This is a genomic window from Vibrio sp. 10N.261.51.F11, from assembly GCF_041471665.1.
GTDB lineage: Bacteria > Pseudomonadota > Gammaproteobacteria > Enterobacterales > Vibrionaceae > Vibrio > Vibrio crassostreae_C.
The window spans coordinates 115,343-173,013 of record NZ_JBFROW010000017.1 but is presented as its reverse complement, the minus strand read 5'-3'; the positions used below and the strand labels follow the sequence as shown (position 1 = coordinate 173,013).

At 44.1% G+C, this 57,671-nt stretch carries 46 protein-coding genes (2 of these 46 running past the window's edge); 23 read left to right on the top strand and 23 right to left on the bottom strand.

All coding sequences use genetic code 11. The features are described 5' to 3' along the window. The 5 genes from tyrR to AB4351_RS06470 all read right to left on the bottom strand — a co-directional run. Positions 1-232: the 5' portion of a transcriptional regulator TyrR gene (gene tyrR / locus AB4351_RS06490; RefSeq protein WP_017067720.1), read on the bottom strand. 1,313 nt of this gene lie to the left of the window's left edge; 232 of the gene's 1,545 nt are visible here — the first part of the coding sequence; its start codon is at positions 230-232; its stop codon lies beyond the left edge, outside the window. 123 nt (positions 233-355) lie between these two features. Then, entirely contained in the window at positions 356-1,408 is a 1,053-nt protein-coding gene (locus tag AB4351_RS06485) for a YcjF family protein (RefSeq protein WP_372125384.1), read from the bottom strand. A gap of 14 nt (positions 1,409-1,422) precedes the next feature. Beyond that, on the bottom strand, positions 1,423-2,796 hold the full coding sequence (locus tag AB4351_RS06480; RefSeq protein WP_372125382.1) for a YcjX family protein: 1,374 nt from the start codon (positions 2,794-2,796) through the stop codon (positions 1,423-1,425). 229 nt (positions 2,797-3,025) lie between these two features. Continuing rightward, positions 3,026-3,211, bottom strand: coding sequence for a hypothetical protein (locus AB4351_RS06475; protein WP_004734731.1), 186 nt, complete (start codon positions 3,209-3,211; stop codon positions 3,026-3,028). A gap of 164 nt (positions 3,212-3,375) precedes the next feature. Next, positions 3,376-4,893 carry a fumarate hydratase gene (locus tag AB4351_RS06470; RefSeq protein ID WP_017068776.1) on the bottom strand — a complete coding sequence of 506 codons (1,518 nt, stop codon included), beginning with the start codon at positions 4,891-4,893 and terminating at the stop codon, positions 3,376-3,378. Between the two features lie 254 nt (positions 4,894-5,147). On the opposite strand from AB4351_RS06470, the gene pabB reads away from it, so the two are divergent. After that, the gene (pabB, locus tag AB4351_RS06465; protein WP_017065426.1) at positions 5,148-6,527 is read left to right on the top strand and encodes an aminodeoxychorismate synthase component I; all 1,380 of its coding nucleotides are present in this window, start codon (positions 5,148-5,150) and stop codon (positions 6,525-6,527) included. 142 nt (positions 6,528-6,669) lie between these two features. Here pabB and AB4351_RS06460 read toward each other — a convergent pair whose 3' ends face one another. Continuing rightward, on the bottom strand, positions 6,670-8,388 hold the full coding sequence (locus tag AB4351_RS06460; protein ID WP_017065652.1) for an ATP-binding protein: 1,719 nt from the start codon (positions 8,386-8,388) through the stop codon (positions 6,670-6,672). A 1-nt stretch (position 8,389) separates the two neighbouring features. Next, on the bottom strand, positions 8,390-8,932 hold the full coding sequence (locus tag AB4351_RS06455) for a heme NO-binding domain-containing protein (RefSeq protein WP_017060423.1): 543 nt from the start codon (positions 8,930-8,932) through the stop codon (positions 8,390-8,392). Positions 8,933-9,235: 303 nt separating this feature from the next. On the opposite strand from AB4351_RS06455, the gene AB4351_RS06450 reads away from it, so the two are divergent. The 3 genes from AB4351_RS06450 (at position 9,236) to AB4351_RS06440 (ending at position 12,880) form a co-directional block, all read left to right on the top strand. Beyond that, positions 9,236-9,835 carry a CoA pyrophosphatase gene (locus tag AB4351_RS06450; protein ID WP_102320451.1) on the top strand — a complete coding sequence of 200 codons (600 nt, stop codon included), beginning with the start codon at positions 9,236-9,238 and terminating at the stop codon, positions 9,833-9,835. A gap of 309 nt (positions 9,836-10,144) precedes the next feature. Continuing rightward, the gene (locus AB4351_RS06445) at positions 10,145-11,398 is read left to right on the top strand and encodes an aromatic amino acid transport family protein (protein ID WP_372125380.1); all 1,254 of its coding nucleotides are present in this window, start codon (positions 10,145-10,147) and stop codon (positions 11,396-11,398) included. Between the two features lie 120 nt (positions 11,399-11,518). Continuing rightward, entirely contained in the window at positions 11,519-12,880 is a 1,362-nt protein-coding gene (locus AB4351_RS06440) for an L-serine ammonia-lyase (RefSeq protein ID WP_017060420.1), read from the top strand. Positions 12,881-13,013: 133 nt separating this feature from the next. Here the strand turns inward: AB4351_RS06440 and AB4351_RS06435 are convergent, their stop codons facing one another. Together AB4351_RS06435 and AB4351_RS06430 are read right to left on the bottom strand one after the other, a co-directional pair. Further along, positions 13,014-14,156 carry an amino acid permease gene (locus AB4351_RS06435; protein WP_017065421.1) on the bottom strand — a complete coding sequence of 381 codons (1,143 nt, stop codon included), beginning with the start codon at positions 14,154-14,156 and terminating at the stop codon, positions 13,014-13,016. A gap of 81 nt (positions 14,157-14,237) precedes the next feature. Next, the gene (locus AB4351_RS06430) at positions 14,238-14,435 is read right to left on the bottom strand and encodes a hypothetical protein (protein WP_048611631.1); all 198 of its coding nucleotides are present in this window, start codon (positions 14,433-14,435) and stop codon (positions 14,238-14,240) included. Positions 14,436-14,936: 501 nt separating this feature from the next. Here AB4351_RS06430 and AB4351_RS06425 point away from each other — a divergent pair. Next, a complete protein-coding gene (locus AB4351_RS06425; protein ID WP_372055809.1) occupies positions 14,937-16,559 on the top strand; it encodes a methyl-accepting chemotaxis protein in 1,623 nt (540 codons plus the stop codon). A gap of 102 nt (positions 16,560-16,661) precedes the next feature. On the opposite strand, the gene AB4351_RS06420 is transcribed toward AB4351_RS06425, so the two are convergent. Beyond that, complete coding sequence (locus AB4351_RS06420) at positions 16,662-18,152, bottom strand: SulP family inorganic anion transporter (protein WP_372083116.1); 1,491 nt, start codon at positions 18,150-18,152, stop codon at positions 16,662-16,664. Between the two features lie 557 nt (positions 18,153-18,709). On the opposite strand from AB4351_RS06420, the gene asnS reads away from it, so the two are divergent. After that, the gene (gene asnS, locus AB4351_RS06415) at positions 18,710-20,110 is read left to right on the top strand and encodes an asparagine--tRNA ligase (protein ID WP_017060416.1); all 1,401 of its coding nucleotides are present in this window, start codon (positions 18,710-18,712) and stop codon (positions 20,108-20,110) included. A 133-nt stretch (positions 20,111-20,243) separates the two neighbouring features. Here asnS and AB4351_RS06410 read toward each other — a convergent pair whose 3' ends face one another. Both AB4351_RS06410 and AB4351_RS06405 read right to left on the bottom strand, forming a co-directional pair. After that, the gene (locus AB4351_RS06410) at positions 20,244-20,450 is read right to left on the bottom strand and encodes a hypothetical protein (RefSeq protein ID WP_004734707.1); all 207 of its coding nucleotides are present in this window, start codon (positions 20,448-20,450) and stop codon (positions 20,244-20,246) included. Between the two features lie 127 nt (positions 20,451-20,577). Beyond that, positions 20,578-21,981 carry a PLP-dependent aminotransferase family protein gene (locus tag AB4351_RS06405; RefSeq protein WP_372083115.1) on the bottom strand — a complete coding sequence of 468 codons (1,404 nt, stop codon included), beginning with the start codon at positions 21,979-21,981 and terminating at the stop codon, positions 20,578-20,580. A gap of 218 nt (positions 21,982-22,199) precedes the next feature. Between AB4351_RS06405 and AB4351_RS06400 the strand changes: the two genes are divergently transcribed. From AB4351_RS06400 to AB4351_RS06390, 3 genes are all read left to right on the top strand, one after another. Continuing rightward, positions 22,200-22,499 carry a hypothetical protein gene (locus AB4351_RS06400; RefSeq protein WP_017060414.1) on the top strand — a complete coding sequence of 100 codons (300 nt, stop codon included), beginning with the start codon at positions 22,200-22,202 and terminating at the stop codon, positions 22,497-22,499. 250 nt (positions 22,500-22,749) lie between these two features. Then, positions 22,750-24,291, top strand: coding sequence for an HD-GYP domain-containing protein (locus AB4351_RS06395; protein ID WP_017071957.1), 1,542 nt, complete (start codon positions 22,750-22,752; stop codon positions 24,289-24,291). A 202-nt stretch (positions 24,292-24,493) separates the two neighbouring features. Then, a complete protein-coding gene (locus AB4351_RS06390; protein WP_017065416.1) occupies positions 24,494-25,684 on the top strand; it encodes an amino acid aminotransferase in 1,191 nt (396 codons plus the stop codon). Between the two features lie 123 nt (positions 25,685-25,807). Here the strand turns inward: AB4351_RS06390 and AB4351_RS06385 are convergent, their stop codons facing one another. Beyond that, on the bottom strand, positions 25,808-26,449 hold the full coding sequence (locus AB4351_RS06385) for an outer membrane beta-barrel protein (RefSeq protein WP_102333202.1): 642 nt from the start codon (positions 26,447-26,449) through the stop codon (positions 25,808-25,810). Positions 26,450-26,599: 150 nt separating this feature from the next. Here AB4351_RS06385 and AB4351_RS06380 point away from each other — a divergent pair, with 150 nt between their 5' ends. Together AB4351_RS06380 and AB4351_RS06375 are read left to right on the top strand one after the other, a co-directional pair. Further along, complete coding sequence (locus AB4351_RS06380; RefSeq protein ID WP_017060410.1) at positions 26,600-28,489, top strand: DUF294 nucleotidyltransferase-like domain-containing protein; 1,890 nt, start codon at positions 26,600-26,602, stop codon at positions 28,487-28,489. A gap of 5 nt (positions 28,490-28,494) precedes the next feature. Continuing rightward, positions 28,495-29,211 (top strand): 3'-5' exonuclease, encoded by a 717-nt coding sequence (locus tag AB4351_RS06375; RefSeq protein WP_372104083.1) that lies wholly within the window; start codon positions 28,495-28,497, stop codon positions 29,209-29,211. Positions 29,212-29,421: 210 nt separating this feature from the next. On the opposite strand, the gene AB4351_RS06370 is transcribed toward AB4351_RS06375, so the two are convergent. The 4 genes from AB4351_RS06370 to AB4351_RS06355 form a co-directional block, all read right to left on the bottom strand. Continuing rightward, positions 29,422-31,311 (bottom strand): GGDEF domain-containing protein, encoded by a 1,890-nt coding sequence (locus tag AB4351_RS06370; protein ID WP_372125392.1) that lies wholly within the window; start codon positions 31,309-31,311, stop codon positions 29,422-29,424. Between the two features lie 20 nt (positions 31,312-31,331). After that, positions 31,332-32,480: an extracellular solute-binding protein gene (locus tag AB4351_RS06365; RefSeq protein ID WP_372125378.1), complete on the bottom strand. Its 1,149-nt coding sequence runs from the start codon at positions 32,478-32,480 to the stop codon at positions 31,332-31,334. A 351-nt stretch (positions 32,481-32,831) separates the two neighbouring features. Continuing rightward, entirely contained in the window at positions 32,832-33,926 is a 1,095-nt protein-coding gene (serC, locus tag AB4351_RS06360) for a 3-phosphoserine/phosphohydroxythreonine transaminase (protein WP_372125376.1), read from the bottom strand. Positions 33,927-34,089: 163 nt separating this feature from the next. Next, positions 34,090-35,352 carry a DUF945 family protein gene (locus tag AB4351_RS06355; protein ID WP_017060405.1) on the bottom strand — a complete coding sequence of 421 codons (1,263 nt, stop codon included), beginning with the start codon at positions 35,350-35,352 and terminating at the stop codon, positions 34,090-34,092. Positions 35,353-35,535: 183 nt separating this feature from the next. On the opposite strand from AB4351_RS06355, the gene AB4351_RS06350 reads away from it, so the two are divergent. The 3 genes from AB4351_RS06350 to AB4351_RS06340 all read left to right on the top strand — a co-directional run bounded on the left by AB4351_RS06350 (position 35,536) and on the right by AB4351_RS06340 (position 38,797). Then, entirely contained in the window at positions 35,536-37,479 is a 1,944-nt protein-coding gene (locus tag AB4351_RS06350) for an ATP-binding protein (protein ID WP_017060404.1), read from the top strand. Next, entirely contained in the window at positions 37,472-37,969 is a 498-nt protein-coding gene (locus tag AB4351_RS06345) for a response regulator (RefSeq protein WP_017065410.1), read from the top strand. Before AB4351_RS06350 ends, AB4351_RS06345 begins: the two co-directional genes overlap by 8 nt. 285 nt (positions 37,970-38,254) lie before the next feature. Next, a complete protein-coding gene (locus AB4351_RS06340; RefSeq protein ID WP_017065409.1) occupies positions 38,255-38,797 on the top strand; it encodes a hypothetical protein in 543 nt (180 codons plus the stop codon). 161 nt (positions 38,798-38,958) lie between these two features. On the opposite strand, the gene AB4351_RS06335 is transcribed toward AB4351_RS06340, so the two are convergent. Beyond that, the gene (locus tag AB4351_RS06335; RefSeq protein WP_017060401.1) at positions 38,959-39,540 is read right to left on the bottom strand and encodes a TfoX/Sxy family DNA transformation protein; all 582 of its coding nucleotides are present in this window, start codon (positions 39,538-39,540) and stop codon (positions 38,959-38,961) included. Between the two features lie 357 nt (positions 39,541-39,897). Here AB4351_RS06335 and AB4351_RS06330 point away from each other — a divergent pair, with 357 nt between their 5' ends. From AB4351_RS06330 to AB4351_RS06310, 5 genes are all read left to right on the top strand, one after another. Beyond that, a complete protein-coding gene (locus tag AB4351_RS06330) occupies positions 39,898-40,818 on the top strand; it encodes an HDOD domain-containing protein (RefSeq protein WP_017066065.1) in 921 nt (306 codons plus the stop codon). Positions 40,819-40,872: 54 nt separating this feature from the next. Continuing rightward, entirely contained in the window at positions 40,873-41,778 is a 906-nt protein-coding gene (locus AB4351_RS06325; protein WP_017071961.1) for a lysine exporter LysO family protein, read from the top strand. 174 nt (positions 41,779-41,952) lie between these two features. Beyond that, complete coding sequence (locus AB4351_RS06320; RefSeq protein WP_372125374.1) at positions 41,953-42,480, top strand: hypothetical protein; 528 nt, start codon at positions 41,953-41,955, stop codon at positions 42,478-42,480. Between the two features lie 118 nt (positions 42,481-42,598). Then, the gene (gene panP / locus AB4351_RS06315) at positions 42,599-44,242 is read left to right on the top strand and encodes a pyridoxal-dependent aspartate 1-decarboxylase PanP (RefSeq protein ID WP_017060397.1); all 1,644 of its coding nucleotides are present in this window, start codon (positions 42,599-42,601) and stop codon (positions 44,240-44,242) included. Between the two features lie 358 nt (positions 44,243-44,600). Then, positions 44,601-45,455 (top strand): MurR/RpiR family transcriptional regulator, encoded by an 855-nt coding sequence (locus AB4351_RS06310; RefSeq protein ID WP_004734686.1) that lies wholly within the window; start codon positions 44,601-44,603, stop codon positions 45,453-45,455. A 124-nt stretch (positions 45,456-45,579) separates the two neighbouring features. Here AB4351_RS06310 and AB4351_RS06305 read toward each other — a convergent pair whose 3' ends face one another. Continuing rightward, the gene (locus AB4351_RS06305; RefSeq protein WP_017060396.1) at positions 45,580-46,872 is read right to left on the bottom strand and encodes an iron-containing alcohol dehydrogenase; all 1,293 of its coding nucleotides are present in this window, start codon (positions 46,870-46,872) and stop codon (positions 45,580-45,582) included. Positions 46,873-47,278: 406 nt separating this feature from the next. Here AB4351_RS06305 and AB4351_RS06300 point away from each other — a divergent pair, with 406 nt between their 5' ends. Then, complete coding sequence (locus AB4351_RS06300; RefSeq protein ID WP_009847069.1) at positions 47,279-47,542, top strand: GrxA family glutaredoxin; 264 nt, start codon at positions 47,279-47,281, stop codon at positions 47,540-47,542. 249 nt (positions 47,543-47,791) lie between these two features. Further along, the gene (locus AB4351_RS06295) at positions 47,792-49,474 is read left to right on the top strand and encodes an aspartate:alanine antiporter (RefSeq protein WP_017060395.1); all 1,683 of its coding nucleotides are present in this window, start codon (positions 47,792-47,794) and stop codon (positions 49,472-49,474) included. Positions 49,475-49,780: 306 nt separating this feature from the next. Here the strand turns inward: AB4351_RS06295 and fabV are convergent, their stop codons facing one another. The 3 genes from fabV to AB4351_RS06280 all read right to left on the bottom strand — a co-directional run bounded on the left by fabV (position 49,781) and on the right by AB4351_RS06280 (position 54,161). Then, positions 49,781-50,983, bottom strand: coding sequence for an enoyl-ACP reductase FabV (gene fabV, locus AB4351_RS06290; protein WP_017060392.1), 1,203 nt, complete (start codon positions 50,981-50,983; stop codon positions 49,781-49,783). Between the two features lie 210 nt (positions 50,984-51,193). Beyond that, positions 51,194-53,476, bottom strand: a complete 2,283-nt coding sequence (locus AB4351_RS06285) for an acyl-CoA dehydrogenase (protein WP_017071963.1) — start codon at positions 53,474-53,476, stop codon at positions 51,194-51,196. A 55-nt stretch (positions 53,477-53,531) separates the two neighbouring features. After that, a complete protein-coding gene (locus tag AB4351_RS06280) occupies positions 53,532-54,161 on the bottom strand; it encodes a TetR/AcrR family transcriptional regulator (protein ID WP_017065403.1) in 630 nt (209 codons plus the stop codon). 759 nt (positions 54,162-54,920) lie between these two features. Here AB4351_RS06280 and AB4351_RS06275 point away from each other — a divergent pair. Together AB4351_RS06275 and AB4351_RS06270 are read left to right on the top strand one after the other, a co-directional pair. Continuing rightward, complete coding sequence (locus AB4351_RS06275; RefSeq protein ID WP_017095900.1) at positions 54,921-56,228, top strand: TolC family outer membrane protein; 1,308 nt, start codon at positions 54,921-54,923, stop codon at positions 56,226-56,228. Then, on the top strand, positions 56,228-56,839 hold the full coding sequence (locus AB4351_RS06270) for an OmpA family protein (protein ID WP_017060388.1): 612 nt from the start codon (positions 56,228-56,230) through the stop codon (positions 56,837-56,839). Before AB4351_RS06275 ends, AB4351_RS06270 begins: the two co-directional genes overlap by 1 nt. A 220-nt stretch (positions 56,840-57,059) precedes the next feature. On the opposite strand, the gene nhaA is transcribed toward AB4351_RS06270, so the two are convergent. Then, on the bottom strand, positions 57,060-57,671 hold the 3' portion of the coding sequence (nhaA, locus tag AB4351_RS06265) for a Na+/H+ antiporter NhaA (protein WP_372074202.1). Its footprint extends 552 nt past the window's final position; the window shows 612 of its 1,164 coding nt (coding positions 553-1,164); the start codon falls outside the window, past its right edge; its stop codon occupies positions 57,060-57,062.

Below are 57,671 nucleotides of genomic sequence, written 5' to 3'. Positions count from 1 at the left end.
GCCTTTCGCTTGGCATAAATTGGATTTTACGTACATCCTTCACACCTGAAATTCGGCGAATTTCAGCCATAAGTTCACTAAAAGCATCAAAATCAATATCAGGGCAGTTTAGATAAATAATACCTTTAACATCAATTTCGATTCCTCTTAAATCAATGCTTTTTGAGGCCAAGATATCGAGCAACTCACGCGTTAAGCCGAGTCTGTCTTCACACAATACTTCAAGACGCACAAATAGTCCTATTATAGGTGTCAGGATAAGTTGACAGTAGTGTGGATTAAGCTCTGAGTTCAGTCAAGAAGAAGAGTAAACATATGTTTACTCTTCTTCTCAAACTATTGAGCTTCAAATGCTTTATTTAAGAGTGATACGCTTTATTTCAGAAAGGACGGCTTTGCGGAGGTCTGCCAGTTTTACTTTTCGTTCGTTATGCCAAGGCATAGGACGCAGCAATGTCATGGCTTTTAAGCCCAGTCTTGCAGTAAGGATACCGACACCTAGCCCCTGCCCTGCTCGAGCTGAGACTTTGCCTGCAAGATCCATCGAGACGAGATCCATACTTGCATCAATCGCGAGCTCACTTGCTCCTGCAGCGGCCATGTTGATTAACACCAGTTTAAATAGCTTAATGCGAGACCAGTAGCCAAGCTCAATGCCATACACATCAGCAAGCTTGTCTATCATGGTGAAATTTCGCCAAGCCACCAACAACATATCAGCCGCCGCCAATGGACTCACCGCGACCAAAGCCGCCGATTCGGTCGAAAACTTAGTGACGATTTGAGTCGCTACTTTGTCTTGTTGACTCACGACTAACGCATCGTACATATCCAACACTTCTGCATCACTGTGTGCAGGGTTAATGCTGTTTCGCCACTTATCGTACGAAGGAGACTCAGCGATAATGCCGCCTTGCTTGGCGATGTTTTCACAGAACGCTTTGCCCTTGCCGACACTTTGACTTTGGAGTAGCTCTTCACTCTGCTCTTGCACACTAAAGTGATCTTTAAGTGAACGCAGTTTCCACAGCTCTTTGCCTATTGCGCCTAAACCCAATGAAGCAATGGCAGCAATGAAGCCTGCCCAACCTAACGCCAGCCAGTCAGCCGATTGAATCGCGGTAATGACCGAATCAATTGCCTGCCATCCAACTAGGCCAGAGAAAGCGACCAATAAACCCGTTCCAAACCACTTCTTCTTTTTGCTCGGTCGAATCACTTGTTCCAATTGCTGCTCAGCTTCACCATCAAGATCAGCTTTCACTTGCGGTGCGACAGAGACAAATTTCTCTTGCTCTGTGAACAGTTGTTGAGCGCCTAAATCCGGGCCAACGTCACTCTTGTCTTGCTCATCAAAAGAGGTCTTCAACGGTTCATTAAAGACCTGCTTTGTTTTTAATTCACTCATTTTGATTGCCTCAATTACTTCAACTTGTCGCCAATGAGATACTCTAAAACCTTGTCGACTCTTAGATGTTGGCAAGGCTCATCGGAATGTTGCTCCATCGGTCTAAAGCTCGTGAAATCAAACTGGTTGGTTTCCCAATACTGTTTATTAGGCAACTTACGCGGCACCTCTCCCGGATACATGGTTTGAGGGACATTATCCAAAGTCACACCTTGCAACGCCGGAACATTGTCTGAACCCGACGAGATATAACCCGCGCTGGTCGCTTGAATAGACGCGATACTCATACAACTCATGTCGATGTGTTCAAACGCCGCCTGCTGCCAAGCTGGATGCACCATCTGTTGTAACAGTGACACCAAGTTCGGATGTTGATCCGGTGTCACGTGGTCAGCTTTTGTGGCTGCAAACAAGATCTTGTCGATCTTCGGCGCGAATAAACGTCTTAAGATATTGCTTCGACCGTACTTAAAGCTCTTAAGTAACTGTTCTAACGCGCCACGCATGTCCATGAAAGAGTCATAGCCCGCATTAAGTGGCTGTAAGCAATCCACTAGCACGATTTGTCTGTCGAACGTCGCGAAGTGATTCTTGTAGAACGCTTTGACGACCTTCTGTTGATACTCTTCATAACGCGCTTTAAGTACCGCATAGTTACTTGTTTTTGAGAACTTACCCTCAGGTGCGAGACACGGGAAGAATTGCAACACAGGCGCGCCTTCAAGCTCACCCGGTAATACGAATCGACCCGGTTGTACCCAATGCAGTCCGTTACTTTTACAAGTATGAAGGTACTTGGTGTAACTATCGGCAATCGCGACCAGTTTTTTTTCGTCTGCTTCTGCTAGCAAATCGATATCACCACGCATGGCGTTCCAATGTTGCGAGTAGGTTTCTCTGTCACCTTTCAATGCGGCAAACTGAGATTGGCTCCAGGTATCGAAGTCCATGTCCAGTAACGGCAAATCAAGCAGCCATTCACCTGGATAATCGACAATATCGAGGTAAAGGGTGCTGTTTTTACTCAGCAGCTTTTTCGCGCCCTTCGCAGGCTTATATTTGATTGCTAGACGAATCTCACTGACATCACGCGTTGGCACTGGCCATTCTGGTGGCTGTGCATTCAACGACTCCATCGCTTCATCGTAAGAGAAGCGTGGAATCATCATGTTGTGTTGCGGGATGCGCTTTGCGCCAATAATCCTTCCATCTCTCGCTGATGAAAGAAGCGGTAAATTTTTGTGAGTAGAGGTATGAAGAAGCTGGTTAACCAACGAAGTAATGAATGCTGTCTTACCCGCACGAGAGAGCCCCGTGACCGCTACTCGAATATGAGAATCCGTTCCTCTGCTTATAAAGTCACTCATTTCTTGAGTTAGGTGTTTCATTTGAACGACTCCGTGATAGTTAGGCTAGCTGGTTATGATAATAGAAAGGCAAGCCTATGTTCTTTCCCAATTGGGATAGTTTGTATGCTTTTGCTTATGTTGATGTTGATGTTGATGTTGATGTTGATGTTGATGAGTATGCAATACACATTCTTAATGCTAGATGAATAAAAGCCCCTGACTACATTCATAATCAGGGGCTTTAGAATTTTTGCACGATATCCGACGTCTAATCGTCTTCAATCAACTTGTAGATAACAAACAGTGCAATCTCTGCAATTAGCCAAAGCGCACATGTAATCGTCACGTATTTATTATCAAAGATACTGATCCCTTTCAAGATCAGGTCGTAGCCAACAAAAGCACCAATCACCACTGCCAAGATAATCTGTAGGATCTGAATAAAACGAGGCATTCCTCTCTCCTATGTTCTTATATCAAACTATGTGTTTATCACTATATCATTGATAATAAGACAAAAGTGCAGATAATGCTGCACTTTTGTCTTTAACTTTCTGTCAAAAATTGCAATTCAAACGCTGAAGTTAGCGACAATTACGATTTTTTGGCATCGATTAATTACGCTTTCTCAGCTTCAGCAATCTTCACTTTCCACGTGTCAGGGCCGATCTGGTGTGCGTTCACGCCGTTAGAGTCAACCGCTACCGTTACAGGCATATCTTCAACTTCAAACTCGTAAATCGCTTCCATACCGAGATCTTCAAACGCAACAACGCGTGCTTTTTTAATTGCTTTTGCGACTAAATAAGCTGCACCACCAACCGCCATTAGGTAAACCGCTTTGTGCTCTTTGATTGATTCAACCGTTGCAGGGCCACGTTCCGCTTTACCGATCATGCCCATAATGCCAGTTTCGTTCAGCATCATGTCAGTGAACTTATCCATACGTGTTGAAGTTGTTGGGCCCGCAGGACCTACCGCTTCATCACCTACAGCATCAACAGGACCCACGTAGTAAATGAACTTGCCTTTGAAATCAACGCCGGCTGGTAAGCCTTCGCCGCTTTCTAGCATGCCTTGAATACGTTTATGAGCAGCATCACGACCGGTTAAGATCTTACCTGACAGAAGAACCGTTTCGCCGGTCTTCCACTCTTGTACGTCTTCTTTAGTCACTTCATCAAGGTTAACACGACGTGTATTTGCGCCCGCTTCCCAAGTGATGTCTGGCCACTCTTCTAACTTAGGTGGCGTTAGCTCTGCTGGGCCGCTGCCATCTAGTGTGAAGTGAACGTGACGCGTTGCTGCACAGTTCGGGATTAAGCAAACTGGCTTAGATGCTGCGTGTGTTGGTGCTGTTTTGATTTTTACGTCAACCACAGTCGTTAGACCGCCAAGACCTTGTGCACCAATACCTAGCTTGTTTACACGGTTGAAGATGTCTAAACGAAGCTCTTCTTCTGCGTTCTCAGGACCTTTCTCGATAAGCTCTTGGATATCGATGTGTTCCATCAAAGATTCTTTCGCTAGCACAGCTGCTTTCTCAGCCGTACCGCCGATGCCTATACCTAGCATACCCGGTGGACACCAGCCTGCACCCATTGTTGGCAGCGTCTTCTCTACCCATTCTGCAATATCATCAGAAGGGTTCAGCATAACCATCTTGGTTTTGTTCTCAGAACCGCCGCCCTTAGCCGCGATTTGAATTTCAACTTTGTTGCCTGGAACCATATTAATGTGGACAACCGCTGGTGTGTTGTCTTTGGTATTAATACGCTTACCTGCAGGGTCCATTAGGACAGATGCACGCAATGGGTTATCTGGGTTGTTGTAAGCTTGACGAACGCCTTCATCAACCATCTGTTGTACTGTTTGATCCGTTTCCCACCTAACATCCATACCGATGTTCACGAAACAAGTAACAATACCCGTATCCTGACAAATTGGACGATGGCCTTCCGCAGACATGCGCGAGTTGATAAGAATCTGAGCGATCGCATCTTTAGCTGCTTGGCTCTCTTCTTTCTCGTACGCTTTTTCTAGGGCTTGGACAAAGTCTAAAGGGTGATAATAAGAAATGTACTGAAGTGCGTCAGCGACACTGCTGATCACATCTTGCTTACGAATAACCGTCATTGCATGCCTCTTTATTGTTCTGGTTCCATGTGGGTTCACAGTTTGACTATATGTGCCAAATCGAATTAGGTGGTTTAGCTTTTTATTGTGTTGAGCTGTATTTAGTTGCTTTAGCAATCGCTTGCATAGCTTTAAACTAAACCACTTGGATTACTCCGTTCTAATCAAGAACCCATTTTATTTTCAATTTATGATACTCTTGCTTCCTCTCACACGCCATGCAGTGATCGAACTCTTTGTCACAAATTAAACAAATGAATAACAACGAATTTCGCTCTATCCAAATCAAGCCGCTTGAATATCAATCAACTTTAGCTAAACAGCTGTTTTCCCATATTGAAAACCTGCCGTGGGCAATGCTATTACGCTCCGCTTCAGAAAGCCACGTTGATAGTCGATACGATATTTTAGTTGCTCAACCCATCGCCACCTTCGAGACAATCGGTGCAGAAACGACCGTTAATGTTAATGAGACGTGCGAGGTTTCAGACTCTGATCCTTTCGAACTACTCGACCAATATCAGCAACAATTATTGCCTGCGACTAAAGAGCACACTCAGTTGCCATTCGTTGGCGGCGCTTTAGGCTATTTTAGCTATGATTTAGGGCGCAGAGTCGAGACACTTCCATCACTCGCAAAGCGTGATATTGAAGCACCTGACATGGCAGTTGGCTTGTATGAATGGGCTGTTATCGTTGACCACCAATTGAAAACGGCGTGTATTGTCGGTAGCAATATCGATGAACATCATGATTGGCTAATGCAGCAGATGGCTCAATCACACCTATCACATGCGCCCTTTGGGTTAACCACACCGTGGCAATCCAATATGAGCGAAGAGAGCTACGCCACTAAGTTCGATAGTGTTCAAGAGTACCTGTTATCCGGGGACTGCTATCAGATTAACTTAGCTCAGCGCTTCAATGCCCAATACCAAGGTAGTGAATGGCTGGCTTATGACAAGTTAGAACAGTACAACTCAGCGCCCTTTTCGGGTTTTATCCGTTTGGCCGACTGCGCAATCATCAGTGTTTCGCCAGAGCGTTTCTTAGAACTCAAAGACAACGTCATTGAAACCAAGCCAATCAAAGGCACACGACCTCGTTCTGAGGACCCGATGATTGATAATGCCAACGCGCAAGACCTAGCAAGCGCCGATAAAGATCAGGCGGAAAACTTGATGATCGTCGACCTACTTCGTAATGACATTGGCCGAGTAGCAAAACCGGGCACAGTGCATGTACCAAAGCTCTTCGATATTGAAAGCTTCCCTGCCGTGCACCACTTAGTGAGCACGATACGAGCGGACCTTGATGACCAATACTCTGCAACTGACCTTCTGAGAGCCTGTTTCCCTGGAGGATCGATTACTGGCGCACCAAAAGTTCGCGCGATGCAGATCATTGAAGAGTTAGAACCGCATCGACGTTCAGCGTACTGCGGCAGTATTGGCTACATCAGCCGAAATGGCAGAATGGATACCAGTATTACCATTCGTACATTAGTCGCCGAGAACAACACGCTTTATGCTTGGGCTGGCGGTGGTGTGGTATTTGATAGTGATTGTGCTTCTGAATACCAAGAAACACTGGATAAGCTGAGTCGAATTCTACCGGTACTTGAAGATTGCTAAACCTAGTGTCATTAACTGCGAGTTCCGTAGCTTAACGGCTAGCAAAAGTTCGATATAAAAAGAAACCGAAGGATCGTAAGATCACTTCGGTTTTTTAGTCTGTAAGTTAGAGTACATAACTCACAACGCTTTATTCGCGTGTTTAAGCGACCTTCACCGCAGAGACACCCCACTTCTTAAGCATCTCTTTCAGATCGTTGGCGGTGTAAGGTTTACTCAAAATGTCATCCATCCCACACTGAATACAACGTTCGCGTTCTTCAAGTGTCGTTCCGGCGGTCAGAGCCACAATAGATTTAACGTAACCCTTCTCTCTTAGCTTCTCTGTTGCTTCAAACCCGTCCATAACAGGCATTCTGCAATCCATGAATACAATATCGTATTCATTGTCTGACGCGAGTTCAAACCCTTCGACACCATTGCTTGCGATAGCAGGTTCAATCTCATGTTTACGAAGCATTTGCTGGATGATGATCTGGTTCATCTTAATATCATCAACCACCAGCACTTTAAGTAGTGACAATTCCGCTTCAGACTCAAAGCCCTTGGCGACACTATCACTCTCTGCCGGAACATCGACAACTTGAAGAGGAATCGAGATGGTAAAGGTCGTGCCTGAGCCAACAACACTGGTCACCCCAATATCGCCATTCATCAGAGCCACCAGTTTGCGACAAATCGCTAAGCCAAGCCCGGTGCCCTCATAGTTTCGGCTACTTGAGTTATCTGCCTGTGTAAAAGGTTCAAATAGCGTCTTATGTGCTGATTCAGCAATTCCGACTCCGGTATCTTCTACAGAGAAAACAAATTGGTTTTTGTCCCACTCAATATCAACATTCACATGCCCTTCTTCTGTAAATTTAATCGCATTACCTATTAAGTTCACAAACAGTTGTGTGATGCGCTCTAAATCGCCTTGGAAATGGGAGGGAACGTTTGACGTAACACTGATATTGAATTCGAGCTGCTTCTCAATTGCTCGATTGACGAAGATGCTTTCAATCGTGTTTCTCAAATCACGTAGGGCAAATTTCTTTGGAATAAGCTCCAACATCCCTGCATTGATTTTGCTGTAATCCAATAGATCATTAATGATGGTTCGGAGAAACTCTCCAGATTGGCTCAGGTTGTTCACTATCTCACGCTGAGAGCTATTCAGTTCCGTATCACTGATCAACTCGGCACTGCCTAGTAAGCCATTAAGTGGAGTTCTTAACTCATGATTAATCATGGCCACAAAGTCACGCGTTGCCCTTTCGGACTCTTCCGCTCGTTTACGTGATTCAATATTTCGGTTGATTGCTAGTTGATGGGTTAAGGCACTGCAGATAAGGTCCGTGACCAACAACAGTTGGCTTTGGATAAACTCGTAGTCTTGGTCTAACAACCTGACTCTGACGATTAACGCACCAACTATGACTTTTTCAACCTCTAAGGGCACGGTCAGTAGGTTGTCTTGCCAATGAGGTTCTTGAATGTCTTGCTCTAACACCTCGACAGTCTCATCGCCATAATCATAGGTCTGTAACTGAGGGATGAGCTTGGGAGGTAGAATCAAACGACTGGCTTCGATTAAGTAGCTGTTAGTCACGTTGGTCGTTAGTTCAGATAGCATGACATCATCGAGATCATTTCTTAGAAACGCGCGCCCAAAATCAATCAACAGGTTGTCGATTTGTTCTTGGAATTCAATGCGGCGTATATTCGCGTTGGAGCGCTTTTCTAACTGACGCAAAGCAAGCTCAAGTTGTTGGTTAGCCTCGAACAGTTCGAGGCTCTTCTGTTCCAACAATCCTTCAGCCGCTTTTCTTGCCGCGATTTGACGCTTAAGCTTCTTCTCTAGGGCAGATGCCAGATCCATATTACTTTTCTACTTTGAGATTAAACCTAACCACGCTTTGGTCATCATTTTGTGGCGTCATCTCCACCGCGATAGATTCACCGTGGTATTCAGCACATCCTTCAATAAGCCCTAAGCAAACATGAGACATACACCTTGCGCTTTTGTAGTCAAAAACAAGTTGTGCTTCGGTCGTGGTGATAAAACTGAATTCAGGTGGCTCAGCATCCGGATAGAGCTTCTTCACTTCAACATGAATGTAACGCTCTACGTGCTGAATAAATTGAAAGGTGGTATTGCTGTGAGCAAGGCTCGCTTTATTCGGTAATGAGGCCAGTAAGTTCTTAAATACAGACTGCCCAAACACGCGTTGCAAGCTTGCCGCATCAATATCGGTTTTCTTACTCAAGTTGATAATCAACCTGACAAGGTCTTTGTGGTCGTAACTGCCGACCGACGTATAGATTCCTTCATCTTCTGACATTTCTAGAACTTCTTCCAAAAGCTCTAGCCCAAACTTGTCTTCAACAAGCTCTAAAAATTCGGTGAATATGATTCCTTTCATCTCATACCTTTTCTTCTATTTCTTTTTAGAATGGTCCACTAAGTTATTGTTATCAAATTCTTAAACAAAAAATCTACGTTTCGTCACCCAATTTTATGACATGGGTAACGCTTACTCGCCTGTATGCACATATTGAATATAGCAAAAATCGTCATTTTGAGGAGATTCATCGGTAAACAGCCCCTCATGACGCCCAATTAATAGCTAAAAGAGGGAAATTGAATGAAGAAAAACTCGATATTGGTAATCAACCCACGGTTATGTCTATACTTAAAATCATAATAATCAATATATTGGCTTGATATGAATAAAGAAAACTTCCTTCAGCAATTCCAACTTAACCCTACCGTTGGCTATCATCCTGAGTCAGTAGAGCGTGTTTCGCACATCAGTGGCGAGCAATTACGTAAAGCGGCAGTGGTGGTAGGTTTAGTTGAAAGAGAAGATGGTTTACATGTCATTTTTACTAAAAGAGCGGCTCATTTAAAGCATCACCCCGGCCAAGTCAGCTTTCCTGGTGGTAAACACGAACTTTCTGACCCTTCTATGCAATTCACTGCACTCAGAGAGCTCCATGAGGAGGTGGGAATTCGATCGGATCAAGTTAAAATTATTGGGCAATTACCAGCATTGAGTACTATTAGTAAATTTTCTGTGACGCCGATTATTGCCATGGTCGATCCTGACTATGAAGCCATCATTGATGAGAACGAAGTTGCCTCAATTTTTGAGGTACCCGCTACCTATGTTTTAGACCAAGCCAAGTTACACAGCCACACTGTTAACTTTAAACAAATCAAGCATCGGGTTTTTGCTATGCCCTTCCAAGAGCACCTAATTTGGGGCGTTACGGCGCAAATTATCCAATCGCTGCAGCAACACGTACTGCAACGAATCACATAGCAACTACGTTTTGTTTAATCTCTGTTAACAAAATCCAGACTTTCTATGGAACAGATTTATTAATGCAATTTTACGCAAACGTTTCCCTGGTATAAATCTATACAACCCCGCCTTTCGCATAAATAAAACTAATACCAGACATAAACATAAATCACATGTAGCACGCTATTTTCGTGATCAAAAATTCGTTTTTCGCATATCATGTGACACGCCGTTTCATTACATGATTTAGATCTATTTTTTGCAGAAGAAAATTCTGCAGAATTATCCCCGACTTATTTCCTGTTCCCAAAAAATGAGTAATTTAACATGAACACAACAACTTCTTCGGCAAATGCCGTTAAAGATTCAAGCAAGTTTAACTATAAAGATTTTACCTGGTGTTTATCACTATTCGGTACAGCAGTTGGTGCTGGCGTACTATTCCTTCCAATCAAAGCTGGTGCGGGTGGTTTTTGGCCATTAGTTATCCTAGCTCTAATTGCGGCACCAATGACTTGGTTCGCACACAAATCTCTAGCTCGTTTCGTACTGTCTGCTAAAAACCCTGAAGCTGATATTACAGACACAGTTGAAGAGCACTTCGGTAAGACTGGCGCAAACATTATTACTTTTGCTTACTTCTTCGCTATCTACCCGATCGTTCTTATCTACGGTGTTGGTATCACAAACACAGTTGATTCTTTCCTAGTAAACCAAATGGGTATGGAATCTATTCCTCGTCCTCTTCTTTCTGGTGCACTTATCCTTGCTATGACAGCAGGTGTTGTATTCGGTAAAGAGCTGATGCTTAAAGCAACTTCAGCAATGGTTTACCCACTAGTATTCATCCTACTAGCGCTATCTTTTTACCTAGTTCCTGATTGGAACACTTCAATGATGGACGTAAGCCCAGAATGGTCAACAATGCCTTCTATTATCTGGCTTGCTATTCCAATCATCGTGTTCTCTTTCAACCACAGCCCAATCATTTCACAGTTCTCTAAAGAGCAACGTCGTGTATACGGTGATGACGCAGTTAAGAAAACTGACGCGATCACTGGTGGCGCAGCAATGATGCTGATGGGTTTTGTAATGTTCTTCGTATTCTCTGTAGTGCTTTCTCTATCTCCAGAGCAACTAGCAACAGCGCAAGCACAGAACATCTCTGTTCTTTCTTACCTAGCTAACGTTCACGAGTCTCCACTTATCTCTTACATGGGTCCTCTTGTAGCATTCGCAGCGATTACTTCTAGCTACTTCGGTCACTTCCTAGGTGCTCACGAAGGTCTTGTTGGTCTAATCAAGTCTCGCTCTGGTTCTTCAGTAAGCACTATCGAAAAAGCATCTCTAGGGTTCATCGTTGTTACAACTTGGATTGTTGCGGTAGTTAACCCAAGTATCCTAGGTATGATTGAAACAATGGGTGCTCCAATGATTGCAGCTATCCTGTTCCTAATGCCTGTGTTCGCGATGCAGAAAGTACCAGCAATGGCTAAGTACAAAACTTCAGCACCTGTACAAATCTTTACAGCTTTATGTGGTCTAGCGGCTATTAGCTCTGTAATCTACGGCGCTCTTTAATCTCAAGCCCTTTTTATAAGATGGCATCCATCTTATATCACGAGATTAGACAAAAAATATAATGATAATAAATGAGCCTCCCTACTCCCCTTGAGAGGCTCTCTTTTTGAGGTAATCGCTATGATTAGTGTATTTGATATCTATAAAATCGGTGTTGGTCCATCGAGCTCACACACAGTTGGGCCAATGAAAGCGGGTAAAGAATTTATTGATGACCTACGTTCAATGGGAAAATTGCGCGACATCACTAAAATCACCGTGGACGTATATGGATCGCTATCACTGACAGGGAAAGGTCACCACACAGATATCGCAATCATCATGGGTCTTGCTGGCAATACTCCTGAGCGTGTTGATATCGATTCTATTGCTGGCTTCATTGCTCGCGTAGAAGAAACTGAGCGCCTTCCTGTTGGCATGCACTGTCATACAGTATCGTTCCCACGCGATGGCGGTATGAACTTCCACACTAGCAACCTTTCTCTACACGAGAACGGCATGAGCATTCATGCATGGGTTGGTGACGAAGTTGCATACTCAAAAACGTACTACTCAATTGGTGGCGGTTTCATCGTTGACGAAGAGAACTTTGGCAAAGAAGAAGAAAACCCAATCAAAGCACCTTACGAATTCACAACAGCTGAAGAGCTGGTTAATCAGTGCAAAGAAAGCGGTCTTTCTATCAGTACACTGGTTATGAAAAATCAAGCAGCGTTCCACTCAGACGAAGAGTCTCGCACTTACTTCGCTAACATCTGGAAAACTATGCGTGAGTGTATGGATCGCGGTATGAATACTGAAGGTATCCTGCCTGGTCCACTACGTGTTCCTCGCCGTGCAGCAGCACTTCGCCAACAGCTAATGACTTCAGAAAAAACAACCAATGATCCAATGTCGGTTGTTGACTGGGTAAACATGTTTGCTTTCGCAGTAAACGAAGAAAATGCAGCTGGCGGCCGTGTAGTTACGGCACCAACAAACGGCGCATGTGGCATCATCCCTGCTGTATTGGCTTACTACGATAAGTTCATCCAAACAGTGACAGAGAAAGATTACATCCGTTACTTCGCAGCTTCTGGCGCGATCGGTGGTCTTTACAAGCGTAACGCTTCAATCTCTGGTGCTGAAGTTGGCTGTCAGGGTGAAGTTGGTGTGGCATGCTCTATGGCTGCTGCTGGTCTTGCTGAGCTTATGGGTGGTAGCCCTGAGCAAGTATGTATGGCTGCAGAAATCGGCATGGAGCACAACCTAGGTCTAACATGTGACCCAGTTGCTGGCCAAGTACAAGTACCATGTATCGAGCGTAACGGTATTGCTGCAGTTAAAGCAATCAACTCGACTCGTATGGCACTTCGTCGTTCTTCTGCTCCTACTGTTTCTCTAGATAAAGTTATCGAAACAATGCTAGAAACAGGTAAAGACATGAACGCTAAATACCGTGAGACTTCTCAAGGTGGTTTGGCTGTTAAGGTTGTTTGTTGATAGCCTTTGAATCAATCTGTTTTTAATCAGCAGATAATAAAAAGGAACGCCGATGCGTTCCTTTTTTGTATCTGAATTCCGGCCACTTATATCTAAGATGCTCGATTCGCATCTTAGATAATGGACCAAAGAACTAGATCACTTGTGAGATAAGCAGGAAGCAACCAAACAGCAGTGAGAACAACATCATTGCGCTGCCACCTTCTGCTCGGTATCGGTCATCAGCAACTTTCATGAAACGCTGTTTGTGGACCATAACCAGAGGAACAAACACCGCTAGGAACACCAAGATGATACCTGCGTAATTCAGTACTTGTAGGAACTTGTCTGCCGCAAGCAATGAACCAGCCAACGGCAAGATAAAGCTAATGCAGTACGTTACCGCTGTATTTTGGTTGAACATGTCTTTGTTCTGGTTGAACAACGCCATCGCCACACCAAAGAAAGAGGTCAACAACGCCAAGCCCGTGAAGGTAGACAGAACGTTACCCACCCAAGGAGACTGAGCCTCAAACGCCGCCATCAAATCTGATACGTTCTCAAAGCTTCTGAATTGATCTTCACTCAAGTTGCCCACTACCGCAAACAACCAACACAAGTAACACACTAATGGGATCAGAGAACCGATGATCACCATGTTACGCAGCTGTTTATCTGTCGCTTCGTGGTTGTAAGAAACCAAGGTTGGAATCACCACCATAAAGCCAAAGCTCGTAAACAGGATGGCACTGGTTTTGATTAGGTCAACGTGGTCATGGCTGGTTACCTGCATCAAGTTTTCTTGAGTCATGCTCGGCGCTAAGAAGGCCATGGTTGCAAACAAACTAGCAAGCATCACGAAGAACAATGCTCGATTGAGCTTATCAATCACACCAGTACCACTTGCGACTACTGCGCCAGCAAGCAAGGTAAACACGGTTTGGCTGGTAGTCGCGGTAATTTCGACGCCAAAGTTAGACAGTAACTTACTCAGCAAGTCACCTGCGCCCAGAATGTAAGCCATTAATAGGCAAATCAACAACGCGTATAGCAAGCCGTTGGTAAGCAACTGACCTTGTTTACCCAAGGTTTTTCGGGCAATAGAGTTTAATCCTAGACCGCCACCCGCTTTGATGGTCGCTTCTAGAAGTAGTAATGCTGCGTAAGTCGTACCGAAGCAGATCAGTACCATAAGCAGTGTGCCGTAAAGCAATCCGAATTGAGCTAATACCATTGGGATCGCAAGCATACCAGCACCGAGAGCGGTACCAGCGATAATTAGGGAGCTACCCATCATTTTAATATTCATTGTTTTTAACTTATTTGTTTAGTTTTTATAGATGTGAGTCTTCGTTCATCGAGCGGATGACAAAGGAGTTCAGATAGAAATAAAGTTATAAAACGAATAACAATAGGAGCGATAAGCGGTAAAGAAGCGTGCAGAGACGTTGTCGAACAGGGCGTTCAAAGGGGAGCTTGTCTTAAAAGAGGTAAAACGAGAAGCGTGAGTAAGCATTAACTGATGTGGTGAACCTTCCGTAGGTTCAATAATCGGTGATGTAATCTTGAATTTCATGTATGTGTCCAATAAGTCACATTCCATAGTATTTGAAGCAGCGTATCCGTTGCTGCCCTACCTCTATCATAGAGGTCTTTTCATCTTATCGAATGAGCCTCGAAACACAACGCTATAACCACAATTTTTGCTATTAAATTGAACAAAACAGCCATTTGGATATAAATTAACCACTAAGTCGTCTAAAACAATAGTCTTTATTGATAAAAGACAAGCGGACAAATACATCGAGCTAATTAACAACCTAGGCTTTTCTAATTATCAGCACAATCAAAACTCGATGCTGCACTTCAATTTTCCCAAAACAACAGTCTGTTTTAAGAACAGCGAGGAGCTTGAAGCGCGTTCCATTTCAACACCAGATTCCGCACAAACTTGTTACATCACAGAAACATAACCACAACCGGAGTGTGGTCACACAATTCGTTATACCCCATAGGTGGTAGGAATTCTTACTAGTACAGTATTTGCGTCATTATAATTAATAAAAACAAACACCTTATGCGCTCAACAATCACCTTTAAAATCCTAGTGGCCCTCGCCATCGTGTTCACCTTTTTGCTGGCAATATCGACCTATTTCCAATATTCGCAACAAAAGCAACTTGTAAACTCAGTGTTAAGTGAGCAGCTTCACGACAAAGCAAGTAACTACTTCGATAGCCTCAATATGATGATGCTCACCGGCACCATGGCACAAAAAGAGACCCTTCGTCAGAAAGCACTGGCTCAAGAAGGCATTGAAGACGTTCGTGTTTTACGCGCCGACGCTGTCAGCAAGTTATATGGCCCAGGTAATGACAACCAAACACCGGTTGACGATATTGATAAACGAGCGCTAGCGGGCGAAACCGTTATCGAACCTTTTTCTGCTGATTGGGGCAAAGGCTTGGTTATTGCTCTGCCAATGAAGTCGAGTGAAGATTACCGAGGAACCAATTGTGTCGCCTGTCATATGGCACCAGAAGGTGAAGTCTTGGGTGCGATTCGTCTCGAATATAACCTTAACCATGTTAACTCGCTGATTAACACTCAAACCATGGCTGCTATTGGCATTATGGCAGTGATCTCGTTTGCCGGATTTGTCCTTACGATGGGATTAATTCGTAAGATTATCGTGCGCCCGCTGCAACAGACTTCTCGCTTTATGACCCAAGTCAGCAACGATAAAAACCTATCCACTCGCCTGCCAGAACAAAGCAAGGATGAGATTGGCACGCTGGCTAACTCCATCAACTCGTTCATGGGAACCGTATACGACAGCTTAGAAAAGGTACAAAACACCTCGCACAAACTGAATGCGTCTGCCAACCAACTGACTAGTGTCGCGCAAATTACCGAGCAAGCCGCCAGTGACCAGCAAAGCGAAACCGCCGAAGTGCAACATAATGTCGAAGGAATACAGGCACAGCAAGTCAATGTAGAACAAGCGACTTTAACGGCTTCAGAGCTTATTAATCACACCGCCGATGTGGCATGTAAGAGTGCCAACCAAGCACACGACGCAAGCAGTGAGATAAAAAACCTCGTTAGCAGCATAGAAGAAGTGAAACACAAAATACTGACACTCAATGAGCAAACCGGAGAGGTCTCTTCAATATTGAGTGTGATTCGTGGCATTGCTGACCAAACCAATCTTCTGGCCTTGAATGCAGCGATTGAAGCAGCTCGTGCGGGAGAACAAGGTCGTGGGTTTGCGGTAGTGGCAGATGAAGTTCGCCACCTTGCATCGCGAACCGCAGAAGCAACAGGCAGCATTGAGTCAATCATTCATCAATTCCAGCAAGGCAGTGAAGAGTCGCTAACTTCTGCCGATCGCGTTTGCGAACAAGCTCATCAAAGCTCAACCGATATCGACGCACTTTCAATTGAAATGAATGGTGTGGTCGAAGAGATGAAACAAGTCTTGGCTCACGCACAGAATATTCAGCAGCAAACACAATCCACCACACAAGCGACTCAAGATGTTCAACAAAAGGTTGAGACCATCACCTCTCACGCCAACAACACGTCGCAATCTGCGGCTGAAACTCGCAACATCAGCAATGACTTAGAAGAGCTGTCTGATCACCTTGAGTCACTGATTAATCAGTTTACTTTGTCGAGTACAAAGAAGAAGTCATAGATCGCCAACAAAAAAGCGCTCAACAATGAGCGCTTTATCTTCATAGCAACGTCTAATTCAGGCTTTCAGGCTTTCAGGCTTTAAAAGAACCGTAAACCAAGATTAGTGCGTAATGGAAACCGCGGTTAAGTCTTTATGCTTGTGATACATCGCGTGTTTGACTATCAGGTTCGCACTCACGCTATCCATTCCTGACACTTCAACGTTAGCCCCTTTTTTACGGAACTTGAACACAACCTTATCAAGCGCCTCGACCGAGGTATTATCTAAGAATGACGCATCCGATATATCGATGGTCACTAAAGAGGTCGCGTTGTCATAATCAAATAAGTCGACAAACGCATCTGACGAAGCAAAGAAGACATGGCCTTTTACTCGGTGAATGGTGTGCATTTCGTTTGTCACGACTTCATCGGATATAAACACCATGGATTTGCTGGCATGTGCATAAAACAGAGCCGACAGCACCACGCCAACCGCAACACCTATTGCTAAATTATGAGTAAACACCACCACCGCCACGGTTGCTAGCATGGTTACATTGGTTGGCAGTGTGTGATCTTTAAGCTCAACAATGGAACGCCATGAGAATGTGCCGATAGAAACCATGATCATCACAGACACTAAAGCGGCCATCGGTATCAGCTTCAACCAATCAGAAACAAACACCACCATTAGCAACAAAACCACCCCAGCGATCATGCTGGACAATCGGGTTAAGCCACCTGATTTGATGTTAATGATCGACTGACCGATCATTGCGCAGCCCGCCATTCCACCAAAAAGGGAAGCCACGATGTTCGCAACGCCCTGCCCTTTACACTCATTGTTTTTATTGCTTTCAGTATCAGTCAGGTCATCGACTATGGTCGCTGTCATCAAGGATTCCAACAAGCCAACCAGAGACAGAGCAATCGAATATGGCAGGATGGTTGCAAGCGTCTCAAACGTGAATGGAATATTAGGAATCAAGAACACAGGCAGTGAATCGGGAAGCTTGCCCATATCGCCAATCGTTCTCACATCTAAGCCGAAGAGCAAACTAATGATTGTCAGGGTAACAATCGCGACCAGTGGAGAAGGTATTGCGCGACCAAACTTGGGGAAATAAGGAAGCAGATAAATGATCGCCAAACCCAAAGCGACTAACACGTAAACGCTTGAAGGGACGTTGATTAATTCAGGAAGTTGGGCCATGAAAATTAGAATGGCGAGCGCGTTAACAAATCCAGTAATCACCGATTTGGAAACGAAATTCATCAGGTTACCAAGCTTGAGATAACCAGCTGCGATCTGAATGACGCCAGCTAGAAATGAAGCGGCGAGTAGATATTCTAGTCCGTGCTCTCTCACTAAAGTGACCATTAGTAGCGCCATAGCGCCTGTTGCACCGGAAATCATTCCCGGACGACTGCCAACCAAAGCAGTGACGACACAAATACAGAACGAGGCATAGAGCCCTACTTTAGGGTCAACGCCTGCAATAATTGAAAATGCGATGGCTTCAGGGATCAATGCGAGTGCAACCACAATCCCAGATAATGAATCTCCTTTAACGTTTGATAACCAGTGTTTTTTTAAATAATTAAGCATGTAATTCTCTTTTACTTGTACAGCCAGTCCTGCCTTGTTGAGACATAATTTGATCGACTGTTTTTCTTGAATGAGCGAGCGCTCGAAAAGTGCGGGTGTAGAGAGAATGCAGGGGTTAAGGCGGCGTAATTAACACGTAGATATTAAACTCCTCTTGTACTTTAGTGGGAAATTAAGAAGGTGATCAAGTCCAAAATGACTGAATCCGCGCCAATATAGAGTGAGTCTCAACACAATCACACTCCCATTATTGAAAACAAAGGTTTCGATTACGCCATGCTCGTTCAGCAGCTCACATAGGGTGAAAGGTAAGGCTGACGCTAAGATCGAACAAAAAACACACCCTCAAACCTATTTATCGTCAGTAGACACAATATTTCTTTCACCAAGCAAGAATAAAGGTTGAAGCTGTCGGTATGACAGGTAATATGTTCAATCGATTTAAAAAGTTTATACAACTTGATGTTTCGGCTAATTATTGTGCAAATGTATATTTATTTGCAGCAATGCCAGAGACTTTGAGTTGAATTTGTCCCTCAATGGAGAATGAAATCAACATGACTTACGCGCCTGTAACAGACGTACTTGGCGGCAAGCTAGCGGTAGACAGTGAAGTAACTGTTCGCGGCTGGATCCGTTCACGTCGTGATTCCAAAGCTGGAATCTCTTTCCTTGCCATTTATGACGGCTCTTGTTTCGACCCGATTCAGGCCGTGGTTCCTAATAATCTTAATAATTACGAAAACGAAGTATTAAAGCTAACAACTGGCTGCTCTGTTGAAGTAACGGGTAAGATTGTTGAGTCTCCTGCGAAAGGTCAAGACTTCGAACTAGCAGCAACTGACGTTAAAGTTGTAGGCTGGGTTGAAGACGCTGACACTTACCCAATGGCTAAGACGCGTCACTCTATCGAGTACCTTCGTGAAGTTGCTCACCTACGTCCACGTACAAACGTGATTGGCGCAGTAGCACGTGTACGTAACTGTCTATCTCAAGCGATTCACCGTTTCTACCACGAGCAAGGTTTCTTCTGGACTTCTGCTCCGCTTATTACTGCATCTGATGCAGAAGGCGCTGGTGAAATGTTCCGTGTTTCTACGCTAGACATGGAAAACCTACCACGCACTGAAAAAGGCGACGTAGACTTCAACGAAGATTTTTTCGGTAAAGAGACGTTCCTAACAGTATCTGGCCAACTTAATGCTGAAGCTTATGCTTGTGCACTAAGCAAGGTTTACACGTTCGGTCCTACGTTCCGTGCTGAAAACTCAAACACAAGCCGCCACCTAGCTGAGTTCTGGATGGTTGAGCCTGAAGTTGCGTTTGCAGACCTTAACGATGTAGCGAAACTGGCTGAAGACATGCTTAAGTACGTTTTCGCTGCTGTTCTTGAAGAGCGCCGCGACGACCTTGAATTCTTCGCTTCTCGCATCGACAAGCAAGCAATTACTCGTCTAGAGCAATTCGTTGACGCTGACTTCGCACAAGTTGACTACACTGACGCAATCCAAATCCTACTAGACTCTGGTAAGAAATTTGAGTTTGACGTTGAGTGGGGCATCGACATGTCTTCTGAGCATGAGCGTTACCTAGCTGAAGAGCACTTCAAAGCACCTGTTATCGTTAAGAACTACCCGAAAGACATCAAAGCTTTCTACATGCGCTTAAACGACGACGGCAAAACAGTTGCAGCAATGGACGTACTTGCACCAGGCATCGGTGAAATCATCGGTGGTGCACAACGTGAAGAGCGTCTAGACATTCTAGACGAGCGTATGATTGCTATGGGTATCGACCCTGAGCACATGAGCTGGTACCGCGACCTACGTAAATACGGTACAGTGCCACACGCTGGTTTCGGTCTTGGTTTCGAGCGTCTAGTATCTTACGTAACAGGTATGGGTAACGTTCGTGACGTGATTCCATTCCCACGTACACCACGCTCTGCAAACTTCTAATTCGAAACCTATTCGATATTAAAAGTTAAGAACAAACAAAAACCTCCGCACTTGCGGAGGTTTTTTTATGTTCGGAATAAAACGAGTCCAGATGCTTCTGCGTGCCACTATCTGAGACTCATTATTTCAAAAGCTAATCCACATCTTGGTCGATAGCGTATTTTATTGCAAGACCGCAGATTGCCATCATAACGAATGGGATCGCGGCAGTGGTGTATTCCGCCCACGCCATATCAGCGAATGCTTTTGCCAGCAGTACGTGGCCGAGAATAAGCAGAAGCGCACACACAATAGCGACAATAATCAGCTTAACTTCATTTCCCATAGTCATTTTCAACATAACGGTATCTCCAATATTTGGTCTACCGTTATTGAATCACAACTCTTTGGTCAATTAGGCGTACAGTTACCCCACAAACAACCCGTACAGTTGGAATGATTGTCTTTTTTATGAGGGACTTAAGGTTTTACGAGTGCGTAAGTTGATGTGCCAGTTTGCCAAGCCAGATGAGCGCCTGTTCTTTCTCTTCTGTCAGTTCATAAGAGAAGTTCAATCGTATCGCGTTATCCACTCTGCCATGCTCACTAAACAGATCGCCAGATGCAACGCTAATGCCTTGCTCGATAGCCAGTTGATGAAACTGTTGGCTGTCGAATTTTTCAGAAAAGCGAATCCATATCAAGTAGCCACCAGCCGGCTCTTCAATCTCTATTGAATGCGGAAAGCACTGCTTAATGACATCGATAAATCGCTCTTTCCTGACGACAAGGTTTTTACGCAGTTTACGAAGGTGATTGTCGTAGCTTTCATGCGTTAAGAAATGAGCGACACCAAGTTGAACAGGAGCGCTACTCGATAACGTAGAAAGAAGCTGTAACTTTTGAATCGCGTCGTTAAAACGCGTGTTCACAACCCACCCTACTCGATAGCCAGGACACAAACTTTTTGAATACGACCCACAAAGCAAGACGGAATCGGTCTTATCGAAGGCCTTTAGTGGCTTCGGCTTATGCCCTTCGTAATAAAGATCGCCATACACGTCATCTTCAATAATGTAGGTTCCATGCTGTTCTGCAATCTCTACCACACGGCGCTTTGCCTGTTCCGACAAACTGGTTCCCGTTGGGTTTTGAAAAGTCGTCATCAGCCAACACGCTTTAACATCTTGGTTTTGTAGCGCGTTTTCAAACTGCTCTATATTCAACCCATTGATTGGGCAAACGTCCACTTCGATCGGGTTAAGCCCGAGCCTCTCGACAGCCTGCAGAGCACCATAGAATGCGGGAGACTCAATCACGACGTTATCACCCGACTTGGTGACCGTTTGCAGGCTCAAGTTGAGCGCCTCCATAGCACCCGACGTAATCACGATGTCTTGATGATTAACCGTGATCCCTTGCTGCAGATAACGCTGTGCGATTTGCCTTCTCAAGGACTCACTGCCCGGTGGTAAATTATTTATCACACTCGCGCCAGTCATCTTCCTACCCGCGCTGGCAAGGTTTCGAGTCAAGGTAGGTAACGGGAAAAGGTCGGGATCTGGGAATGCAGAGCCGAAAGGAATCACACCTTCGGCTGAACTCGACTTCAAGAAATCAAATAAGCGGTCATTAATGGCTTTCTTTTCACTAACGAGTGGCTGTGCGTAGTCAACGCCGTCCAGCCTTGGCGCTACAAAGTAGCCCGACTGAGGTTTAGCGATGATCCACCCTTCGCTTTCTAGCAACTGGTAGGCTTGTAAGACAGTACTATTGCTGACGTTGTAATTTCGACAACTCATGCGTACCGAAGGGATCTTCTCTCCGGATCGCCACGTATTGTTGGCTATCTGAGTTCGAATATCCTTTGCAAGCTCTTCATAACGCGCCATCTAATTGTACTACCTAGAGAAATTCTGTGAGCCGGTGATTTTATCACTTACGCCAACAACTATTGCTGCTATCCATATGATCGCACCTAATTTCCACAATAGTGTGAATTAATTCACAGATAACTTTGTAAGCTTTGCTAAGTTTGTACCCAAGGTAGGAGCTAAGTTGGCTTTCTACCTCAATAATTTGATGTAACCCAAAAACATGCGAGATAACAATGAAAAAAATAGAAGCAGACCAATTAAGTTATAAAGGAGAGTCAAACGGTGTTCACAGTTGGACAACACCGAGCGGTCAGCCATATTACTGGCACCCAGATTGGCTCCATATTGCTGAAGATGCGACAGGCTCACATCCAAAGCAAAAGATCGATGTCGAACAAGACCAAGCACCAACGGAAAAACACGCGGTGTCTGCTATTCTGAAACACATCAACCAATGGGCTGCAGACAAACTAGCGTCTCACCCTGAGATTGAAACCGGCTCAATCGAAGCTGAAATCAATCTCAAAAAGTAACGGGGTAAAGTAGATAGCAAACTCAATCACGCGCGATTCTAACCCAATACACAGACTGAATAGCCTCGAACCTCGACCGAGGCTATTCAAGTATCTTCATAAAAATGCTGCAATAACCCCCACCTAGCTAACAAATCTCTAACACAAACCAGTTTCTTGTATCAATCCACGAAAGCTATCGATAGAATCTCCGGTCTTATTCACGTCAGTTATGCTAATTATTCGCAATTCTAAAGTCGTGAATCAATGAATGCGTAAATCTAATAAGAATGAGAACAAAGGCTTACCGATGGATACTTCAAATTACAATCAATCGCTAACGACTAAGTTATACGTCATTGCTGGCGTGCTGTTTGGCACCTATGGCAGTCGGGTGTGCCCTATGCTCGATAGCTTAACGACGTTAGAGATTTTCACACAAGTCAGTATTGTGTTTATCTTATTATGGCTCGCACGTCGTTACCCATTGGCGCAACATACCTTGGTCAAGCAAGGCCGATTCACGCAACTCGATACCCTGCTATTTTTTGCTGCAAGTGTGCCTTTCGCGCTCTACTACAACTTAAGCTATGAATTCACCATAGATAGTAATTTGAAGGTGCTGTTTGGCATGAGTCTATTCGGCTTCTTTACCGGAACCATTCTTCAATTGAATGCCAAGCTCAGCCAAATGGATAAAATGGAGACGACTGGACAATTCGACTTCCAACTGGTTGGTGAAAGAAGTTCACTGGTCAAGCAGATGATAGGCTTGGTTATCGTGCTTCTGGTAACACTGACGACTATGTTGACGATGATTGCCGTTAAAGACATCTTCTGGCTAGAACACAACCCTGACCGCTTATTGGATGGCACCGGCAAGATCAGCGTGATCAAAGAGTTTATTTATTTGGCTGTGGTACTGGGTGGCTACGCGATAACCATCATGACGCTTTGGAGTAAGCTAATTAAGCGTATTCTCCTAAGCCAAGAGCACGCATTAAACAAAGTCACCAATGGCGAGCAAGGCGTTCGCTTACCTATTTTCGGCTACAACGAGCTTGGATCAATGGCATCTATGACCAATACCATGCTTGATAGCCTTGAAACCGCGCAAAACGAAGTGAAAACCACACGTGACGTGGCCATTGTGAGCTTATCGGCATTGGCTGAATCTCGAGACAATGAAACGGGCGCACATATCCTAAGAACTCAAGAGTACGTCAAGGTACTCGCACAAGAGCTCAGCAAATCAGAAACCCACTCAAGCTTGTTAACTCCAAACTACATCGAGTTGCTCTACAAATCTGCGCCTTTGCACGACGTGGGCAAAGTAGGTGTTCCTGATAGTGTGTTATTGAAGCCGGGCAAATTGACGGACGAAGAGTTTGAGATAATGAAAGGTCACCCCGCGATTGGGGCTGAAGCGTTATCTATTGCAGAAAAGCAGTTGGGAAGTAGCTCTTTCTTAAGAGTCGCAAAGGAGATATCTCTGACTCACCACGAGAAATGGAATGGCAGTGGTTATCCTAATCAGTTGTCTGGTGAAGATATCCCGTTATCTGGCCGTTTAATGGCATTAGCTGATGTTTATGATGCGCTCATCTCGAAGCGAGTCTACAAGCCACCCTTTACTCATGAACAAGCTAAACAGATCATCTTAGAGGGCAATGGGACGCATTTTGATCCGCAAGTTGTCCAAGCTTTTCTGGTCGTAGAACAAGCGTTTGTTTCAATTGCTGCGACCTACAAAGATGGCAAAAATGTAGCGAGTGAACTCGAGCGCGAAAGCTTTATTGCTCAACCAGCGTAATCTATTCAAAATCCACTAACTTCTTGCACCCTATAGGTTAATCCGTAGGGTGTTTTGTTATCAAATATCCTCTTTAGTCAATAAATCTGATTGAAATGGATTTTTTTTGGTCTTTCTGTTCACTTCGTATTGTCTTAAAAATTCCATACAGGTATAACTACCCATAGATACTATCCCCTCTCAATTGACATGGATGAAGATTATGTTTGAAAAAGTGTTAGCTGCTCCCGCCGATCCTATCCTCGGCCTTACTGAAGAGTTTAAAAAAGACTCTCGTGCAGAGAAAATCAACCTTGGCGTTGGCATCTACAAAAATGAAGATGGTCAAACACCAGTACTTAAAACAGTAAAGAAAGCAGAAGCTGCACTTCTTGAAAACGAAAAAACCAAATCTTACCTAACGATTGAAGGTACAGCTGAATACGGTCTAGCGGTTCAGAAACTTCTTTTCGGTTCAGACGCAGAGATCGTTGCATCTCAACGCGCTAAAACAGCACAAGCTCCAGGTGGTACAGGTGCACTTCGCGTAGCGGGTGAATTCATCAAGCGCCAACTGGGCGAAGTGAAAATCTGGATCAGTAACCCAACTTGGGCTAACCACAACGGCGTTTTCGCAGCTGCGGGTATCGAAACTGCTCAATACAGCTACTACAACGCTGAAACTAAAGACAAAGACTTCGCTGGCATGGTTGCTGACCTAGAGAAAGCTTCTGAAGGCGATATCGTTCTTCTTCACGGCTGCTGTCACAACCCAACAGGTATCGACCCAACAACTGAAGAGTGGGAAGTTCTTGCTAAACTGGTTGCTGAGAAGAAACTGCTTCCTCTATTCGATTTTGCTTACCAAGGTTTTGCAAAAGGCGTTGAAGAAGATGCTGCTGGCCTACGTATTTTTGCTCAATACAACAAAGAGATCCTTGTTGCTAGCTCGTTCTCTAAGAACTTCGGCTTGTACAACGAGCGTGTTGGTGCATTCACTCTGGTTGCTGAATCAGCAGACGTAGCAACGACAGCATTCTCTCAAGTTAAGAGCATTATCCGCTCTATCTACTCTAACCCACCAGCCCACGGCAGTGCTGTCGTTACTCACATCCTTGGTGATGCTGATCTACGTGCTGAATGGGAAGCAGAAGTGGCAGAAATGCGTGACCGTATCCAAGAGATGCGTGAACTATTCGTAACGACACTGAAATCAGAAGGTGTTGATGCAGACTTCACATTCATCGAACGTCAAAACGGCATGTTCTCGTTCTCAGGTCTAAGCAAAGAGCAAGTAACTCGCCTAAAAGACGAATTCGCAATCTACATTGTTGGTTCTGGCCGTATCAGTGTTGCTGGTATGACTAAGTCAAACATGGGTCCTCTATGTAAAGGTATCGCTGCGGTTCTTTAATCGAAAAGCGAAACCTGTATTTGCAGACCACAAGCTTGCACTTACAGACCAATAGATGTGTAAAAGCCAGCAATTAAGCTGGCTTTTTTGTGTCTCCACTTTCAGGTTTAGATACTTTGTAAGTTAATACTCTAGGAAAAATTCCACACCTAGCTCGTTAGTACGTTCGCTACGAATTTTACCTTCACCATCTCGATGTTGGTATGACCCACCAATCGCAAACTTGTTGGTCACTAGATAACGTAAACCTAAGTGATAGATCTGTTCATCAAACAGGTCACTTCGATTCACTTGCACACTCCCGTTAGCTATCCAACGTTTCGCAAATCCATAGTTAAGCTCAGCTTTTACCCCTTGGATGAACTCGGTGTCTGAAGATTCAGTTCGGTTGGTGTCATTATCTTCAACCTTACCTTTCGTGATACCAAGCAGGTAGTAAGCCACTATATCTAAATCTTTCTTAATGCTGTAACGGTAACCAACACCTGGCATCAGCGTATCAATTCGAGTTGTGGTGTCATCAGGGTGAATGAAGCGTGCGCTGTAGTCTCCCAGCAGCAACCAATCATCCGTCATCGCGTAACTGACGCCTAATCCATAAGACGAGGCATTGTTATTACTGCCTGCATCTTCATTTAAACTGCCCGAATGCGCCGTGGCATAAATATGGTCGTAATCTAAAATATCCACCGCGTTAGTGTCCGCCCACAAACTTGGAGAAAACATAAAAACCGCAGATACAAAACTAAGCTTCCACTTCGACATTCTTATCATCCTTAAACTGTCACTCCATTAATTGAAAGGTTAGTCTATCCATAAGACTTTAAAAAGGTTTTAGCTCACAGATTGATTTGTGACGGCAAAATATTATCAAATGTTGTACCATGAAATCATACAAACCAATGGATGATCATTATGGATGCTGAGTTATTAGAGATTCAAAACTTTCTGGCACAATACCCCCCTTTCACAGAACTCCCTGAGGAGATGTTGGCGAAAGTGACCAGTAGCGTGGAAATTTCTTATTACCGCCAAGATACCCCTATCATTCACTTTGGTGATCAAATTCATGACTTATACATCGTTCGAAGTGGCGAAGTCGAAGTCTACCGCCGTAAAGGCGAACTCTATAACCGCCTGGATGAAGGCCACTTGTTCGGTCAAATGGGCCTACTGACCAACAACAAGGTGCGTTTTCCAGTTAAAGCGACTGAAGACACCCTACTCTACTGTATTCCTGAGCCTATCTTCCAAGAGCTCTACGACAACTACGACTCCTTTGCCGATTTCGTAGAAGTAGAAGATAACGCGCGACTGCGCCAAGCCAACTCAGACAGCAACGACGCTAACGACTTAACGACATCCAAGGTTAAAACGCTGCTGACCAGCGAAGCACCAATGATCGAAAAAACGCGCACGATTCAGCAAGCTGCGACCATGATGGCACAGGATAATGTTTCCTCTTTGTTGATCATCGACCCAGAAATCGTTGAAGATGATGAAGATGACTCAACACCCGTGATTGGCATCATCACCGACCGAGATTTATGTACTCGCGTTTTAGCTGAAGGGCTTGACCCATCGGATGAAGTCTCTAGCGTAATGACACCTGAGGTTATCTCTCTCGATCACAATGCTTACGTATACGAAGCTATGATGACCATGCTTCGCTATAACGTGCATCATTTACCAGTGCTTAAAGATAAGAAGCCGATTGGTATTATCGAAGCGACCGATATTGTTCGTTATGAGTCTCAAAACTCGCTGTTATTGGTAAGTAGTATCTTCCAGCAACAAAGTATCGAAGATCTGAAGGTGCTTTCCGAGCAAGTAAAAGACAGCTTTGTGCGCTTAGTTAACGAAGATGCCAACGCCCACATGGTGGGTACTGCAATGTCGGTAATTGGTCGTAGCTTTAAGCAGCGAATTATCGAACTGGGCGAAGAGAAATTGGGCAAGTCGCCTATTCCTTACTGTTTCCTCGCACTGGGCTCTATGGGGCGTGATGAGCAGCTGCTGGTTACCGACCAAGATAACGCAATCATTCTTGATGATACCTACGACGAGAAAAAGCACGGTAAATACTTTGAGGAGCTGTCGACCTTTATTTGTGATGGCTTAGATCAGTGTGGCTATGTGTATTGTACTGGCGATATCATGGCGACTAACCCAACGTGGCGTATGACTCGTCGACAATGGGAAGAGTGCTTTGCCGATTGGATTGATGATCCAAACCCGAAAGCACTGTTAAATGCTTCAATCTTCTTCGACTTAGATGGCGTTTATGGTCGTCTAAAATGGGCCGAGCAATTGAACAGCTTTATTGTTCGACGCGCACGTAAGAACAATCGCTTCTTGGCGTGTCTTGCACGTAACGCACTCAACCGTACACCGCCGCTCGGTTTCTTCAAAGATTTCGTGATGGAGAAAGATGGCCGTCACAACAACTCTATCAACCTTAAGCGTCGTGGTACTGCGCCACTGGCCGATTTGATTCGTGTTCACTCGCTCGCGGTAGCGTCTCGCTCTAAGAACTCGTTCGAACGCTTAGATGACATTATCGACGCTGGTATTCTGCCAAAAGGCCGTGCTCAAGATTTGAAAGATGCGATGGAGTTTATCTCTCTGGTTCGTATTCGTCACCAAGCACACGATGTCGACAACAACATCGAGCCTGATAACAACATCGAGCCAGAGAACCTGTCTGACTTCGAACGACGTAACCTAAAGGATGCATTCCAAATATTAAGTAATGCGCAAAACTTCCTTAAGTTCCGTTATCAAGCCAGCAACAAGTTTAAGTAGGGCCTATGAACAAACTATTCAGATCACCTGCGGTCGATTGGCCATTTAAGTTTGCTCAGAAGCTAGAACGAGCGAGAGACGAGCGCTTAAAGCACTTTTATAGCCAGCCTCTTCCTGCGCCTGATACGCCACTTTCAGAAGTGATGTTCTTGGCTGTCGACTTTGAAACGACGGGGTTAAACCCAAACAAAGACGGCATCATTACCATTGGTTTAGTGCCATTTACGCTCAATCGTATCTACTTACGACAAGCCAAACACTGGACGCTGAGACCCAAACAGAAGTTGGAAGAAGAGTCTGTCGTGATTCATGGCATCACTCACAATGACATCATTGATGCGCCAGACCTTAACGAAGTGTTGGGAGAGATCTTAGAATCAATGGCGGGACATATCCCAGTGGTTCACTATCGTCGTATCGAACGTGACTTCTTAGATAACGCATTAAAAGTGAGGTTAGGTGAAGGCATTGAGTTCCCAGTCCTCGACACGCTGGAGATTGAATCTCAGATCCAAAATAAACTGGCTGGCGGCTTGTGGAATAAGCTAAAAGGTAAGAAGCCGGCTTCAGTGAGACTGGGTCAGAGTCGTCGTCGATACCACCTACCCGACTACACGCCACATCATGCATTAACTGATGCTATTGCGACCGCTGAGCTACTCCAAGCGCAAATTGCTCATCACTTTGACTCTGAGATGCCTCTGAAGAGTTTCTGGCTCTAGCTGAGTTACGTAAGCTAAATACAAACACAAAGCCCATCAACTTCCATTGGTCGGCTTTTTCATTTTTATCGTCTGTGTTTAAGCAACGGTTGGCCCGACTAAGCGCATTTCCCATAAGCGTTTAAACATATTATAACGTCACACCCCAGCAGTTCCGCTCTAATGGGCGTCGAAAATCGTGATCGCTATTTGTCAGCGTGATTGGCATTATTACTTCCCAACCACAGACAACGTTTGGTAATAAAGACGCTTTTGCTGATACATATTCTCATCAGCGACTGAGAACAATTGCTCAACGTCTGTTGAATCACTAGAGGCTGCACCAATCGAGAATCTGACAGGAATAGAGATACCCGCTTTAGTCTCGATTGCCTGTTGCTCCTGAGCAATGTACAACTGCTCAGTCATCTTTGCGACATTGAGCGAACTCGACTCACCAGACGTTAAGGTAAGCACCGCAAATTCATCTCCACCCAAACGGTATAGATTACTGGCAGGTGTCAATTCGTGGCTGATTACGTCTACGCAGCGCTGTATCAGCTCATCCCCGATCTCATGCCCATGAACATCATTGGTCGTTTTCAAGCCATTGATATCAATAATGATCAAAGAAATCTGATTTTGATTGTCGTTAATGCTGCGTTTACTGAATTCGAGATCTTCATTAAAAGCTTTACGATTCAAACAGCCAGTCGGCATGTTAATCCGTGTAATATTTTCGAGCTCTAGCCAACCAGCTAACTGTTTTTGGTACATGTCAAAAATCAGAAGATCTTCTTCACTGAGGACATCAAATGAACTTGAACAAAAATACCCGATCGCCGTCCCCTGTGAGTCACAGAGTATCAGGTCAGCCTCGCCAGTCCGGTTAAAATGAAACTGAATCGAATGTTGAACAAGTAATGTCTTTAACTCTTGATCGACCATTTGAGGAATCAACCGATATTCAGCCGCGTGTCTTGATGATGCAAACTGAACGATCTTCAAAATACGATGCTTCTGGGATTCTTCACGCGCGAGCGAATTAGTTAACTTGCTGGTTTTCTCTTCGACTAAGTCCTCTAGCTGAACATTAAATCTTTCGAGTTTATCGTTACTTTCGGTAAGCTCACGGACTTGGTATTGTATGCGACCCCACAAGGTTTCCAATAAACGACTCAGCGTGACGAACTCTGTAAAACGATGTTCATCCACACTATGAGTCGGTGACTGGTTGTGCGAATACGACGTAACAGATTCAGCCAACAAGTTTAACTGCCCTGAGAACCAGCGGCTTAGGAACAGAGCAAACACAATCGAGATGGCAAGCGTCGCCACCAATATTCTGACAAAGACCACCTGAGCTTGTTGCATCTCTAATAAACGCTCACTGTCGGAAATATGATGTTTGACGTTCAGTACCAATTTGTCGGTAAAGAATGTGCTGTCGATAGAGATAATGTTCGCACTTTGTTCAGAAGATTGAGCATCCGTTGAATCAATATAGTTAAACTCAACCGACTCATTTTGATAAAGGAAAGGCGTCACTTTAGTCTTAAGTCTGTCATACCCCATAAGAACCACAAGATAACCCTGCGGCGTGTATGTAGAACCTTCTATCAAACGATAAGGTAAAATCGGCGCGACAAAAGCGATACCTGCAGCGGCATTATCCGCCACTTCAGTTTCGGTAAACTCGGTGTGGAACAATTTCCCTTGCCCATAAACCGATTGAGGACGCTTCAAGCTTTCTAATAACTGGCTCTGCTCAAAATGGTACAAGCTGCCTTGGCTGTCATAAATGGGCTTCCAGTTTTGGTCCAGAATATAAGTCGCGGACACACTCTCCGCTAGCGCATTGAAGCTATCCATCTTGTCCCAAACAACACTCGAGAAAAAGATATTACCACCCGCTTTAATCAATGATCGGTCATGCGAATACCATTGAGTTAGGCTCGCCGTCAGCTTAATTTGCTCTTGTACGGTTTGACGAATACCGGTCGTAGAGTTGTCCAGCTTGGTTTCTTTTTGCTCTAAAGAACTTTGGTTTTGTTTATTGAGAATCAACTGTCCCGCTAGGTAAACAGGAAGCATTGAGCAAGCCAGCAACACCAAGCCCATGGTGTATTTTAATGATAGCTTCAATCTCTTACCCTCATATTCGCCGAGTAATATTGAACAAAATCATTGTAAAACTTATGCAGTTCACTCTTTGGCATCCCTGACTTGTAACGCTGATACGCCCGAGCCGATGCCTCCCAAACGATCGCCATCTTGTAGTCACTCGACATCATTTGCGATGCTTGAAACTCATCGTACATATTTGAAAGTGTCTGGTTACCTTCCTCAACACGGCGTTGATTAACCTCATAAAACGGCGAAACCATGGCACTCGAGTGAGCTAAATAGGTGAAACTGTTTGATTGCAGGTATTGAACGACTTCTTTCAAAGCCAATTTCTTATCTGGGTTTTGCATGCCTTTTTCCGTGAAAGCAAAAACCTTTGCGCCACTAAATGAAGACATACTTTCACCACGATAGGTCGGCAACGAATTGATGTACAAATCTCGACCAAAGGCGGCATCGAGTTCGCTGAACGCCCAATCACCGTCAATCAAAAACTCGACTTCCCCATTGATGAACCTCTGCCTCGCGCAAATATCGCTGCACGATGATTCGATGACTTTTTTCTGCTGCAACATGTCGATGAAATCAAAGATAGCAACTAACCCTTCACCATTAACATTCTTCGACGATAATAAGTCTTCAGAAAAAAGCTGATAGAAAGCTAGATAGAAGTACATGTTTGGATTGGGAAAAAGCACGCTCACTTGATCGGACTGAGCAGAGCGTTCAATTAGGCTCTCCCATGTCACGACTTGCGCTTGAGGCTTGCTCGAATACAGAACGACTTGGTTTCCAATACCAACCGGTAACGCCTTAAGCTCACCGCTGATGACCACTGCATCGAGCGCTTTTTTCTCATAGCGTTGGGTATCGACCCAAGCATCAGGAAGCGTCGCTAAATCGATATATTCAGTTAGACCTAAGAAGTCAGAAGGAACCCAGATGGCGTCGGGAAAGGTATTGTCTCTAGGATCAGCAACAAGCAGTTCAGAACGAATACTGTTGACGTCAAACGAACGAATTTCTACACGATGATCAGTCGTCGCTTCGATATGTTCTTTTACATAATCGGCCGTTTCATAATTAATACCAGCCCATATTTCAAGTGTGGACGAACAAGCAACGGCCGGAAATAGCATCGCAAATAGACTCAATAACCTCACACTTGGTTCCTTGTGGTAAAAATTAGACGTTGGATTTTAATCGCCCATCAATAAACCGGGCGATGCGGCTTATCGCTCACTGCTCATGATTAGAGACCTAGCTTTGGGCGACACGTTATATAGTAAAAAGTGCCTAAATAACAGTTGATACTCTCGCTTTAAGAGAAAGGTCTGCTCATTCTGATACATCCGTCATATCTCTGGATGACTGTCCTTACAATAAATCAACATACCATACCCTTTATTATTAACGACAAAAAAAATGCCGCAAAAGCGGCATCTATCTCGTTCGGTGCATTCGACACAATAAAAATCAAATAAGCAATTTATCAGTCAAAGCCCTATCATCGATTAAGCGTATTTCTCTTCGAAATCTTTCATGAAGCTAACCAGCGCTTGAACGCCTTCCAGAGACATTGCGTTGTAAAGTGAAGCTCTCATTCCACCTACTGCTCTATGCCCTTTCAGTGATTTCAGACCTGCAGCATCAGCCAATTCTAGGAACTTGCCATCTAACTCAGGTTTCGCCAGTTGGAACGGCACGTTCATTCTAGAACGGTTTGCAGTGTGAACATCGTTTTTGTAGAAAGCTGAGCTATCGATTGCATCGTAAAGCAGCGCTGCTTTCTTTTTGTTCACCAACTCCATCGCTTCAACGCCACCTTGAGCTTTCAGCCACTTGAACACAAGGCCTGATAGGTACCAAGCGTACGTTGGTGGTGTGTTGAACATTGAGTCTTTTTCAGCAAGTACTTTGTAGTTCAGAATACTCGGCAACACGTCGTTTGCGAGTTCGAGTAGATCATCACGTACGATTGCAATGCAGATACCCGCAGGGCCGATATTCTTTTGCGCGCCCGCGTAGATAACACCGTACTGAGACACATCAATCTTACGAGACAGAATGTTAGATGACATATCCGCTACGATTGGCTTATCCGTTTGAGGAAGCTCGCTGATTTCAATACCATCGATGGTTTCATTCGGACAGAAATGTACATACGCAGCTTCCGGGTCAATTTTCCAATCTTTAGCTGGAACAACCGCTGCTTTACCATCAATTGACGTCTTCGCGTTGAATACATCGATTTCGCAATATTTGCTCGCTTCAGTCACTGCACTTTCTGCCCAGTAACCCGCATCAATGTAAGTCGCTTTCGTCGCATCACCTAAAAGGTTTAGAGGAACAGCAGCGAATTGAGCACGAGCGCCCCCCTGACAGAAAAGAACTTTGTAGTTGTCTGGGATGTTCAGAAGATCACGTAGGTCCTGTTCGGACTCGTCAGCAACTTGAATAAATTCCTTGCTGCGATGGCTGATTTCCATCACGGAAGTCCCTAAACCATTCCAATCAATAAAGTCCGCTTGCGCTTGTTTCATTACCGGTTTAGGCAGTGCAGCTGGGCCAGCACTGAAGTTGAATACGTTATCTAATGTAAGTTCCATGGGGATGATTGCTCCTGCTAAATAATAACTATGCAAGTAATACCATGTTTTACCCAACATAAAAACAACAAAAGAGGTCTTAAGACCTCTTTTGTTTTGTACCGTATAAAATGTTTAAGCTTAACCTGCTAAATCACCCTATCAGTATTCACGCCTGCTCTGTTTATTGAACAAAAACCGGCATAAGTAGAGCGATTAATGGAATTTCTTGTCCATTTTCGAACACTAGGTTTCCATTTTCTAAGTCAGCGCTGATTTCATAACCACTGTCTGTTTCCTTGATCATTTCCATCACAAGCAATTCATCGATACCTTCACGGATGAATGGATACTCTTCAACAAGTTCATTTGAGAAGCTAGAGTGAACGTTGCCCGTTAATGCAGGCATGATCATCGAAGGGTTGCTGCTGATGTTTTCGGTCCCTTCCGGCACGCTCACCAACCACTTAGATTCGAACTGTCCCTTACCTAACTCTAACGACATGTTGTTCATTGAAAGGTCGAAACCTTTAGCAAACAGGATATCGATAAATGGAATGATCTCTGCAACGTCTTCTTGCGTCATCACAGGATTAGATTGGTAAATCTCAAAGATTTTCTCAAACGACTCGCTATCCAACTTCGACATTTCAAAATCGACGTTTAGGTTGTTCAACTGGCCTTCACTGGTCTCGATGTTTGCGATATCCAGCTTGAGGTTGCTGCGCAGACGCTTAGTAGCTTCATCTAGATGTGATTCAAAATCGTACTTAGAGTTTTCAATGGTCATGAAAGGCTGCATTGCAGAGTCTGAAACCAAGAAGCTATCGATAGTAAAATTCTGAGTACCTAACCAGTAGCCTTTCGCTTGTTGGCCTGAACCCACACCTTTCAGATTAGACAGCGTTACCTCTTCACCGGTTTCAAAATCAATTTGAACTGAAGGGATTGAAAGCTCGTAATCAACTTGGCCTAAAACAGTCGCATGGCCAGAAAGATTCGATTTAGTGATCGAGACCGAAGTCCCATTCTCATCAGAACCTTGGTGATTGAACTGGCTTAACTCAAAGTTAAAGTCAGTGTTGCCGTTTAGCTCAGTACTAGTGGTCAGAGTTAAAGGCAGAATATCGGTATTCTCAAACGTCGACAGTGCATTTAGACTCACCAAACCATGGCTAACCGCACTATTTATGACAAACTCACTCGGCAACCCATCAATCGCAAGTTGCTCTTTCAGGTTTTCATCCGTCACAGTTAAACGAGTGGTTACGTTGGAAGACAAGTAACCTCTATCGTATTCCACGATCTCAGCTTGAATGCTTGAATTGTTAAGCTTTGCAACGCCATCGGTAATCGCATTTTGTCCAATTTGCCCAACCGCTAGCGGCCAACAAAGTGCCAGTGAGATTGCTCCGCCAATAGCACCAATTTTTCTTAACTGTTCCATGAGTTCTCTTTCTACACGTGTCTATTTTTTTTAGTCTAACCCATCAGTAGCAAACAAGAAACATTGAGTTAAATCAGTCTATTGCTCGATACTTCGATTGCCTCAATAAATTAACGGCTAGCTCTCATCCTTATTCGGCGGTTCTTGCTAGGCTAAAGACGTCGCTACTATTAAGGTTGAGCTGTGAATCAATACGCTGTTATCTGTTTGGACAATAATCCGGTTAGCATTGAAAGAATACGTTCGGAGCTGGCTCCGTTGGCTTCTGTATTCGATATTTATACTGCCGAGAACATAGAAGACGCACATCACGCATTAGAAGATATTCATGATCACAACCAAACCGTTGCCTTGGTGATCACTCATCATCATTCTGAATTTAATGGCGTGCAATTCCTGATTGAACTTCAACAGCTGCCCCATAGTAATACCGCAAGAACGATATTAGTCAGCGCTTCGTCAGACATTCAATCCATTTTAACCGCTGTGAATGAAGGTAGGCTCAACCACTGTTTAACCAAACCGGTTCAAGATCAGGTTCTGTTCAAATCAGCGCAAAAAGAGCTGACCTCTTTTGTTATCCAATACGACTCAGAAAACCTGCTCTCTTACAGCGATGCATTGGATCAACAACGCTTACTCAGAGCGCACATTGAGCAAAAGATTCACTCTTTCCAATCGGGTTTCATTCACGACTACCACCAGCTTTCTGATAATGCCCTTGCAGAACGTGTCGTCAGTGCCTTACAAGATGTGTTTTCAAAAGATGACAAAACTAAGGCCATTCGTGACTATTCCCCCGAGCATCTACTCACTGTGGAAGGCGAAGACAATCGCTTTTTATGGCTGATCATTGAGGGTGAAGCAGCTCTTTATAAGAAAGATGAACTTGGGCAACAGCGGGAAGTGGTACGTCACTCCAAAGGGAACATTGTTGGCGGGATGTCATTTGTAACAGGCGAGCCTTCGTTTTCTACGGCGATCACCCTAACGCAGACTCGCGTTATCAAACTGGATAAAGATAGCTTTGCTCAGGTGATGCATTCAAACAATACCCTGCTGCCTTTATTTACCAATCTATTGCTCCGTCATTTTAATCGACGTTTGCAACGCAGCATCACCAATAAGATCAAACTGCAGCAGACACTAGAATCATTAGAGTCTGCACATCAGCAACTGATCGAAAAAGAGAAAATGGCGATGCTCGGGCAGCTTGTCGCGGGAGTCGCACATGAGCTGAATAACCCGATTGCTGCCATATTAAGAAGCATCGAAACTCTGTCAGACCATCTCGACCAAATATTGGCAAACCTATCCGTTCCAGAGTCCAATAAAGGGACTGACGTACTGGCACATTCAAAGTTAGCTAAGCCACTATCAACAGCCCAAGAAAGACAGCTCGTAAAGCATCTTACGTCGACGATTAATGACCGTGCTTTAGCAAAAAAAGCCGTGAGACTAAACCTAAGCCAAGACTCTACGGTTCTAAACACATTAAAGGCGTCCCCTGTCGCAGGCAAAGAGCTGCTCAATGACTTAGAGCATTACCATTATGTTGGAAACTCTATCCGCTCAATTCAAGTGTGCAGCAAGCGTATTGCCGATATGGTCAAAAGCTTAAAAAGCTATGCTAGAGAAGATGAAGAAGTTCGCCACTACACAGATATCCACGAAGGGCTTGAAGATACCTTAGTGATCTTCGAAAACAGGCTTAAACACCACCAACTCGAAAAGCATTACGATACCGACTTACCGCCTTTATTGTGCCAGTCGCTCTCGCTGCAACAAGTGTGGACCAACCTTATCTCCAATGCGCTCGATGCCCTATCTGAACGAGGAAAAGTGACCATCACCACTTCTCAACAGACAAAAGGCGACGACGCGTTTCTTGTGGTGCAAATCTCCGATACTGGCCACGGCATTGCCAAAGAAGACATCAACACCATTTTCAACCCAAATTTCACGACTAAAAAAGAAGGCAACTTTGGTTTAGGGATTGGGTTATCCATTTCTCAACAAATCGTTTCGGCTCATCAAGGGTTTATTTTGGTGGAGTCAGAGGTAGGCAGCCATACAAACATGCAAGTGTGGCTTCCATTCAAACAAGAAGGAGCACCTCATGAATAAGTACCTAATTTTATGTGTCGATGATGAACCTGAAGTTCTCAATAGTGTCCTTCAGGACTTGGCGATATTTGAAGAGAACTTTCTGGTTGAAGGTGCTGAGTCGGTCGATGAAGCCAAGCAAGTCATCAAAGAAATGGGACAAGATGGTATTAAGCTCGCGTTAATCTTATGCGACCACATCATGCCAGAAGAAACCGGCATTGATTTTCTGATCGAACTCAACCAACACGACGCGACGAAACCAACACGTAAGCTGCTGCTCACAGGGCAAGCTGGGCTGGAAGATACCGTCACGGCCATTAACAACGCTGCACTTGATTTCTATATTTCAAAACCTTGGCAAGGCGATCAACTGAGAGACACGATTACTCAACAATTGACTGACTATGTCATTGCCAACGACAAGCAATTGCTAAACTGGACTTCCATCTTAGATACCGAGCGCATACTGACTTCAATGGCGGATAAACGCACCAGTTTTGGTGAATAGCACTGATTGGTTAATGGATACTGAGAATAGCGTCATCCGATATAAAAACCTTCCGAATGTATACAAATTTTGGATAATTCGCTCGTCTATTTTTCTCATTCGCCCTAAACATGAGATCTCCGTTACATACTGATCCTTAATTTGCTTGTTTTTAACTAAATGAGTAAGGTTTTACATTTTAAAGGATTACTTTTCCGTGAGTTAGATTAAACTGTCTCAATGTTTATGGTTTGCCGATTTGTCTCAAACCAAAGGAATTAACACTAATATAGGTTTACGGTCGTTATGCGCAAAATTCTACTTACTACCGCTATGCTATTGGCTTCTGGTCAAGCACTAGCTGTTGATGAACAACCACAGGTAATGAGCAACTTTAACTATGATTACTTTGAAGCACGTATCGGTGCTAGCCCAGTAACATTTGGTGGTGCGTTCAGTAAGTCCATTCACCCGAACGCTCACGCTATAGCACGTATCGATTCAGAATTTGAAAGCGATTACGACTCAGCTGTAGGTCTTGGTTTCCACGCTCCATTAAACAACTGGGCAGACCTAACAGGTGAAATGCTAGCTCGTATCGTTCAACCTGAGAACTCAAGCTCTACTGATATCGGTATGGAAATCAACATTGGTGTTCGCCAATGGCTTGGTCCACAACTAGAAGTTGGTGGTAAAGGTGGTTACGTTTCTATCGATGACAACGATGATTGGACAGGTTCTGTTTACGCGCGTTTCCACTCTACAGAGCTTTTCTCTTTAGGTGCTGAAGCTCGTATTAACGACTTCTACGGTGACCAACTTATGTTCACTGCTCGCTTCAAGTACTAATACTTAAAGCTCAAGCCCTAGCAAATAAGCTCTCTATGAGCACTTAGCCTTTTGATACTTAGTCTTTTAAGAAATCCGGCTAAGACAGAAACAAAAAAACCGAGGACATTCCTCGGTTTTTATTTATTAACAGTAATCTTAAGCATATAAGGTAAACTTCTTTAGTGGCAGCTCTTTAGTAATTGCTGCTTGCGTGGCTCTTGTAATAGTTTCCAGTGAATACCATCAATTGCACCCGCAAATTTCCAAAGTAGTTTTAGGTCAACATCGTTTCCGTACGCTTCGCGAACCTTATTAAACACTTCAGGTGCGCCCAACTGCATAAACATTGAAACATCATCCACACCCGCCTTTTTAACCATGCGCTCTAACGTAAGCTGCATGTTTGGTAGATCTCTTAATCTACGGCTAGCTGATGACTTCTTGAAGCTACGCTGCTGAATTGAATTATCGATTGAAGTACGAATAATACTATCCAATTCAGGATGTTCACAGGTAAACAGATCCGTAATGTCGTAATAGTTTACGGTTGCTGTTGTCTGCTTCTTTACATGACGATACTTTTCACAATCAAGATCGGTCAGTTTTTTATCTAATGATTTTCCACCTCTAATGAATAAACAACCTTCACTCAATAAAGCGAACATAGCGTCATTTTGAAAGAGGCCAATACCTCCGAACATAGAACGTTTTTGATGCTCACCAAATTGATTCACGTAATTAATAAATGCTGTCTCGGTCATATCCGTTGATCCTTAATCAAATTACCCCGATTAGGTTGATCACCAGACAAGCAGCTTGTTATGCGAAAATTTTAAATCTATTTTGTTATTCTATAGGTGAATATTATGGTTTCGTTTTTCACCTTTAAATAAATCATACTTCGAAAAGAAAAATAAGTCTGGACTTAGTTCACATCAATCAATTGAGTATTCCGGTTTTTCATGATTGACTTCACAGTAAACTATCAAACCATGCTTGAATTTGGACACCTAGTGATACACCGGTTCAAATTATTAAAGGTTATGTAGACGGGTGAGTATTGCCTCGCAGCATCGTGGCTTGTAAAATGGCAGGACAGACCTGTTTTTACTTTTTATATGAATCATTTATCGTTTTTCTGGCTACCTCAAAATAAGACTCTTCTCTTAAAGGGTCTAGAATCAGAGTTTGCCCAACTTGTTGGACATTCTATCTCAGCGGGAAAAATAACACTTCCTCCTATCCCTAACGTTGTACTGAAGATTCAATCGCTTTGTACCCTTGAATCAACTGGGATTGCTGACGTTGCCGAGTGCTTACTCGAAGACCCAGGCCTCGCTGCTATTGTCATTCGTGTGGCTAACTCTGTCGTCTTTAACCGACGTAATATTACTTGTGTTGATATTATGACGGCGGTGTCGCGCCTTGGCATATTAAGAGTACGTGACATCGTGACGGCTCAGGCTATTGAGCAACTCAAACACTCAGTCAACCTCAGTAAAGAATGTAATAAGGTATTGGTTCAGAGCGCTTCTGTATCAAAAGAGCTGGGCGCTACTATGGTGCTTGTTACCAACAGCTTCAAAGAGCTCTCCCCTACTGAATACCGTTACCTTGAGCATGAAAAATCGCTGCTTGTTGGATTACTGGCTGATATTGGTTTGTTCTGTTTGGTTAGCGAATACCACCTCTACCTCGAAAATGGCAATTACCTAGATCACGACATCGCTCTACAAATCTTCCAAGGCCAATGTTCTGCTACCAGTAAATTGGTGCTTAACCGTTGGGGCTTCGACAGCGACTTTATTGATGTGTGCAGCAATACCATCAATAACCACGAACAGCGTGAAGTCTCTTACTTAGATATCGCTCGAATCGCTAACCACCTGCTGATGTTCAGAAACAAGGATGAGAACATCGATGATCACGAAGTTGAACTTAACGTGACAGGTGCAGAGGTGCTTTATAAATTAAGCAACTTGAGCAAGCATGATTTTAATGCAAAGCTAAGCGACGTGATCAATACTAGCGGCTTCTAAGTCACTGTTAAATTACAAGTAAGTGTAATATGAAGTAAATGCAATGGGGAAAGCATGTTTACAGGGATGATCTTTATATTTGCGCCACTCGTCGTGGGGTATCTTTTTGCAATTTCGAACGCTCAGACATTAGAATTTATCAACCGCTCAACATCGCGGTTGATCTACGTGATTCTGGCGTTAATGGGACTAAGCTTAGCCGCCCTCGATAACCTAGGCAGTAACCTGCAGACAATCCTTCTATATACCGTCACTTTCTTTGTCTGCTTAAGCGTATGTAACCTAATGGCACTGCCCGCTATTGATAAGTTATTGCCACTCAAAACCGACAGTAGCAAGAAGAAGCTTCCCCTCTCTTCTATGGCGATGGAATCTGCAAAACTCATCTTAGTGGTAGGTTCAGGGCTAATCGCTGGCTTAGTGCTGCCTATTGGCCTTGATTGGGTTGATACCGCAAGCGAATGGATTCTGTTTGTTCTTCTATTCTTTATCGGCATTCAGCTGCGTAATAGCGGACTCACACTTCGTCAGATCTTACTCAACAAGCACGGTATGGTTATCGCAATCACCATTATCATCACCTCAATGTTAGGTGGTGTAATCGCGGCTTACATCCTAGATATCCCTCTGTTCAAAGCCTTGGCAATGTCTTCTGGATTTGGTTGGTACTCTCTGGCTGGTATCTTAATGGGTGACGCCTTTGGTCCTGTCTATGGTGGCGCTTCTTTCATGCTTGAGCTGTTAAGAGAGTTAGTTGCCTTGGTACTGATTCCAGTGCTAATTCGCAGCTACCCATGCACTTCCATTGGTTATGCTGGTGCGACTGCGATGGACTTCACCTTACCGGTCATTCAAACAACAGGCGGCGTTAGATGTGTGCCTATCGCTATCGTCAGTGGCTTTATCCTCAGCTTGCTTGTTCCGATATTGATGTTGTTCTTTGTATCTCTTGCTAACTAGATCGCAGGAATAGCGTTTGTTTTAGATTAGAATGCAACTCGAATACCAATGCCCAAGACACCGATACAGTTACCGAAATAAAAAGACACTAAGTGTCATTGCTCAACAAATAACGATCACGGTAACCTGTAACGACAAAGTTATAAAAAGAATAAACTTACAAAAGGAACCACTATGAAACGCCTTTGCGTCGCATTACTGCTAGCTTCAACTTCTACTTTCTCTTTTGCAGCAGATTCAATGTCTGAGACAAACCAGTGCCAAGCAAAAAAATATGATGCGTACATCAACGCTTCTTTGAATTGGTATGCCGACCTTGCTGCATTAACCTCTGAGCAATATCCAGAGCTAACAGAAGTGAGTGAGTGGTTCCTAGAAGGTCGTAAGCACCACTTTGAGCTGAATCGTGCTGCGGTTCACTACTACTTAGTAAACGACTCAAGCAAAGTGGCAACAGAGCAACCTGTAGAAGGTTGGTTGCAACTTGAGCAACACGACATTAAAACGCTATCAACACGTGATGATGAGCTTGGTAAAATCGCGAAAACAACATTCGATGACCGCCAATCAACGCCTCACGCTCAAAACTACGAACTACGTTCTGCCTTTGCAGAGCTGCTTAGTCACCCTAAGCAAATCGACTCAGCGCTGCAGCGTTACAACCAGTCGATCAGTAAACTTGAAGCGATTAAGTGTAAATAACCCCGCATTTAATATGCTTTTTTGAGAAGTTGGATTTCATAATTAAGACGGGACATTGTTCCCGTTTTCGTTTAGATTGTCCCGCTCGCGTCAATATTAGAAAAATAACTCGCTTGCTATGGTTACGGAACAAAAAACAGCAGATGTTAGCTTCGACAGTCTTCTACGTATCTTCACGGTACCTGAAGGCCCAGATTCAACACTCACTCAAATTGAAGACAAACTTTCACGAAACCTGAATCAATTCTTACGTGAACATATTGTGGCTGAAGAAAAGCCGCTACGTGAAATTGAGAAAGATTTTTCAAATGCTCATATCCCAGAGCAGCCTGAGTTTGTTTCTGAACATACTGAGCATCTCCTCGATTCTCTTGTGTCTCATTCGGTTCACACGTCTTCGCCAAGTTTTATTGGCCACATGACCTCTGCGTTGCCGTACTTCCTGATGCCGCTTTCAAAAATCATGATTGCGTTGAATCAGAATCTAGTAAAAATCGAGACCTCAAAAGCGTTCACTCCCCTAGAACGTCAAGTTCTGGGCATGTTACATCGCCTGATTTATCAAGATAGTGACCAGTTTTATTCTCGTTGGATGCACAGCGCAAACCACTCTTTAGGTGCGTTTTGTTCTGGCGGTACCATCGCGAACATTACAGCGCTCTGGGTTGCACGTAACAACGCACTAAAAGCGCAAGGTTCGTTCAAAGGTGTAGAAAAAGAAGGCCTGTTTAAAGCCATGAAGCACTACGACTACGAAGGCCTTGCCATCTTAGTCTCTGAACGTGGCCACTACTCTCTGAAAAAAGCCGCGGATGTCCTTGGTATTGGTCAAGAAGGTCTAGTGTCTGTTAAAACAGATAACGACAACCGTATTTGTACTGATGATTTAAGACTCAAGATCGAGCAGCTCAAGCAGAACAAGATCAAACCTTTCGCCGTCATTGGTGTGGCTGGTACAACCGAAACCGGTAATATCGACCCGCTAAGAGACATTGCTGAGGTGTGTGCCGAATCCGATTGTCATTTCCACGTTGATGCAGCTTGGGGCGGTGCGACTCTGATGTCTAACAATCATCGTCACCTACTTGATGGTATTGAACTGGCGGATTCAGTCACGATTGATGCGCATAAACAGCTTTATATCCCTATGGGTGCGGGTATGGTTCTGTTTAAGAAGCCAGATGCGATGACTGCGATTGAACATCATGCTCAATACATTCTTCGTAAAGGCTCAAAAGATTTAGGCAGCCATACGTTAGAAGGTTCTCGTTCAGGTATGGCAATGCTGGTTTACGCCGCAATGCACATCATTAGCCGCCCAGGTTATGAACTGCTGATCGACCAAAGCATCAACAAAGCGCGCTACTTTGCCGACCTAATTAAAGATCAGAGCGACTTCGAGCTGGTTTCAGAACCTGAGCTTTGCCTACTGACTTATCGCTATGTCCCTGAGTCAGTCAAAGCGGCACTGCTTAAAGCTGAGCCTGAACATCGTGTCGAACTGAATGAGTTGCTCAATGAGCTGACTAAGTTTATTCAGAAGAAGCAGCGTGAAACAGGTAAGTCTTTCGTGTCACGTACACGCTTAAACCCTGAAGCATGGGTACATCAGCCAATCATCGTTTTCCGCGTGGTATTAGCAAACCCACTAACAGGCAATGACATTCTTTCGTCAGTGCTTGAAGAACAGCGTGAGATCTCTAAACTAGCACCAAACTTGATGGGCAAAATCAACAAACTGGTTACGCAAATCAACGCATAGTCATTCAATTTTAGTTGCATCAAATTGAAAATTTCTTTCTTTTTGATGTAACTAAGCTGTCAGTTCATACCCATTTTGCATTCTTTTTGCTCAAACTCTCTTCCAATTCTGTAGTTTTCTAAAATTTTGTTGAGGTTTGTCATATTCTTAAGCATTCATGCCCTGTTTTTGTATTAGTAAATAGTATGTTGGGTTTATACTGACTCTATGGTGCTAGTTAGCTTGATATCTATTTGACGCAGCAGTATTTACGAAACCGAATATACATCGGCTTTGTGTTTACTGATATTTGCTTCAGCCATACCCCCTGGTAAAAGATATTAACTAGCAAGTTGTTCTCTATACCCTTGTGAACACTATGAATACATTAGAAAAAATACAAAAAAACCTGGAAAATTTCAGCAAGTCTGAGCGCAAGGTAGCCGAAGTAATTATGGCTTCCCCTCAAACTGCAATTCATTCTAGCATTGCTACCTTAGCTAAAATGGCTGACGTGAGTGAGCCTACAGTTAACCGCTTCTGTCGTCGATTAGACACAAAGGGCTTCCCTGACTTCAAACTTCACCTAGCTCAAAGCTTGGCAAACGGTACACCTTACGTGAACCGTAATGTTGAAGAAGATGATGGTCCAGATGCTTATACGCATAAGATTTTCGAATCAACTATGGCTTGTCTAGACGTTGCTAAAAACAGTCTAGACGCGATGCAAGTAAACCGTGCTGTTGACTTGCTGACTCAAGCAAAACGCATTTCGTTCTTCGGACTGGGTGCCTCTTCTGCTGTCGCCAAAGATGCTCAAAACAAGTTTATTCGTTTTAATATCCCAATCACATGTTTCGAAGACATCGTGATGCAACGAATGAGCTGCATTAACTGCAGTGATAACGACGTTATTGTTCTTATCTCTCATACTGGCCGCACTAAAAGCCAAGTTGAGATTGCAAACTTAGCGCGTGAAAACGGTGCGACAGTTATTGCTATCACAGCAAAAGATTCTCCACTGGATAAAGCGAGCTCGTTGTCTATTTCTCTGGATGTTCCAGAAGACACTGACGTTTACATGCCAATGGCAAGTCGCGTTGTTCAGATGACGGTTATCGATGTGCTAGCGACAGGCTTTACGCTACGTCGTGGTTCTGGTTTCAGAGAGAACCTAAAGCGCGTCAAAGAGTCACTTCGTGATTCACGTTACGAGAAGTACTCTCAGTTCTAATCTGCTTAGTCATGAACTGAAAACAGATGACCAGAGAACAAGTTGAATTAAAAAAACGGAGCCTAGAGCTCCGTTTTTATTTGTCTGTATAAAATGACTTATACAACGAACAAGTTTAAGACCGTTAGATAGTCCAACTATTGCCCTTCTCAACCACGCTGTTTTCGGACGCATAAGAATTGATAATGGTAAAGCTCGACTCGACAGCTGGCTCTTGCCCAATTTGATTCATTGAAGCTCCCTCATGATGCCCTTCTCTACAACTGCACTTCTCGCATACTTGCTTCAAAATATGCACGAGCCTCTCTTGGTTAAGCGGCAAAGGGTTTCCTTTAATCGCCACTGATTTGAGCGCGTCGGCAGACACCTCATCAAACTGGGCTTCACAGACACCAAATTCCAACAAGTTGGGTAACTTAAGCGTATCAAGCACTTCCGATAACCAAGAAATTGCCTCCTCTTCTATTGCTTCTACGTTACCTGTTACTATCTGAGCGATTCGCTGATAACGCGCTAGGATGTCGCTTCTTTGCTGCTCTTTTGCAACGGCTATGTTCTCCAACATCACAAACGGCGCTAAACGCGCGGTAATCACACTATGAGGCGCAGAAATCTTACCTCCTAGTGCGGAGGCTAAACCATGGGCTGCGCCAAGCTTGGCATTAGTTATCGCCATACCACCGAGCATAGAAGCGAAAGCAAGATCAGAACGCGCTTGAGGCTCATCATAAACACACGCTTTAACCACAGAACCACTCAACTTACGCAGCCCTTCTTCACAAATCATATCGGTTAACGGATTCGGTTCACCACACACGTAGGCTTCCATTAGATGAGTAAAGGCATCCATCGCACCTCGCCCCGATAGATATAGATTGGTTCCATGAGTTAGGGTTGGGTCGACAATCGCAACGTCGGCCAGCATGTCTGGGCTTCTCAGGCTGATTTTTACTTGGTCTTGGCCTGATTTCAGCACCGCGTTTTTAGTGACCTCGGCGCCGGTACTCGCTGTGGTTGGAATTGCGATAAACGGAAGTGGTTTGGTTTTAAGAGGAACATTACGCCCGACCACTTCAACATAGTCATATAAATTGCCTTGATTAGGTAAAACCGCAGCCAACGCTTTGCCCATATCGATGGCGCTACCGCCCCCCATGGCGACAACCATATCTGGCTTAAATCGACGAGCAGAAATAGCCGCCTCTTCAACCATTTTGATATTAGGTTCACCGGAAACGGCAATGTGCTGATAACGCATACTCTGCGCATCAAGATAGTCAGTAACAATTGAAGTGCGCTCTAATGTATTGCCTGTAACCAATAGCACGCTGTAGCCATATTGATTAAAGAGAGACAATGAAGCGGAAAGTGCTCCATCACCAAAGATGATCTTTGTAGATGTCATAAATTGAAACATGGTGCCTCCTGCGCCTATGACCGAACAAAACTGCGAACTCTTGGTTATTGGAATTTAGCCTTTATATAGTGCATCAGTATTAAGATGCCTCGTTCTGTATGCGCTTTTTTTGACGAGGTGCAACTTGTCGCATTAAAGATGGATTAATGTCGTATTCTTAGGGGTAATTCACACTCTTAAATTAAGGGTAATCAATCTGAATACCCATCAGAAATCAGCATGGATCCTTTTTGTGACCATTATTTGCTCTGATAGACAAAACCTATTGTATTAAGAGGTAATTCCATCTTTATTTCCCCATGGCATTGAGGCATAGTTAGTTTTATGAAATTTTGAGTGGCATTCACTAAAGAATAGTTAACATAATCGAGTTAACGAGCCTCATCCCGTATTTAGGAGAAATTAAATGTTTGTAGTTATTTTTGGTCGCCCTGCTTGCCCATTCTGTGTTCGTGCAAAAGAGCATGCTGAAACTCTTAAAGCTAAACGCGATGACTTCAACTACCGTTACGTTGACATCCACGCTGAAGGTATCAGCAAAGCTGATCTAGAGAAGACTGTTGGTAAACCTGTCGATACAGTTCCACAAATCTTCATCGACCAAGACCACATCGGCGGCTGCACAGAATTTGAAGCATACGCAAAAGAAAACCTAGGTCTTTTCGACTAAGCTAGGATTTCTCAAACGAGAATCAGGGCTAAAGCCTTAAACAGCTGACCCATTTAGGCGTTAGACTGTACGATTTATAGAAAGCCCGCTCACTGTAGCGGGCTTTTTTATGACCAGTTTTCATACGGAATAAGAATAAGGTCAAAATCAAGTAAATTAACAAAATATTGCTTATAATTTATTTATATTTAGATACAATTCACCTCTCAAACTTACCCTGTGTTCCACGCCAATTATTGAGCGACCACCGTGAATATCGACGTTGTTTTTCTGTTAGAACAAAACCCCATTCTCCTCATCTTTGTTGTTTTATCGATTGGATTAGCCATTGGTAAAATTCGTTTCGGTAGCCTCCAACTTGGTAATTCAATCGGTGTTTTGATTACTTCCCTTATCATGGGACATCTTGGCTTTTCTTTTAACGCAGATGCGCTCACCATTGGTTTCATGCTGTTCATCTACTGTGTTGGCATTGAAGCTGGACCAAACTTCTTCGGTATCTTCTTCAGAGACGGTAAGCACTACCTCATTCTGAGCCTTGTGGTACTTTCTACCGCAATTGCCCTAACCTATTTCAGTAGTCATTACCTTGGCCTAGGCTTTGGTTTATCTGCAGGCATGATGGCAGGTGCCTTAACAGCAACGCCGATATTGGTAGGTGCTCAAGATGCTCTGAATTCTGGGCTTGCAGAATTACCAAGAAACATGGACTTGAGCCTGATTATCGAAAACCTTTCAGTCGGTTACGCGATGGCTTACTTGGTTGGCTTAATCAGTATGATTATGTTTGCTCGCTTGATTCCAAAACTTCAAAAAGTGAACCTACACGACTCGGCAGAGCAAATCGCCCAAGAACGTGGGTTAGGCGCTTCAGGTCAGCGTAAGGTTTACTTGCCCATTATTCGTGCTTATCGAGTGGGACCAGAGCTCATCTCTTGGACTGACGGTAAGAATCTGCGTGAACTGGGCATCTATCGCCAAACAGGCTGTTACATCGAGCGTATTCGACGTAATGGTATTCTTGCCCATCCAGATGGTGATGCAATTCTGCAAGAAGGCGATGAGATCGCATTGGTTGGTTTCCCAGATAGCCACGCTCGTCTAGACCCAAGCTTCCGTAACGGTAAAGAAGTTTTCGACCGTAACCTTCTCGATCTGCGTATCGTGGAAGAAGAGATCGTCGTTAAGAGTGACAGTATCGCAGGTAAGCGCCTATCAGACTTAAACCTGTCTGAATACGGCTGTTTCCTTAACCGCGTAGTACGTGCTCAGATTGAAATGCCGATGGACTTAAACATCGTGCTTTCTAAAGGTGACGTCCTACAGGTGAGTGGTGAAAAGAGTCGAGTGCACGGCCTAGCTGAGAAAATTGGTTTCATCTCAATCCACAGCCAAATGGCGGATTTGATGGCCTTCTGTAGCTTCTTCATTTTGGGTATTTTGTTTGGTTTGATCACCATGACATTCGGTCAGGTATCGTTTGGGCTAGGTAACGCGGTTGGCCTGCTTCTATCGGGCATCATGCTTGGTTTCCTACGAGCGAACCACCCTACTTTCGGTTATGTGCCTCAAGGTGCTCTGAACATGGTCAAAGACCTCGGTTTGATGTTCTTTATGGTCGGTATCGGCTTGAGCGCCGGTGGTAAGATATTTGAGCACTTAACCCAAGTTGGCCCACAGGTAATAGGTATTGCCCTAGTAGTGAGTGTGCTGCCAGTATTCTTCGCTTACTTGGTTGGCGCTTACGTATTGAAGATGAACCGAGCTTTGTTGTTCGGTGCAATCATTGGCGCGCGAACTTGCGCTCCAGCGATGGACATCGTAAATGACCACGCTCGCTCAACGATTCCGGCTCTGGGTTATGCGGGTACTTATGCGATAGCCAATATATTGATGACCTTAGCAGGTACTTTCATCATCATAATTAGCTAGCATCTGCTGCATTAAAAGCAACCAAGCTTAGATATTTCGAATGCACTAATTCACTTTGGGTTAGTGCATTTTTTATAACCTGTTTTAAGCGGTTCAAGCCTTCTTCCCCACTCCTGCTCTTAACTCTCTTCATCCCTTATTTCTACTCTTGTCCCCCTTCGAATCGCGGTAGCCGTATCCGCTCTTAAATCTCTTCGCATCCCGCCACTCGAATCCCATATCTGCTCTTAATCTCTTGAACCAAATAGCAGACAAAAAAATAGGCGCTCAATGAGCGCCTATTTCGTTTAGATTCGATAACTTGAATTAGATGTCAGCTACATCAAATTCAACAGCTGGGTTAACGTCAGCTTCGTAATCAACACCTTCAACACCGAAACCAAATAGCTTCAAGAACTCTTCTTTGTACTCTACGTAGTCAGTCAGTTCTTTTAGGTTCTCAGTTGTGATTTGAGGCCATAGGTTACGACAGTGATCTTGAATGTCTTCGCGAAGCTCAAGGTCATCTAGACGTAGACGGTTCACTTCATCCACTTCTGGCGCGCTGCCGTCTTCTTTGTATAGACGTTGGCTGAACATACGGAAGATCTGTTCCATACAACCTTCGTGAATACCTTCTTCACGCATCTTCTTGAACACCATAGCGATGTAAAGAGGCATTACAGGGATTGCAGAACTTGCTTGAGTCACTACAGACTTAAGAACAGCAACGTTTGCAGTACCGCCAGTTTGGCCTAGCTTCTCGTTCAGCGCTGTCGCTGCACGGTCTAGATCCATCTTAGCTTTACCTAGTGCGCCATCCCAGTAGATTGGCCACGTTAGTTCAGTACCGATGTAGCTGTAAGCAACCGTCTTACAACCGTCCGCTAGAACACCAGCTTCAGAAAGAGCATTGATCCAAAGTTCCCAATCTTCACCGCCCATTACAGTAACAGTGTCTTTGATCTCTTCTTCAGTTGCAGGCTCTACGCTTGCTTCGATGATTGTGTCTTTGTTCGTATCAACCGCAGTTGACGTGTACGTTTCACCGATAGGCTTTAGAGATGAACGAATTACTTCGCCAGTCTCTGGCATTTTACGCACTGGAGACGCCAGTGAGTATACAACCATATCGATTTGACCTAGATCTTCTTTGATCAGATCAATTGTTTTCTGTTTCGCTTCGTTAGAGAAAGCATCGCCGTTCAGGCTTTTTGAATACAGGCCTTCTTCTTTAGCTAGCTTGTCGAACGCTGCTGAGTTGTAGAAACCAGCTGTGCCCGGCTTTTTCTCAGTACCGGCTTTCTCGAAGAAAACACCGATAGTTGAAGCGCCGCCACCAAATGCAGCCGCAATACGTGAAGACAAGCCGTAGCCACTTGAAGAGCCAACAACTAGTACACGTTTAGGTGCGTTTGCGATTGGGCCTTGAGCTTTTGTGTAAGCAATTTGTTCTTTTACATTAGCTTCACAACCGACTGGATGTGTTGTAGTACAGATGAATCCGCGAATTCGAGGTTTGATGATCATATTCAACTTCCTTAAAAAATCAGGTTAAGGATAAAAGTTTCGTACGCAAATGGCATCTAATTTCTGTAAAAATGTGGTGAAAATGCAAGTGGTTGGAGCACTCAGTGTATATTTGCTGACTAAGTCACCATTTGTTAACGCGTCTATTGCAACTTCTACGACAAAAACAAAAAAAGGCACCTAATAAGGTGCCTTTTGTCATTTCTTTATCTAAGCAACGCTATTTAGCTTAGGTTTTAACTCTTTTCGCGTCAAAGTTTCACTGTAATCATGACTGAAGTGGTCAACTTGAATCGCTGCGTAGCGAAGTTTGTCTGCTGCAATGATTTGGTCAACTTCGTCTTGAGTAAGAACATCTGCCGCCAGTGCTTGAGCAAGTTTATCTTGCAATAGACCTTTACGAGCCACTTTGCCCTCTTTCACTGCTTTGAAGATCTTACGTTCGAGAGGCTTGATGCTGTACATCGCATTGAACGCATTCTCCATTAGGCCAACACTATCCTCTTCTTCTTTGCCTATGTAGCAAAGGTGAGTTAGACGTTCACGGTGTGCACCCGGAGTCATCAAGCTTTCTGCCAGTTGTACCGTTAGATTATCACTTGGTTTTTCAAAGTGGTTACCGACAGGGAAAACTAGACCTTTAAGTACTTTACCTACCATCTTGTTCGGGAAGTTTCTGTACGCTTCTTGTAGCGATTTAGCCGCGTTATGGAAACAGTGTTGAACCGCGTAGTGTACGTAGTCTAGGTCAGCTTGTTGACGACCTTCATCTTCATACTTCTTAAGCGCTGCAGACGCCATGTATAGGTAACTTAGACCATCACCTAGACGTGCAGAGATAAGCTCTTTACGTTTCAGTTCGCCACCTAGTGTAAGCATTGCGAAATCCGCACTCACTGCAAGCGCACGGCTCAAGCGAGTTAAGTCTTGGTAGTAAGGCTTCGTTGGACCGCTCATATCCGCTTTAATGAACTTAGAGCCTGTCAATGCCGCACCGAACGCACCAAACGTGTTCTTAGTTGCGTGAGAGATATGCTTGAACAACAAGTTATCGAAATCCTTCGCACCTTGCTTCTCATCTGGGTTTGCTGCCGCTTCCATTTCGCTTAGCACGTATGGGTGACAACGTGTCGCACCTTGACCGAAGATCATCAGGTTGCGAGTTAAGATGTTCGCACCTTCTACTGTGATAGCAACTGGAATACCTAGGTAAGGCGCAGCTAAGTAGTTCATTGGACCATCTTGAATTGCACGACCAGAGTGGATATCCATTGAATCATTCAGGATAGTACGCGCCATTTCTGTCATGTGATATTTCGCGATAGCCGTAACGATACCCGGCTTCTCTTTCATATCGAGTGAAGTAGTTGTTAGTGTACGAGTCGCTTCTAGTAGATACGTTAAGCCACCAATACGACCTAAACTCTCTGCAACTCCTTCAAACTTACCAATCGACATACCGAACTGCTTACGAACATAAGCGTATGCGCCGGTCGTTTTCGCCGTTAGGTGGCCCATCGCCGTGCCAAGTGCGGGTAATGAGATACCACGACCTGCAGACAGACATTCCACCAGCATACGCCAGCCTTTACCTGCGTAATCGGCACCACCGATTAACCATTCCATAGGAATAAATACATCGTGACCGCGTGTTGGACCATTCATAAACGCAAGACCAAGTGGGTCATGACGCTCACCAATCACAACACCTTCGTGGTCAGCCGGGATTAGCGCACAAGTGATGCCAATGTCTTCTTTGTCACCCAGTAGCTTTTCTGGATCGTGCAGTTTGAAAGCCAGACCAAGTACCGTCGCCACTGGTGCTAGTGTAATGTAGCGTTTGTTCCAGTTAAGCTTGATACCTAGCGTCTCTTTACCTTCGTGCATGCCCATGCACACAGTACCGACATCAGGGATACCACCCGCATCAGAACCCGCTTCTGGGCCTGTTAGTGCGAAACATGGGATATCTGTACCGTCAGCAAGACGAGGTAGCCAGTAGTCTTTTTGGTCTTGAGTGCCGTAGTGAGACAGCAGCTCACCAGGACCAAGAGAGTTTGGAACCATTACTGAAACCGCAGTACTGATACTGCGAGTCGCAATCTTAGTTACGATAGTTGAGTTAGCGTGTGCTGAGAATTCACGACCGCCATACTCTTTCGCAATAATTAGCGAAAAGAAACGCTCTTTGCGTAAGAAGTTCCACACCTCTTCAGGAAGGTCTCGATCTTCTTTTACAATTTGGTGGTCATCAAGCATAGCGAGCAAGGTTTCAAGCTCATTATCCATGAACGATTGCTCTTCTGCTGTCAGCTGAGGTTTTGGGTATTGATGCAGCTTAGTGAAATCTGGTTTACCAGAAAACAGCTCTCCGTCCCACCACACGCTACCCGCTTCCATCGCTTCTTTCTCGGTGCTAGATAGTGGTGGTAGTACTTTTTTAAAGAGTTTAAAAGCTGGGTCACTTACCCATTTTTGTCTTAGAGAGCTCATAGTTCAGATCCTTTTGTTCACTATATTGGTTGTGAATGTTTCGCTTTTTATTGTTTTATTCTTCTGCTGACATGCCTGCGGCTAAATATGGAATAAGAATATCGACCACTGCCTTAGCATCTATCTTTCTGTCATAGTCATTCTCTGCAATTTCTACCAGAGCCTGACTTGATGCCATGGTGAATACACAAGTCCCTAGGGTGAAGTGTAATCGCCAAAATAACTGTTCTTGAGTGAGGTTCGGATTCGCCTTCATTACTGACGTTGTAAACAAAGAAAGTACTTCGCTATAACGGGTAGTAATGAACCAACGCAAGTGTCCTTGCACATCTGTATAGCCTCTGCCGATAAGTAACATGAACCGGCTTGTACCATTTGGCCTAACATCATTAAGTGCTCTTAGTGGCTGTCTCAGAGACTCAAACACGTCACTCATAGAATACGTTTCGTTCAAGTTTAAGTTCACTAATGCATCTTGCAGTGCTGGCATAAATGCTTCTAAGTAACGATTGAGTACCGCACGAACCAGAGTCTTCTTATCGCCAAAGTGATAGTTCACTGAAGCTAAGTTGACATTCGCTTTACTCGTAATCGTGCGTAAAGAGGTGTCATTAAAACCGTGCTCAGCAAATAAGCCTTCAGCCACATCTAAGATTTTGTCTTTGGTTGTACTTCTTGGTGCCATTTCAATCACTCGTATTAAACAACTGTTTGAAATATACGCTTAGTACATTTATTTAACAAGCAAGCAACATCACATTTTCACAAATTGGTCGTACCAGTTAATAAAACTCAGCACTAACCGATTGAATCGCTGTATGTTTACAAAAAAAGAAAAAAATAATGAATTTTCTTGGAACTGAAATGGAAATGGTGGGTCATAAATTATATAGAAAACAGCGTATTTAGAAGTTTAACAGGCCGTCAAACTTGTTCTTCTCACTGCTTTCTTAATTACTGCATTTTCCTTATTAACTCCTATACTTGTATCCGCCCAAACCACGTTGGTTTGGGCTTTTTTTTTGTTTGTTGTTTGGGACGAGAGTGAGCCTTACTTACCCCTCTTCACAGCTACAGCTACAACTACAAACTAAACAGCGCGATCGATTCTTTTTATATTGTCATTTTTTACTAAAAATCGAACTACCATGCTTGGCACATTGTTATCACTGGAACTCGTATTTCAAACAACCTACTAGCCAACGTTTACCTATCTGAGTCCAAACCTAATACTACGTTTCCTCTATTTACGGTGCATCCATTCGAAGCTTGCTACTATTGGTAAATTAATCAATAAGGATGGAGACTTACATTCGAAATAAAGCCAACAAACTTAGCAATTTCTTGCAGATGTCCTAAGCTTCGTTTAATACCCTTTTCAATTAAGTAGTTAAACGCTTGTTGGGAAGCGGCGGGAGCTTTTAAAAGTAGAAGGAGACCTACTTTGAGACTGTTGAAATTACCTATTATGTGTTGCTTAGTTATTGCAGCTCCACTATCTGCTCAAACTTTAGAACAGGCCGTAGCCATTACCTTGGCTACAAACCCTGAGATAAAGAGTATCTTTAATGAGTTTGTGAGTGTACGGAAACGAAATGACGCCGCAGGTGGTGCTTATAGACCTAGTATCGACCTGGATGCTGGTATTGGTTACGAAGGCATAAACCCTGCACCAAATAACGGCCCCGATACCGATCTCACAAGAAAGGAAGCGACGATTTCCCTCACTCAGTTGCTGTGGGATGGTTCATCGACTCTCAATGATATTGATCGTACTGCCGCAGAAGCAGAATCGGTTCGTTTGCAATTGCTCGCGGATGCCGAAGACAAAGCGCTGGAGGTAACACAAATCTATCTAGATGCAGTCAAAGCAACTGAAGTTTTAGCCCTTTCGGAAAGTAACCTCGCTATCCACAAGAAAATCTATAAAGACATCAAAAAGCGTGCAGTCTCAGGCATAGGCTCAACCGCAGATGTATCTCAGGTAGAAGCAAGGATTGCAAAAGCTCACGGCAACTTATTAGCCGCACAGAACAACCTAATTGATACCCACACCCAATTTAGAAGAATAGTGGGTCAAGAACCGCTTGGCTTAGTCTACCCAAGAGCCGATATTTCTATGATTCCTCTGTCATTATCAGACGCGCTTGTTGATGCTCTGGACCAACACCCAGTCATCAAAGTCGCGACTGCAGATGTCGATTCAGCGCACTTCCAGTACAAACAATCAAAAGGGGTTAACTACCCGACGTTCTCTATCGAGGCATCTCAATCATGGCGAGATGATGCTGGAGGCGATGAAGGTTCGAGCCAAGAGACTTTGGCAATGTTGAGAATGCGATACAACCTCTACAACGGTGGTACCGATAGTGCTAATTCAGAAGCTGCAGCTTACCAACTCAATAAAGCAAAAGATCTAAGAGATCGTGCTTATCGACAAGTTGAAGAAGGCCTTCGCCTCTCTTGGAGTGCATTGGATCTGACGTTACAACAAAAGAACTTCTTGTCTGATCACGTGGATTCGGCATCAGAAACCGTTATCGCTTATGAGAAACAATATCGAATCGGTAAACGTACGCTACTGGATCTGCTTAACACTGAAAACGAATTGTTTGAAGCCCGCAAAGATTACTTAGATGCGCATTACTCTGAACAGTACGCTAAATACCGTGTAATGAACGCGACAGGCTCTCTATTGAACGCTCTACTGGTCGACATTCCAGACGAGTGGACAACGGCAGTGGAGTATTAATGATGAAGAGACCTTATTTATTACTTTCCGCATTAACGATAACGCTATGTGCATGCTCTAGCCAAAATGAAGAGCCCTACATAGAAACGCCAGAAGCGGAGCAAATTTCTGACCTGCAAGACGATGATAACGATGGTGTGGTCAATGCACGAGACACCTGTCCTGGCACACCAGAGTCGTCTCTGGTAGACAACGAAGGCTGTGGAGAGACGGTTAGCTCGCAAGAAGTCAGACGGCTGAACATCCTTTTCGCCAATGACTCCTATGAAGTTAACCCTATCTTCTCAGATCAAATCACCACTATGGCTGAGTTCTTAGAAACCTACCAAAGTGCATCGATAGAGATTCAAGGTTACGCCAGTAAAGTCGGCGCGAGTCAATACAACTTAGAGCTATCAAAGAAACGCGCTCACCACGTTGAAGATGAACTGTTGTCGAATGGTATCGACCCGAGCCGAGTAAGAGTTGTTGGTTACGGTGAAAACCGCTTAGAGAGCGATGGCAACGATGCTACGTCTCATGCACTGAACCGCCGAGTAACAGCCACAGTTGTCGGACTAAGCGAACAGATCGTCGAGGAGTGGACCATATTTACCACGCTTGAAAAGTAGCGTGACATTGTCACTGTGGATCTAGATGTGACATAGAGCGAGTGTCGAACAACAGCAGCTTAGTTATAAGATCAATAAAGCCGTGATAGGGTTGCCCATCACGGCTTTTTTGTTCTTTGTCGTCACATGAGTCGAGGGAGACTCTGTGACTCTTCTTGCTACTCAGAAGTTGACTTGTTACTCAGTGAGTAGGCTCCCTATTAAGCGAGCCGACTACCGATTATAGTTTTACTTCTTGATGCTTAGTTTTCGGTAGAGAAATACTTAGCAGGAAGTAACCTAAGATAGCTGCAGTCGTTGAGCCCATCAGGATACCTAATCGAGCAAGCGTATCAAACTCTACATTCGTTGGGCCAAATGCTAGTGATGAAATAAAGATAGACATTGTAAAACCAATACCACACAGGACAGATACTGCGAAGATGTTCATAAAGTTCACACCTTCAGGGAGCTTAGCAACACCCAATTTCACCGCACCCCAGCTGAATGCAAAGATACCAAGAGGCTTACCAATCAATAGACCCATAGCGATACCAAGCGGTAGCATACCTGTTAGGCTTGAGATTGAGATACCTTCCAATGAAATACCTGCGTTTGCAAAAGCAAAGACTGGCAAGATTGCAAAAGCGACGTATGGGTGCAGAGCATGTTCTAGATGCTTCAGCGGAGAATGTTCACCTTTATTGCCTTTCAGTGGGATAGCAAAACCAATCACTACACCAGCCAGCGTTGCATGAACACCAGACTTCAATACTGCAAACCACAGAATTGCACCAACAATGAGATACACACTCAGCTTAGTTACATGCTTGTTGTTTAGCATGAACAGCAC

What these genes read in the sequence shown, in the direction of transcription:
- AB4351_RS06480 (WP_372125382.1), bottom strand. Translation starts at nt 2,796, where the DNA reads ATGAAACACCTAACTCAAGAAATGAGTGACTTTATAAGCAGAGGAACG.
- serC (WP_372125376.1), bottom strand. Translation starts at nt 33,926, where the DNA reads ATGGAACTTACATTAGATAACGTATTCAACTTCAGTGCTGGCCCAGCT.
- AB4351_RS06390 (WP_017065416.1), top strand. Translation starts at nt 24,494, where the DNA reads ATGTTTGAAAAAGTGTTAGCTGCTCCCGCCGATCCTATCCTCGGCCTT.
- panP (WP_017060397.1), top strand. Translation starts at nt 42,599, where the DNA reads ATGGTTACGGAACAAAAAACAGCAGATGTTAGCTTCGACAGTCTTCTA.
- AB4351_RS06435 (WP_017065421.1), bottom strand. Translation starts at nt 14,156, where the DNA reads ATGATGGGTAGCTCCCTAATTATCGCTGGTACCGCTCTCGGTGCTGGT.
- pabB (WP_017065426.1), top strand. Translation starts at nt 5,148, where the DNA reads ATGAATAACAACGAATTTCGCTCTATCCAAATCAAGCCGCTTGAATAT.
- AB4351_RS06410 (WP_004734707.1), bottom strand. Translation starts at nt 20,450, where the DNA reads ATGTTGAAAATGACTATGGGAAATGAAGTTAAGCTGATTATTGTCGCT.
- AB4351_RS06300 (WP_009847069.1), top strand. Translation starts at nt 47,279, where the DNA reads ATGTTTGTAGTTATTTTTGGTCGCCCTGCTTGCCCATTCTGTGTTCGT.
- AB4351_RS06420 (WP_372083116.1), bottom strand. Translation starts at nt 18,152, where the DNA reads ATGCTTAATTATTTAAAAAAACACTGGTTATCAAACGTTAAAGGAGAT.
- AB4351_RS06325 (WP_017071961.1), top strand. Translation starts at nt 40,873, where the DNA reads ATGTTTACAGGGATGATCTTTATATTTGCGCCACTCGTCGTGGGGTAT.
- AB4351_RS06345 (WP_017065410.1), top strand. Translation starts at nt 37,472, where the DNA reads ATGAATAAGTACCTAATTTTATGTGTCGATGATGAACCTGAAGTTCTC.
- AB4351_RS06400 (WP_017060414.1), top strand. Translation starts at nt 22,200, where the DNA reads ATGAAAAAAATAGAAGCAGACCAATTAAGTTATAAAGGAGAGTCAAAC.
- AB4351_RS06405 (WP_372083115.1), bottom strand. Translation starts at nt 21,981, where the DNA reads ATGGCGCGTTATGAAGAGCTTGCAAAGGATATTCGAACTCAGATAGCC.
- AB4351_RS06355 (WP_017060405.1), bottom strand. Translation starts at nt 35,352, where the DNA reads ATGGAACAGTTAAGAAAAATTGGTGCTATTGGCGGAGCAATCTCACTG.
- AB4351_RS06380 (WP_017060410.1), top strand. Translation starts at nt 26,600, where the DNA reads ATGGATGCTGAGTTATTAGAGATTCAAAACTTTCTGGCACAATACCCC.
- AB4351_RS06395 (WP_017071957.1), top strand. Translation starts at nt 22,750, where the DNA reads ATGCGTAAATCTAATAAGAATGAGAACAAAGGCTTACCGATGGATACT.
- AB4351_RS06310 (WP_004734686.1), top strand. Translation starts at nt 44,601, where the DNA reads ATGAATACATTAGAAAAAATACAAAAAAACCTGGAAAATTTCAGCAAG.
- AB4351_RS06425 (WP_372055809.1), top strand. Translation starts at nt 14,937, where the DNA reads ATGCGCTCAACAATCACCTTTAAAATCCTAGTGGCCCTCGCCATCGTG.
- AB4351_RS06385 (WP_102333202.1), bottom strand. Translation starts at nt 26,449, where the DNA reads ATGTCGAAGTGGAAGCTTAGTTTTGTATCTGCGGTTTTTATGTTTTCT.
- AB4351_RS06460 (WP_017065652.1), bottom strand. Translation starts at nt 8,388, where the DNA reads ATGGATCTGGCATCTGCCCTAGAGAAGAAGCTTAAGCGTCAAATCGCG.
- AB4351_RS06270 (WP_017060388.1), top strand. Translation starts at nt 56,228, where the DNA reads ATGATGAAGAGACCTTATTTATTACTTTCCGCATTAACGATAACGCTA.
- AB4351_RS06455 (WP_017060423.1), bottom strand. Translation starts at nt 8,932, where the DNA reads ATGAAAGGAATCATATTCACCGAATTTTTAGAGCTTGTTGAAGACAAG.
- AB4351_RS06370 (WP_372125392.1), bottom strand. Translation starts at nt 31,311, where the DNA reads ATGGGCTTGGTGTTGCTGGCTTGCTCAATGCTTCCTGTTTACCTAGCG.
- fabV (WP_017060392.1), bottom strand. Translation starts at nt 50,983, where the DNA reads ATGATCATCAAACCTCGAATTCGCGGATTCATCTGTACTACAACACAT.
- AB4351_RS06430 (WP_048611631.1), bottom strand. Translation starts at nt 14,435, where the DNA reads ATGAAATTCAAGATTACATCACCGATTATTGAACCTACGGAAGGTTCA.
- AB4351_RS06485 (WP_372125384.1), bottom strand. Translation starts at nt 1,408, where the DNA reads ATGAGTGAATTAAAAACAAAGCAGGTCTTTAATGAACCGTTGAAGACC.
- AB4351_RS06450 (WP_102320451.1), top strand. Translation starts at nt 9,236, where the DNA reads ATGAATAAAGAAAACTTCCTTCAGCAATTCCAACTTAACCCTACCGTT.
- AB4351_RS06440 (WP_017060420.1), top strand. Translation starts at nt 11,519, where the DNA reads ATGATTAGTGTATTTGATATCTATAAAATCGGTGTTGGTCCATCGAGC.
- AB4351_RS06330 (WP_017066065.1), top strand. Translation starts at nt 39,898, where the DNA reads ATGAATCATTTATCGTTTTTCTGGCTACCTCAAAATAAGACTCTTCTC.
- AB4351_RS06375 (WP_372104083.1), top strand. Translation starts at nt 28,495, where the DNA reads ATGAACAAACTATTCAGATCACCTGCGGTCGATTGGCCATTTAAGTTT.
- AB4351_RS06475 (WP_004734731.1), bottom strand. Translation starts at nt 3,211, where the DNA reads ATGCCTCGTTTTATTCAGATCCTACAGATTATCTTGGCAGTGGTGATT.
- AB4351_RS06445 (WP_372125380.1), top strand. Translation starts at nt 10,145, where the DNA reads ATGAACACAACAACTTCTTCGGCAAATGCCGTTAAAGATTCAAGCAAG.
- AB4351_RS06305 (WP_017060396.1), bottom strand. Translation starts at nt 46,872, where the DNA reads ATGTTTCAATTTATGACATCTACAAAGATCATCTTTGGTGATGGAGCA.
- AB4351_RS06335 (WP_017060401.1), bottom strand. Translation starts at nt 39,540, where the DNA reads ATGACCGAGACAGCATTTATTAATTACGTGAATCAATTTGGTGAGCAT.
- asnS (WP_017060416.1), top strand. Translation starts at nt 18,710, where the DNA reads ATGACTTACGCGCCTGTAACAGACGTACTTGGCGGCAAGCTAGCGGTA.
- AB4351_RS06320 (WP_372125374.1), top strand. Translation starts at nt 41,953, where the DNA reads ATGAAACGCCTTTGCGTCGCATTACTGCTAGCTTCAACTTCTACTTTC.
- AB4351_RS06285 (WP_017071963.1), bottom strand. Translation starts at nt 53,476, where the DNA reads ATGAGCTCTCTAAGACAAAAATGGGTAAGTGACCCAGCTTTTAAACTC.
- AB4351_RS06280 (WP_017065403.1), bottom strand. Translation starts at nt 54,161, where the DNA reads ATGGCACCAAGAAGTACAACCAAAGACAAAATCTTAGATGTGGCTGAA.
- AB4351_RS06340 (WP_017065409.1), top strand. Translation starts at nt 38,255, where the DNA reads ATGCGCAAAATTCTACTTACTACCGCTATGCTATTGGCTTCTGGTCAA.
- AB4351_RS06470 (WP_017068776.1), bottom strand. Translation starts at nt 4,893, where the DNA reads ATGACGGTTATTCGTAAGCAAGATGTGATCAGCAGTGTCGCTGACGCA.